Origin of the sequence: Chryseobacterium sp. MMO-72 (assembly GCF_037146035.1) — a bacterium.
Lineage (GTDB): Bacteria > Bacteroidota > Bacteroidia > Flavobacteriales > Weeksellaceae > Chryseobacterium > Chryseobacterium indicum.
Window position 1 is genome coordinate 1 of the sequence record NZ_JBBCWG010000012.1, and the last position, 57,671, is coordinate 57,671.

The 57,671-nt window shown below is 35.4% G+C and carries 59 protein-coding genes (1 of these 59 running past the window's edge); 29 read left to right on the forward strand and 30 right to left on the reverse strand.

Annotated features, from left to right (window positions below):
* Positions 1–603: 603 nt before the first annotated feature.
* The 13 genes from WFH39_RS15345 to WFH39_RS15405 form a co-directional block, all read right to left on the reverse strand.
* The gene (locus WFH39_RS15345) at positions 604–1,290 is read right to left on the reverse strand and encodes a hypothetical protein (RefSeq protein WP_336690494.1); all 687 of its coding nucleotides are present in this window, start codon (positions 1,288–1,290) and stop codon (positions 604–606) included.
* 13 nt (positions 1,291–1,303) lie between these two features.
* Entirely contained in the window at positions 1,304–2,164 is an 861-nt protein-coding gene (gene rfbD, locus WFH39_RS15350) for a dTDP-4-dehydrorhamnose reductase (RefSeq protein WP_336690630.1), read from the reverse strand.
* Positions 2,164–2,649, reverse strand: coding sequence for an acyl-CoA thioesterase (locus WFH39_RS15355; RefSeq protein WP_087708421.1), 486 nt, complete (start codon positions 2,647–2,649; stop codon positions 2,164–2,166). The genes rfbD and WFH39_RS15355 overlap by 1 nt, the downstream gene beginning before the upstream one ends.
* Positions 2,650–2,721: 72 nt before the next feature.
* Positions 2,722–3,225, reverse strand: a complete 504-nt coding sequence (locus WFH39_RS15360; RefSeq protein WP_087708419.1) for an OmpH family outer membrane protein — start codon at positions 3,223–3,225, stop codon at positions 2,722–2,724.
* A gap of 61 nt (positions 3,226–3,286) precedes the next feature.
* Positions 3,287–3,832, reverse strand: coding sequence for an OmpH family outer membrane protein (locus WFH39_RS15365; RefSeq protein ID WP_087708479.1), 546 nt, complete (start codon positions 3,830–3,832; stop codon positions 3,287–3,289).
* Positions 3,833–3,840: 8 nt separating this feature from the next.
* Positions 3,841–6,378 (reverse strand): outer membrane protein assembly factor BamA, encoded by a 2,538-nt coding sequence (gene bamA, locus WFH39_RS15370; RefSeq protein ID WP_336690495.1) that lies wholly within the window; start codon positions 6,376–6,378, stop codon positions 3,841–3,843.
* 28 nt (positions 6,379–6,406) lie between these two features.
* Positions 6,407–7,156 carry an isoprenyl transferase gene (locus WFH39_RS15375; protein WP_336690496.1) on the reverse strand — a complete coding sequence of 250 codons (750 nt, stop codon included), beginning with the start codon at positions 7,154–7,156 and terminating at the stop codon, positions 6,407–6,409.
* Between the two features lies 1 nt (position 7,157).
* On the reverse strand, positions 7,158–8,051 hold the full coding sequence (gene porG, locus WFH39_RS15380) for a type IX secretion system protein PorG (RefSeq protein ID WP_214587485.1): 894 nt from the start codon (positions 8,049–8,051) through the stop codon (positions 7,158–7,160).
* 213 nt (positions 8,052–8,264) lie between these two features.
* A complete protein-coding gene (locus WFH39_RS15385) occupies positions 8,265–10,766 on the reverse strand; it encodes an exopolysaccharide transport family protein (RefSeq protein ID WP_235131664.1) in 2,502 nt (833 codons plus the stop codon).
* 4 nt (positions 10,767–10,770) lie between these two features.
* Positions 10,771–11,625 (reverse strand): polysaccharide biosynthesis/export family protein, encoded by an 855-nt coding sequence (locus WFH39_RS15390; protein WP_214591151.1) that lies wholly within the window; start codon positions 11,623–11,625, stop codon positions 10,771–10,773.
* 33 nt (positions 11,626–11,658) lie between these two features.
* Positions 11,659–12,789 (reverse strand): glycosyltransferase family 4 protein, encoded by a 1,131-nt coding sequence (locus WFH39_RS15395; protein ID WP_336690497.1) that lies wholly within the window; start codon positions 12,787–12,789, stop codon positions 11,659–11,661.
* Positions 12,790–12,879: 90 nt separating this feature from the next.
* Positions 12,880–13,881: a glycosyltransferase family 2 protein gene (locus WFH39_RS15400; protein ID WP_336690498.1), complete on the reverse strand. Its 1,002-nt coding sequence runs from the start codon at positions 13,879–13,881 to the stop codon at positions 12,880–12,882.
* A gap of 3 nt (positions 13,882–13,884) precedes the next feature.
* Positions 13,885–14,955, reverse strand: a complete 1,071-nt coding sequence (locus WFH39_RS15405) for a formimidoylglutamase (RefSeq protein ID WP_336690499.1) — start codon at positions 14,953–14,955, stop codon at positions 13,885–13,887.
* Between the two features lie 167 nt (positions 14,956–15,122).
* Here WFH39_RS15405 and WFH39_RS15410 point away from each other — a divergent pair, with 167 nt between their 5' ends.
* On the forward strand, positions 15,123–15,506 hold the full coding sequence (locus WFH39_RS15410; RefSeq protein ID WP_214587490.1) for a hypothetical protein: 384 nt from the start codon (positions 15,123–15,125) through the stop codon (positions 15,504–15,506).
* Between the two features lie 22 nt (positions 15,507–15,528).
* Positions 15,529–16,260: a hypothetical protein gene (locus WFH39_RS15415; protein ID WP_336690500.1), complete on the forward strand. Its 732-nt coding sequence runs from the start codon at positions 15,529–15,531 to the stop codon at positions 16,258–16,260.
* Positions 16,261–16,507: 247 nt separating this feature from the next.
* Here the strand turns inward: WFH39_RS15415 and WFH39_RS15420 are convergent, their stop codons facing one another.
* The 11 genes from WFH39_RS15420 to WFH39_RS15470 all read right to left on the reverse strand — a co-directional run bounded on the left by WFH39_RS15420 (position 16,508) and on the right by WFH39_RS15470 (position 24,235).
* Complete coding sequence (locus WFH39_RS15420; protein ID WP_336690501.1) at positions 16,508–16,834, reverse strand: helix-turn-helix domain-containing protein; 327 nt, start codon at positions 16,832–16,834, stop codon at positions 16,508–16,510.
* A complete protein-coding gene (locus WFH39_RS15425; RefSeq protein WP_336690502.1) occupies positions 16,815–17,252 on the reverse strand; it encodes a helix-turn-helix domain-containing protein in 438 nt (145 codons plus the stop codon). Before WFH39_RS15425 ends, WFH39_RS15420 begins: the two co-directional genes overlap by 20 nt.
* 539 nt (positions 17,253–17,791) lie before the next feature.
* Entirely contained in the window at positions 17,792–18,892 is a 1,101-nt protein-coding gene (locus tag WFH39_RS15430; protein ID WP_336690503.1) for an alpha/beta hydrolase, read from the reverse strand.
* An 11-nt stretch (positions 18,893–18,903) separates the two neighbouring features.
* Positions 18,904–19,260, reverse strand: coding sequence for a cyclophilin-like fold protein (locus WFH39_RS15435; protein ID WP_336690504.1), 357 nt, complete (start codon positions 19,258–19,260; stop codon positions 18,904–18,906).
* A gap of 139 nt (positions 19,261–19,399) precedes the next feature.
* Positions 19,400–19,663 (reverse strand): muconolactone Delta-isomerase family protein, encoded by a 264-nt coding sequence (locus WFH39_RS15440; protein WP_336690505.1) that lies wholly within the window; start codon positions 19,661–19,663, stop codon positions 19,400–19,402.
* A gap of 122 nt (positions 19,664–19,785) precedes the next feature.
* Positions 19,786–20,730: an aldo/keto reductase gene (locus WFH39_RS15445; protein ID WP_336690506.1), complete on the reverse strand. Its 945-nt coding sequence runs from the start codon at positions 20,728–20,730 to the stop codon at positions 19,786–19,788.
* A gap of 9 nt (positions 20,731–20,739) precedes the next feature.
* On the reverse strand, positions 20,740–21,438 hold the full coding sequence (locus WFH39_RS15450) for a type 1 glutamine amidotransferase domain-containing protein (RefSeq protein ID WP_336690507.1): 699 nt from the start codon (positions 21,436–21,438) through the stop codon (positions 20,740–20,742).
* Between the two features lie 62 nt (positions 21,439–21,500).
* Positions 21,501–22,085, reverse strand: a complete 585-nt coding sequence (locus WFH39_RS15455) for an NAD(P)H-dependent oxidoreductase (protein ID WP_336690508.1) — start codon at positions 22,083–22,085, stop codon at positions 21,501–21,503.
* Positions 22,086–22,145: 60 nt separating this feature from the next.
* Entirely contained in the window at positions 22,146–22,757 is a 612-nt protein-coding gene (locus WFH39_RS15460) for a Crp/Fnr family transcriptional regulator (RefSeq protein WP_336690509.1), read from the reverse strand.
* A gap of 147 nt (positions 22,758–22,904) precedes the next feature.
* The gene (locus WFH39_RS15465; protein ID WP_336690510.1) at positions 22,905–23,645 is read right to left on the reverse strand and encodes a DUF6261 family protein; all 741 of its coding nucleotides are present in this window, start codon (positions 23,643–23,645) and stop codon (positions 22,905–22,907) included.
* A gap of 218 nt (positions 23,646–23,863) precedes the next feature.
* Entirely contained in the window at positions 23,864–24,235 is a 372-nt protein-coding gene (locus WFH39_RS15470) for a helix-turn-helix domain-containing protein (RefSeq protein WP_185207082.1), read from the reverse strand.
* Between the two features lie 183 nt (positions 24,236–24,418).
* On the opposite strand from WFH39_RS15470, the gene WFH39_RS15475 reads away from it, so the two are divergent.
* The 9 genes from WFH39_RS15475 (at position 24,419) to WFH39_RS15515 (ending at position 30,314) form a co-directional block, all read left to right on the forward strand.
* Positions 24,419–26,032, forward strand: coding sequence for a hypothetical protein (locus tag WFH39_RS15475; RefSeq protein WP_336690511.1), 1,614 nt, complete (start codon positions 24,419–24,421; stop codon positions 26,030–26,032).
* A 19-nt stretch (positions 26,033–26,051) separates the two neighbouring features.
* Positions 26,052–26,552, forward strand: coding sequence for a hypothetical protein (locus WFH39_RS15480; protein WP_336690512.1), 501 nt, complete (start codon positions 26,052–26,054; stop codon positions 26,550–26,552).
* 54 nt (positions 26,553–26,606) lie between these two features.
* Positions 26,607–27,068 carry a hypothetical protein gene (locus WFH39_RS15485; RefSeq protein WP_336690513.1) on the forward strand — a complete coding sequence of 154 codons (462 nt, stop codon included), beginning with the start codon at positions 26,607–26,609 and terminating at the stop codon, positions 27,066–27,068.
* A 1-nt stretch (position 27,069) separates the two neighbouring features.
* Positions 27,070–27,591, forward strand: a complete 522-nt coding sequence (locus tag WFH39_RS15490; RefSeq protein ID WP_336690514.1) for a hypothetical protein — start codon at positions 27,070–27,072, stop codon at positions 27,589–27,591.
* Between the two features lies 1 nt (position 27,592).
* Positions 27,593–27,994 (forward strand): hypothetical protein, encoded by a 402-nt coding sequence (locus WFH39_RS15495; RefSeq protein ID WP_336690515.1) that lies wholly within the window; start codon positions 27,593–27,595, stop codon positions 27,992–27,994.
* Positions 27,995–28,765 (forward strand): hypothetical protein, encoded by a 771-nt coding sequence (locus WFH39_RS15500; RefSeq protein WP_336690516.1) that lies wholly within the window; start codon positions 27,995–27,997, stop codon positions 28,763–28,765. It abuts the gene before it with no gap.
* 28 nt (positions 28,766–28,793) lie between these two features.
* A complete protein-coding gene (locus tag WFH39_RS15505) occupies positions 28,794–29,276 on the forward strand; it encodes a hypothetical protein (protein ID WP_336690517.1) in 483 nt (160 codons plus the stop codon).
* A 131-nt stretch (positions 29,277–29,407) separates the two neighbouring features.
* A complete protein-coding gene (locus tag WFH39_RS15510) occupies positions 29,408–29,788 on the forward strand; it encodes a hypothetical protein (RefSeq protein WP_336690518.1) in 381 nt (126 codons plus the stop codon).
* Between the two features lies 1 nt (position 29,789).
* Positions 29,790–30,314: a hypothetical protein gene (locus WFH39_RS15515; protein ID WP_336690519.1), complete on the forward strand. Its 525-nt coding sequence runs from the start codon at positions 29,790–29,792 to the stop codon at positions 30,312–30,314.
* A 255-nt stretch (positions 30,315–30,569) separates the two neighbouring features.
* Here WFH39_RS15515 and topA read toward each other — a convergent pair whose 3' ends face one another.
* From topA to WFH39_RS15540, 5 genes are all read right to left on the reverse strand, one after another.
* Positions 30,570–33,146 carry a type I DNA topoisomerase gene (topA, locus tag WFH39_RS15520; RefSeq protein WP_336690520.1) on the reverse strand — a complete coding sequence of 859 codons (2,577 nt, stop codon included), beginning with the start codon at positions 33,144–33,146 and terminating at the stop codon, positions 30,570–30,572.
* A 51-nt stretch (positions 33,147–33,197) separates the two neighbouring features.
* A complete protein-coding gene (locus WFH39_RS15525) occupies positions 33,198–34,346 on the reverse strand; it encodes a hypothetical protein (protein ID WP_336690521.1) in 1,149 nt (382 codons plus the stop codon).
* A 137-nt stretch (positions 34,347–34,483) separates the two neighbouring features.
* Positions 34,484–37,951 (reverse strand): T9SS type A sorting domain-containing protein, encoded by a 3,468-nt coding sequence (locus tag WFH39_RS15530; RefSeq protein ID WP_336690522.1) that lies wholly within the window; start codon positions 37,949–37,951, stop codon positions 34,484–34,486.
* A 312-nt stretch (positions 37,952–38,263) separates the two neighbouring features.
* Complete coding sequence (locus WFH39_RS15535; protein WP_214587503.1) at positions 38,264–39,403, reverse strand: EpsG family protein; 1,140 nt, start codon at positions 39,401–39,403, stop codon at positions 38,264–38,266.
* A complete protein-coding gene (locus WFH39_RS15540; protein ID WP_336690523.1) occupies positions 39,400–40,407 on the reverse strand; it encodes a hypothetical protein in 1,008 nt (335 codons plus the stop codon). Before WFH39_RS15540 ends, WFH39_RS15535 begins: the two co-directional genes overlap by 4 nt.
* Before the next feature lie 191 nt (positions 40,408–40,598).
* Here WFH39_RS15540 and WFH39_RS15545 point away from each other — a divergent pair, with 191 nt between their 5' ends.
* From WFH39_RS15545 to WFH39_RS15565, 5 genes are all read left to right on the forward strand, one after another.
* Positions 40,599–44,252 (forward strand): MMPL family transporter, encoded by a 3,654-nt coding sequence (locus tag WFH39_RS15545; RefSeq protein WP_336690524.1) that lies wholly within the window; start codon positions 40,599–40,601, stop codon positions 44,250–44,252.
* A gap of 42 nt (positions 44,253–44,294) precedes the next feature.
* A complete protein-coding gene (locus WFH39_RS15550; protein ID WP_336690525.1) occupies positions 44,295–45,209 on the forward strand; it encodes a dialkylrecorsinol condensing enzyme DarA in 915 nt (304 codons plus the stop codon).
* 1 nt (position 45,210) lies between these two features.
* Entirely contained in the window at positions 45,211–46,350 is a 1,140-nt protein-coding gene (locus tag WFH39_RS15555) for a beta-ketoacyl-ACP synthase III (protein ID WP_336690526.1), read from the forward strand.
* Complete coding sequence (locus tag WFH39_RS15560; protein WP_336690527.1) at positions 46,350–46,781, forward strand: hypothetical protein; 432 nt, start codon at positions 46,350–46,352, stop codon at positions 46,779–46,781. Before WFH39_RS15555 ends, WFH39_RS15560 begins: the two co-directional genes overlap by 1 nt.
* A gap of 69 nt (positions 46,782–46,850) precedes the next feature.
* A complete protein-coding gene (locus WFH39_RS15565; protein WP_087708371.1) occupies positions 46,851–47,294 on the forward strand; it encodes an ABC transporter permease in 444 nt (147 codons plus the stop codon).
* Between the two features lie 57 nt (positions 47,295–47,351).
* Here WFH39_RS15565 and WFH39_RS15570 read toward each other — a convergent pair whose 3' ends face one another.
* Positions 47,352–48,164, reverse strand: a complete 813-nt coding sequence (locus WFH39_RS15570) for a peptidoglycan-binding domain-containing protein (RefSeq protein ID WP_336690528.1) — start codon at positions 48,162–48,164, stop codon at positions 47,352–47,354.
* Between the two features lie 214 nt (positions 48,165–48,378).
* On the opposite strand from WFH39_RS15570, the gene WFH39_RS15575 reads away from it, so the two are divergent.
* From WFH39_RS15575 to WFH39_RS15635, 13 genes are all read left to right on the forward strand, one after another.
* Positions 48,379–48,780: a hypothetical protein gene (locus tag WFH39_RS15575; protein WP_235131630.1), complete on the forward strand. Its 402-nt coding sequence runs from the start codon at positions 48,379–48,381 to the stop codon at positions 48,778–48,780.
* Positions 48,781–48,887: 107 nt separating this feature from the next.
* A complete protein-coding gene (locus WFH39_RS15580) occupies positions 48,888–49,883 on the forward strand; it encodes a BtrH N-terminal domain-containing protein (protein ID WP_336690529.1) in 996 nt (331 codons plus the stop codon).
* Between the two features lie 95 nt (positions 49,884–49,978).
* The gene (locus WFH39_RS15585; protein ID WP_336690530.1) at positions 49,979–50,293 is read left to right on the forward strand and encodes a helix-turn-helix domain-containing protein; all 315 of its coding nucleotides are present in this window, start codon (positions 49,979–49,981) and stop codon (positions 50,291–50,293) included.
* Complete coding sequence (locus WFH39_RS15590; RefSeq protein WP_336690531.1) at positions 50,290–51,330, forward strand: DNA cytosine methyltransferase; 1,041 nt, start codon at positions 50,290–50,292, stop codon at positions 51,328–51,330. The genes WFH39_RS15585 and WFH39_RS15590 overlap by 4 nt, the downstream gene beginning before the upstream one ends.
* Entirely contained in the window at positions 51,327–52,175 is an 849-nt protein-coding gene (locus tag WFH39_RS15595) for an NgoPII family restriction endonuclease (RefSeq protein ID WP_336690533.1), read from the forward strand. Before WFH39_RS15590 ends, WFH39_RS15595 begins: the two co-directional genes overlap by 4 nt.
* 80 nt (positions 52,176–52,255) lie before the next feature.
* On the forward strand, positions 52,256–53,014 hold the full coding sequence (locus WFH39_RS15600; protein WP_336690534.1) for an ABC transporter ATP-binding protein: 759 nt from the start codon (positions 52,256–52,258) through the stop codon (positions 53,012–53,014).
* On the forward strand, positions 53,001–54,269 hold the full coding sequence (locus WFH39_RS15605) for an ABC transporter permease (protein WP_336690535.1): 1,269 nt from the start codon (positions 53,001–53,003) through the stop codon (positions 54,267–54,269). Before WFH39_RS15600 ends, WFH39_RS15605 begins: the two co-directional genes overlap by 14 nt.
* A gap of 314 nt (positions 54,270–54,583) precedes the next feature.
* On the forward strand, positions 54,584–54,964 hold the full coding sequence (locus WFH39_RS15610) for a GxxExxY protein (RefSeq protein WP_336690537.1): 381 nt from the start codon (positions 54,584–54,586) through the stop codon (positions 54,962–54,964).
* A gap of 154 nt (positions 54,965–55,118) precedes the next feature.
* A complete protein-coding gene (locus WFH39_RS15615) occupies positions 55,119–55,541 on the forward strand; it encodes an acyl-CoA thioesterase (protein ID WP_336690538.1) in 423 nt (140 codons plus the stop codon).
* Entirely contained in the window at positions 55,541–56,713 is a 1,173-nt protein-coding gene (locus WFH39_RS15620; RefSeq protein WP_336690540.1) for a beta-ketoacyl synthase N-terminal-like domain-containing protein, read from the forward strand. The genes WFH39_RS15615 and WFH39_RS15620 overlap by 1 nt, the downstream gene beginning before the upstream one ends.
* A 39-nt stretch (positions 56,714–56,752) precedes the next feature.
* Positions 56,753–57,004: an addiction module family protein gene (locus WFH39_RS15625; protein WP_336690541.1), complete on the forward strand. Its 252-nt coding sequence runs from the start codon at positions 56,753–56,755 to the stop codon at positions 57,002–57,004.
* The gene (locus WFH39_RS15630; RefSeq protein ID WP_336690542.1) at positions 57,001–57,288 is read left to right on the forward strand and encodes a type II toxin-antitoxin system RelE/ParE family toxin; all 288 of its coding nucleotides are present in this window, start codon (positions 57,001–57,003) and stop codon (positions 57,286–57,288) included. Before WFH39_RS15625 ends, WFH39_RS15630 begins: the two co-directional genes overlap by 4 nt.
* A gap of 18 nt (positions 57,289–57,306) precedes the next feature.
* Positions 57,307–57,671 carry the 5' portion of a 3-oxoacyl-ACP synthase gene (locus WFH39_RS15635; protein ID WP_336690543.1) on the forward strand. The gene runs 175 nt beyond the window's last position, so only the first 365 of its 540 coding nucleotides appear in the window; its start codon is at positions 57,307–57,309; its stop codon lies beyond the right edge, outside the window.

Below are 57,671 nucleotides of genomic sequence, written 5' to 3' on the forward strand. Positions count from 1 at the left end.
CCTTAACCCCTCTCTAAACTCTCAATCTATCATCTCCTGCGCTTCCCCGTTTAGGGACTGCAAAGATACAAATCTTTTTTATTCCCGCAAATCTTATTTTATATTTTTTTTTAAAAAAAAAGTTTAAAAACAAAACCCGCTTCAATCTGTAGCTTTAAAAAGACTTTTACCGTCTTCTCTCAGGATTCATTAAGTAATATTGCTTAGCTAAAAGCTCTTCTGCGCTTACTGATTCTCTATCGTTTTTCAGTGGGGCAAAGATAGAGACTTTAACCCTCCGCCTCCAAATATATTTAACATAATATTTAAGCCATACACACGATTGTGGGTAACTTCAGGCTATAAAACACTGGTTTATTTATCTTTATAAGGATATCCATAGTTTTCCACATTAAATGATTTGATGTTTTTGATTTTGAAAAACCGTTGAACGGGCAGTGAAATCATGAAAAAAAGACGGAAATATTGCGTTCTAAAGGAAAATTTTGTTGGATTGAGGGGAAAATGGATGGGTTTTAGGATGCAAGTATGGAAAGGAGGAAATTTGCGGGTGAAAAAAGGAGTTAAAAAGGAAAGGTTCATTGAAAATCAAAAAAGCAGAGTTTAATTGCTCTGCTTTTCTTTATTATATATAGTGCTTAAAAATTCTCCGTAGGATTTTTCGAGACCAATGATGTCTCCGCTTTTCAGATTAAGCCCTCCTACTCCATTTTCGTCCGATTTTATTTTTGCCGACGAAATCTGGAAATATTGATTGGAGCTATTTTCTTTAGGCTGGATTTTAATGGTGGAGCCTAATAATTTTTTTGTTGAGATTGTGTAGACTTCACCCGGGGTCGTTTTCAATTTTAAAAATGATCTGGGAGGGATAATATAATCTTTCTTATTGATGGCTATTTTCTGATCTTTTTCAGAAGAAGCAAAGATATACATATATCCCGTCTGATCTTTAAATTGTTCTTTCGGAAGAAAATAAAGGTTTAATCTGTAATTGGAAGGATTAAAATTCTGAGAAGTGCCATCGATATTTTCAAAAGGTTTCCATGAAAATGCATTGGCTCCGATTTCTTTTGCCTTTTTATAGACTAATGAAAAGACTTCATCATCGTACTTCCAGAACCCCTGAACTTCAATTTCGCCCAAATATTCAGCGTCTTTTGTTTCTTCATTAATTGTATATAGAAATCTGTCGGTATTATCTTTGGTTTTTACAACTTTTGTAAGATATACATTTTGTGCGCTGCAAAGTTGGATAAAAAAGGCTAAAATGATTATGATGAAATTTTTCATTCTTTATTATAGGTTATTTTGTAAGAACAGTAATGCATTCTTCAAGACTGTTTTCCCAATATTTAGGTTCTATTTTATACATTTCTTCAATTTTATCCAGACACATTGTACTTCTTTTGGGTCTTTTTGCCGGTGTAGGATATTGCTCGGTGGTTAGTTCATTTAATTTAACTGAAGATTTAGAAAATTCAGCTATTTTTTTTGCAAACTCAAACCATGTGGTTTCCGGATAGTTTGAAAAGTGGAAAACACCGTATATTTTTTCTTTTGCTTCGATAATGTTCATGATGGCTTCTGCCAGATCATTTGAATTGGTAGGCTGCCCGAACTGATCTGCTACAATTCCCAACTCGTCTTTTTGAGAAAAAAGATTGAGCATTGTTTTCACAAAGTTTTTATTGAACTCGGAATACAGCCATGAAGTTCTTAGGATGATTGTTTTCGGATTATTTTCCAATGCAAGTTCTTCTCCTTTCAACTTGGATTCTCCGTAAACTCCGATCGGACTTGTGAAATCGTCTTCGGAATAACTTAAATTGGTTTCTCCATCAAAGACATAATCTGTAGAAACGTGGATAAACGTTGTTTTAGCATCTTTACACGCCTGCGCAAGGGAAGCTACACCTTCTGCATTTACAGCAAAAGCCTTTTCTTTTTCAGTTTCTGCAAGATCTACCGCTGTATAAGCTGAAGCATTGATACAGTAATCTGGTTTATTTTCTGTAAAAACAGTATTGATCTGATCTTCGTTGGTGATGTCTAAAGTCTGCGAATCTGTAAAAATGAATTCATAATCCAGTTCAAAATCCGGAGCTATTTTTCTGATGCAGTTTCCTAGCTGCCCGTTTCCTCCTACTACTAAAATTTTTTTCATCATGAGTTTCTCGCGTTTTGTGATCTTAAATATTTAACTCTCGACTGGAAGTCTTTCTGTTCCAAATCTACATAAAACTTATTGAATGTTTCTTTAATTTCTTCGGGATGCACTTCCGATTTTCTGGTTTTAACATTGAAGTAGATTACCGTAACCCATAATACTGCATGAATTGTTTTCTCGTCTAAACTTTTCATCAGGATTTCTACTTTTGCTGTTCTGTCCGCCACTTCAATAGTCTTGCTGCTGATAACAACGGAGGTATTATATCGTACTTCCTTTAAATAGGCTATTTCATTCTGAATTGCAATCCACGTGCATCCCGTCATTTTGGTGTATTCTTCATAGGTGAAACCATAAAATGTTTCCACATGATCTTCTCTGGCATTGAACATATAGTCCAGATATTTCACGTTGTTTAAATGACCAATGGGATCGCAGTCGCTGAATCTGACCTTTACCGTGGTTGATACTTCTTTTTCCATTCCGCAAAAATAAAAAAACCACCTCGAAGTGAGATGGTTCATTTTTATAAATATTTATTAATTTCTAAAAAATTACTGAATATTCAATTCTTTTTTCACTGCAGCTGTAGCATCCGGTCCTCCTTTGAATACGAATGCAGAAGAATTTGCATCCATAATATAATCATAACCGTTAGCTTTTGCTACTTTAGAAACTGCTTCATTCAGTTTTTTCTCGATTGGTTCGTAAGCAAGATCCTGTTTAGCAACGAAATCTTTCTGAGCTTTATCGTTCATCTGCTGGATTTCTTCCTGCATTTTTGCCAATTCCGCTTCTCTGGCTTTGTTTTCTTCAGCTGTTTTCTTTGGAGCTTCTTCAGAGTACTGCTTTAGTTTAGCCTGTCCTGCGTCTGCTTTTTTCTTGATTTCTGCCTGTTTAGTATCTAAGAAAGTTTTAAGATCCGCATCTGCTTTTTTCTTTTCAGGCATTGCGTTAAGAATTCCTATAACATCTAAAGTTGCAATTTTTTGAGCTTTTGCCATACCTACCGATACAACCATCATTACCGCTGCAAATAATACACTTAATTTTTTCATAATTGGTAAATAAATAATTTAATTTGTTTTTAGATTTGTAAATGTAATAAAAGTTAAACTTTTATTTTTTTGTTTTGCCTTTTTCTTTTGGTTCAGCATCTTTCAATAAGATTGCTAAAACTTTATCCGAATAATCGGATCTTTTCTGAAGAAAAATAACATTATTGCTTGTTTTATCTAAAACTATCGCCAAACCGTTCTTTTCAGACATGGTTTTGATAGCTTCCCAGATCTGATCCTGAAAAGGCTGAACCAGATTTGTTCTCAGTTTCTTTATTTCTCCGGTGGCACCAAAACGTAAACTCGTTGTTGTTTTGATGTTTTTTTCCAGATCCATTACTTCTTTTTCTCTCAGTTTAAGCTGATCTCCGATCAAAAGAACTTTTTCACTTTCAAAAGCAGATCTTTTTCTTTCGTATTCGGACTGTAGATTCTGAAGTTCGGACTGCCAAGTATCAATTTGTGCATTCAGTCTTGCTTCAGCTTCTTTATATTGAGGCATTTTATTCAGGATGTATTCCGTATCTACAACACCCACTTTCTGTGCGTTGCTTAGACCGAAAAGCAAGAATAAAACAAATGATAAAACAATTCTAAAATTTTTCATAAGGTGGATTATAATGATTGGTTCATCAAGAAGTGCGTCTTCCATCCGGAAGGCTCAGTTCCTGAAACTGTTTTGTCGAATCCGTAAGCGAAATCAAATCCAATTAAACCAAATGCTCCCATATAAACTCTCACACCAACACCTACTGATCTTTTCAACTGGAAAGGATTATAATTTCCCCAAGAATTCCACACGTTACCTCCTTCCGCGAACGTTAATGCATAAATTTTTGCTGTCTGGTTCAATGAAATCGGGTATCTTAATTCTAACGTAAATCTGTTATAAATAGTACCTCCCCCTGTCGGAGTAATATCCTGAGAAGTTCCTCCGTAAGTAGAAGCATTTTCATAACCTCTTAACGGAATTAATTCTCTACCGTCATATCTACCTCCGAATAAACCGGTACCCCCTACATAGAATCTTTCAAACGGCGGAGCTCCTAATTTAGAGTTATATCCATCCATGAAGCCCATTTCAGCAGAAGATCTCAAAACCAGTTTTCCAATAATTTCATTGTAAACATCTGCTTTGAACTTCACTTTATAGAATTCCATCCACTTGTATTTCTCTGTAGGACTTAAAGTAGAATAATCTTTATTGTTGAATGCAGAGTACGGCAATGTGAATTTCACCGAAAGGTCTATGTTGGAACCTACAGTCGGGAAAATAGGATCGATACCTGCCGAGTTTCTGCTTAATCCTAAGTTGATGCTTAAGTTGTTGGCAGAACCATAATATTCTGTGGCATCTCCAAACTGGAACGGATAGTTCTTAAAGTCATACTTCTGGTACTGAAGACCTGTGTACAATGAGAAATAATCATCCGGCCATTTCAGCAACCTGTTTAAACCAACGGAAGCGGAGAAGATGTTAAGTTTCTGTGCGTTTCCGTAAACATCAGAATATTTTACTCGTGAGTTATTTAAACTTACAGAAAGAGCAGTCGGTCTTGTTCCGAATAACCAAGGTTCTGTAAATGAAACTCCGTAATTCTGGAAATATTGTCCAGCCTGTGCCTGAAGAGATAACGTCTGTCCATCACCTTGAGGAACCGGCTTAAAGTCTTTGAATTTAAGGAAATTCTTTAACGAGAAGTTATTGAACGTTAAACCTAAAGTTCCGATAAAGCTGTTACCTCCGTAACCTGCCTGTAACTGAACCTGTGAAGAACCTTTCTCTACTAACTTCCATTTGATATCTACGGTATTATCCTGCTGATTTGGCTGAATATCCTGCCCAACCTGCTGAGGATCAAAAAACTGCATTCCAGCTAAATCGAAATATGTTCTTTTGATATCACTTTTGGCGAATAAATTCCCTGGTTTTGTTCTTAAAGCTCTGAGAATTACATGGTCATGCGTCGTTGTATTTCCTTCCCAGGTTACTTTATTCCATGTTGCTTTTTCACCTTCGTTGATGCGGATTTCAAGATTAATCTTATCCCCGTCTACAGATTTTTCAACCGGTGTAACGTTTGAGAAAAGATAACCATTATTCATGTAAACGGATTTGATATCAGAATCGTCTTCTTTACCTCCGTCTTCCCCTACTTTTTTATTGAAACCTACCGCATCGTAAATTTCTCCTTTTTTATATCCTAAAAGTCTTTGTAAATAGTCTGTAGAATAAACGGTATTTCCGGTAAATGTAATATCTCCGATGTAATACTGTTTACCTTCTTTAAGTTTTACGTTGATTTCGTAATTGTTTCTCTTGTTTCTCCAAACTGAGTCTGAAACAATGGCAGCATCTCTGTATCCTAAAGAGTTATAATAATTGATCAGGTTTTGTTTGTCTTCCTGATATTTGTCTTCAATGAATTTTGAAGATTTCAGGATTCCTCCAATTCCGAATCTTTTTTGTTTTGTTTCTTTAAAGGCTTTTTTTCTAAGTTTTCTGTCGGATACATATTGATTTCCCTCGAATTCGATATGATCGATTTTGATTCTTTTGCCTTTATCTACATTAATCGTCCAGTCTACTAAATTAGGATCTCCTGCATTTACTTTTTCCTGGATCGAAATTTTAGCATCGGCGTATCCTTTTTTAATGAAATCTTTCGGAACGTTTGTTTTAAGGCTTGACACCAAGTTCTGTGTAATTTTTGTTCCCGGCTTCAGATTATTATCTTTAGCCATTTTTTCATTTTTGGATTTTCCGATTCCTTTACCTGTAAATTTTACTTCTCCAAGATCTTTAAGATCCTGCAGATAAAACTTTAGAATAACGGTTTCGCCTTCAATACTTTGTACATAAACCTCTACTTCAGAAAAAGATTGGGTGTCCCAAAGTTTTTTTACCGCATTGCTGATTTTTTGCCCCGGAATATCTACCGATTCTCCTTTCACCAAACCTGTAAATCTCAGGATCTGAGCCGGCGTATATTTTTTAACCCCATCTACAACGATGTCTTTTAAGGTGTACGTCCCTGCTTGGTTTTCTGCGTGTACAGAATTGCTCACCTGTGTGCTGTCCTGTGGAGTTACCTGTCCATAAAAATGTGCAGAAGCAACAAACATAATGATGGGTAATAGTCTAAACTTCATTTTATCGTAGTCTTTCTTTTCTTAAATTTTACTGAATTTTTATCTGTTCTCCGGTCATTCCGAATCTTCTTTCTTTGTTTTGATAATCCACAATACACTGAAAGAAAATATCTTTTGTAAAGTCCGGCCACAGAACGTTTAAAAACTGCAGCTCTGCATAAGCAATCTGCCAAAGGAGAAAATTACTGATTCTGATTTCTCCGCTGGTTCTTATTAAAAGATCCACCGGCGGAAAATCTTTTGTGTAAAGGTGACTTTCGAATAATTTTTCATCAATATCTTCAATGTCTATCTTTCCTTCCTTTACGTCTTCGCTAATGCTTTTAACGGCGTTTAGTATTTCATGCTGCGAACCATAACTGATTGCTAATACCAAATTGCCTTTTGTGTTTTCTTTTGTAAGTTCCACCACGCGTAAAAGCTGATCTTTTACCAGTGAGGGAAGTTTTTCGAGATTTCCAATAACGTGCATTCTTAATCCTTTGCTGAAAATTTCTTCCGCTTCAAGCAATAAGGTTTCTACAAGTAAATTCATTAAAGTATTTACTTCCTCTGCCGGACGGTTCCAGTTTTCCGAAGAAAAGGTATAAAGAGTTAAATACGGAATGTGTATTTCATTACACGCATTTATGGCATTCCTAACAGCATTAATAGCATTTCTGTGGCCGAAAGTTCTTTCTTCGCCACGAGATTTTGCCCATCTTCCGTTACCATCCATGATGATAGCCACATGCTGTGGTAAATTCTCAGGATCTATTTTATCTTTTATCAACGACATATTAATCACAATAACATGGAGGTCTTCCGAACGAATAGGTAAGTCCTAAACTAATGGTATTCATCCAGTCTTTAGACTTAAAATCTCCTACGTTTCTTTCTCCTATAATCGCAGCTTCTCTTTCTTTAGATACTACATAATAAGCATCTGTCTGTAGAAGAGATCCGCCTGTAACGGGGCTGAGAATATCTCCGTTATATGTAGCAACCACATCTTTGCTTTGGATTTTGCTGTAATCCAGCTGATCTGTAAGCGTATATCTGAATGTAGCTTCTGCAAAAAGCGCCCAGTTATAATTAAATTTATATTTTAAACCTACCCCAAAAGGAATATGCATTGTAGTTTTGGTTCCTGTAGAATACACCGGAGTTGTTGTAAAATCCAGTTCATTAATAGGAGCCTGAGCCACCCCATCTGCATCTCTTCTGAAATCATTAATCATCGTAGCTTTGGGAGCGTCGAACATTAATGCTCCTACCCCTCCGAAAATATATGGGCTCACCATACTTTTCTGCTCGTTGTTTACCGGAAAGAAATTGTATTCGAAGACCAAACTTGCCTCATATACATTGTTTTTCCCGAATGAGTTTCTGTTTTTTCTATATTCTTCTTTCGCCACCTTGTCATTAAACTGGATCTGATTATATCCAAGATCCAATCTTACAGTCTGGTGAGGATTAAAATTAAATCTATATAAAATTCCACCATAAAAAGGAACACCCCAATCTGAAACTTTACTTAAATCCAATGGCTTTTGTAAAATATAATTCGTTCTCCCTATATCCCCAACTAGGTTACTCATACCTAGACGAACTCCAAGTTCGTTTCTTTGTGCTTTAACACTTACCACAGTTCCTAGAGCGGCAAGGAAGCTAAACAATAATTTTCTATTCATAAAAGAATATGGATTTATGGTTATTTTAAAATTTAATTTTTGCAAATATAAAACTTTTTTATATTAATGATAATCTTAATGTTTAGTTAAAAATAAACAAAAAAACATAATTTGTTATAAAGTAAACGATAAAGTAGCAAAATTATTCTTTTTTTAATAGAATCAAAATTATCACGATATAATAAACCCCCATTAGATGAGGGCTTAAATGTATTATTTTTTATTGAATATTGACTGAACTTTATTTCTAATTCTTATCAGCATTGGTTCTCTGTAATTTTTATCTTCATCAAAATAGCCATAACCGTAACCATAGCCGTAGCCATAACCGTAGCCGTAACCATAGCCATAGCCCTGTTTTGTATTATAATCATTATAAACAAGACCTAAATGTCCTATTTCTCCGGTATGGTATTTTTCTGTAATCATTTTCAGCATATACTTCTCCGTGTATTCATGGCGGACTACATAAATATTAGCATCCGAGTGTTTCATCAGCTCATAAGAATCCGCGACCAGACCTACCGGAGGAGAATCGATGATGATGAAATCATATATTTTTTTAAGGTCTTCGATAAATTTGATGTTTTTTTCACTCATCAGCAACTCAGACGGATTCGGAGGAATAGGACCGGAGGTTGCCACATCCAAATTTGGAATTCTTGTTTTATTGATAATCTGATCTATTCCCACTTCACCTGTAAGGTAATTTGAGATACCATATTTATTATCAATTTTAAAATCACCAAATATCTTAGGCTTTCTTAAATCCATCCCCAAAAGAATGGTCTTTTTATCGCTTAATCCCAAAACGGAAGCCAAATTAATAGAAACATAGGTTTTACCTTCACCCCCAATTGAAGAAGTAACCAGAATTACTTTGCTGCCATCATTTTCTCCGGATAAGAATCTTACATTTGCTCTAACCCCTCTGAACGCTTCCGAAACAGAAGACTTTGGCTGATCCAGAACGGTAAGCATATTTTCATGATTGTTATTTCCGATAACTCCAAGAAGCGGAATTTTAGTAGCATTAAGCAATTCTTTAATATTCCGAATTTTACTATCTAATATTTCTCCAATAAAAATAAACAGTAGTGGCAAAGCAAGAAGCCCCCCAATAATTGCGGCTTTTGTAGCTTTTACATTCGGGCCAATTGGTGGCTGGCTTACATTTTTAGCAGGGTCTATTACACTGATATCCGACTGGTTTCCCGCCATTCTCAGCTCTGTATCGTTCTGTCTCGTAAGCAAGCTGTTGTAGGTAGCCTCAATCATATTATATCCTCTTTCTGCATCTAGGTATTTTCTCTGCTTTTCAGGATATGTTGCCAATTCGGAATTTGCATTTCCGACCTTTTGGTTAATTTTATTAATTTCTGTGTAATAAGCGGTATAATAATTTCGTAAAGCACCATTTGAACTGATTCTGGCCTCATCAATCAATCTGTTGATCTCTTTCATCGGCTCAGAATTTGGCTTGTAAATTAAAGCCATTTCTCTTCTCTTAAGATATAAAGCCTTCAGTTCTGCTACAGAAGCACTGAAGAGTCCGTCTTGAAAACCTGCAGCATTAGTGCTGATCATTTTTTCGAAATTCTGGGTTTCCAGACTGTTTTTTATCTGATTCAGGGAGCTTATTTTGCTTTCAATATCAGCTTTTTTGGCTTCAAGATCTTTAATTTCTGTTAATGATTTTTCATCTCTGTCTTTAATATCATAAAGTTTTTCAGTTGTCTTCATGTAATTAAGAACATTGGCACTGGAATCTAACTTTTTTCTGATATTATCCAGATTTTGCTTTAAATATACATTGGTATTCTGATCCACCAAAACTTTATCGGCCTGTCTTTTCTTCTGAAGCTGTTTTACGGACATATTAAGGAAATTCACCGTACTGTTAAGGTTGTAACCTTTCTTGGTGATAATCATGATGGTATTGATCTCCTTATCAAACTCCACTCCGATTGTGGAAACAATATCATTAACCGTCTGATTAACCGTATTTAAATTTACAATTATATTGGTTAATTTAATTTTTGGATTTACAGGATTTTTTAACAGCCTGAATCTCAAATTAGGAGAAGTATACCACTCTCCTACCCGAATAATTTTATTCGCAGGTCTTCCATAAGGATTAATGGTTGTATAGCTTTCAGATTCAAAACTATATAAATTCTGAGACTGTCCTTCTTCAGGTAATACGACTTCGTAAGAATCTCCTCCTTTGGGAATTAATGTAATAGGATAATTTACCTGTTGCCCATGCTTTCTGTCTACCTGTAAAAAAACGGGAGAATCATCTTTATCCAGATAAGTTGATTTAATAAGTCCTTTTGTGGAATAATTTACAAAAAGATCCAGCTCCTTTATCAGAAACTCATTGTGGGTTCTGGATAAAAGCATTTTTTTCAGATATACCCCATCCTGATTTCCTCCCTGTCCCCAGATAAAATTAATAGACTGGCTGGGCGTGAAATAACTTGAAGTATTATTGGAAATACTTAAAGACAAGGTCGATGCATAAATATTCTGAGCGTAGTATTTACTGTACATCCACGAAATTCCATACCCGATAAAAAGCATTAAAACAAACCAATACCAATTTCTCAGTATTCTGCGTAAAAAGTGCTCAACATCAAATAAGGCAAAACTGCCGTGCTTTTCTTTGTGAGAATCTGCTTTCTCTACCTTTGTTTCTTTTCCCGGAATCATAGTATTAAAGGTTTTTTAAAAGTAGGTAGATAGACAAGGCTGTTGTAATCACAGAAACTCCTGTTGTTAAAGTCTGGATAGGATCTTTTCCTAATCCGTTCAGACTTTTCGCTCTTGTATTCAGGTAAATTTCGTCTCCGTTCTGAACGTAAAAATATGGAGAATTCATTACATCTTCACGGGTGAGATCAATAATTGCTTTTTTAATTCCTTCAGGTAATTTCCGGTGAATAACAATATTTTTTCGGTCAACAGTTCTGTTTAATCCACCACTCATTGCAATTGCTTCTGTAATAGTAAGTGTATTTTTGTGAACAACTTTCTCACCGGTAACGCCTGTGGTTTCAACATCTCCCAAGACGTAAAATGTAATTCCGTTGGTATTTAAGCGTACTTCAGACTTGCCTTCCTGAAAGTTTTCGTTAACCTTATCCTGAATTTCACTGCTCACTTCCGCAATGGTCCTTCCTTCCGCTTTGATAAACCCTATTCCGAAAACATTAATATCTCCGTTGTTATCAACCTTCAATCCGTTAAAGTAAAAAGTACTATTTCCACCTGTCCCTCCCGAAGAAGCACCTCCTCCATTAGCAATGGAATTGGTTGCGGCTCCAGATCCTGAAGTATTCAGGGAAGAATAGAACTGTGCGGCGTCCCCTTTAGGCGTAGTCACAATGTTCAGGTTCAAAATATCGTTCTTTGTAATTCTGTAGACAGGAATATTATAGGGGATCAAACCTTCCTCATTAATTACAAGGCTTTCGCTGGGCTGCATATATCTTACATCTTTTGTAGTAATACAAGATGTGGTGATTAAAAGTGGCAGGGCTAAAAGTAATAAATGCTTACAATTCTTCATCATATTTTTCAAGTTGTTTGCAAAAGTAAAGATTTAATTGATAGTCTTTTTATTATTCTTCTTCAAAAGATAAATAAAATCCGGAATATAAGCTCCCAAAAAAACCAGAAAAAGTACAATCAATAATAAAAGATTTACATTTATATGTCGGAGATAATAGGCTACCGTTACAATAAAGAGATAATATACAACAATATAAAAGCTTGATCTTCTGTGTGTAAGATTAAGTTTTAACAGTTTATGATGGATATGATTCTTGTCTGCATCAAAGGGAGATTTTTTGTTAATTAATCTTACCATAATAACATTAAGAGTGTCTACAATGGGCAAAATTAATATTGCCACCGCTACCACAGGTGCAGACTGGAGGTGATATCTTGGAATTCCGGGAAGTTTTTTATCTATAAAAATGTCTATAAAACAAATGGAAGTAAAAGCAAGAAGGAATCCCAGAAGCATGGAGCCCGTATCTCCCATAAATATTTTATTGGTTCTGTAGTTGGATAAATTATAATACAAAAACGCCAGAACTGCCCCTATTATAATTGTAGATAAAACAACCAGAGGATAATTATATTCTCCCAATCTGTAATAACTGATCCCGAAAAGCGCACTGCAGATAACAGAATACCCTCCGGCAAGCCCATCAATTCCGTCTATGAGATTGAATGCATTGATAAGGATTATAAAAGTCAAAATACTGAAAATAACACTTATAACATACTCCATTTCATAGATTCCGAAAATTCCGAAAAGGCTTCTGATTCTTATATCTGAGCCAATAACTATAAATGCAGATACCACAATCTGTGCTACCAGTTTTTTGTAGGCTCTCATTACAACGATATCATCCATTACTCCAATGTAAAGCAAAATAACGAGGGAAGCGAATAGAAATTTATAGAGATCAAACAGTTCGTAAGCGAAAATAGAAGCACAGATTCCGATAGAATAGAAAATCGCGATCCCGCCAAGATTAGGGATTTTTCGGAGATGGGAACTTCTTACCCCAGGTTCGTCCATTAAATTTTTCCTGCGGGAAATTTTAATGATCGTGGGAACGGAAAAATAGGTGATTAAAAAAGAAAATAAAAAACCAAAGCCTACTTTTACATAAAAAATAGGAATCCCTGACTGGTTTAAGAACAATTCAAAATTCTTCATTTTTTTTCTATTCAAGTACTTTGAAGGCTTAACGACTAAAAACCTTGTGTCTGGCTTATGAGCTAAGTAACACAGTACTTACATTTGTGTTTACACTAATTTTCTTATCAGTTTTTTCTGCCCTGCAAAAAACAACAGATAGTATATCTTTTTTTTCAGTGACAAAGATAGCAGATAATTCTTATCAAAACGACTATAATTCAATATATCTTTCAATTTCAGTTCTCTATCTTTGATAAATATCTCTAATTTTGCCGACATATCATAAAAAGTTCTTTCGTCTTTTACAAAAGCAAGATAAGCCAGAAAAGAATACACTCCTTCAAAAATCTGAAAATTTTTAAGCTCTTTCTTTCTGCCGGAATATCCGGACTTTTCAAAAACCTGTTCTACATCCATTACCGCTTTCAGAATATCCAGTCCTTTTTCCGTATGGGTTTTGGTAATAGAATCGGTACGTTCAAAGTACTGATAATGGAAATTCTGCGTTTGCGAAATAGTGTCACATTCCAGCAAAAGCTGGGGGATTAACTGAATATCCTCAAAATGCGCCCCTTTTTTAAATTTTTTGTCCCTAAAAAGTTCTTTTTTAAACAATTTGTTGCATGCAAAGTAGCTGAGATCGGAAAAAACGGAAAAATTATTTCCGAGATCAATTTTTTCCGGCATATTGGGAATCTGTGTAAGTTTTTGCGTTACTTTTCCGTTTTCATCTACTTTCTGAATATTGCAGATTACCATCTTCGACTGATGTTTTTCAGCAAGATGTACCATTTCTTCAAACATATAAGGCGCAACATAATCATCACTATCTACAAATCCGAGATAATCTCCTGTTGCATGATCGATGCCGAAATTCCGCGCATCACTCAAACCGCCGTTTTCTTTAATAAAAGATTTAATTTTTTCGGGATATTTCTGAGCGTACTCCTGAATAATCTTTTCCGAATCGTCTTTGCTGCCGTCGTTGATGACCAGAATTTCGATATTCTGATGGGTTTGATTAACTAAAGAATCCAGACATTTTGCGAGATAATTTTCAACATTATAGACGGGAACAATAACAGAAACTTTTGAGGGAACATTTTTCATACATTATATTTTCGTCAGTCGTGCATTCAGCCAGCCTTTTTTGGCATCATCAAAATCTTTTCGGGAACAGGGAACGCAGTTTTCTATATTTTCATCGTCCCCGAAATACCAGAGATTACTGAAAGTATCCCGTTTAAAGGCATATTGTCTGTCGTCTACCAAAACATAAAACACTTCATAATGTCTTTCTTTCGGGTGTGATCTCTGAATATTGATTCCTTCGATCAGATACCAGATCATTTGTGCTAGAAGCTGTTGATTAAGCTGGTTTTCGGAGTAAATATTATAGTTGAAAATTCCGACAGACTTTAAATTTTCACTTAAACCGATTTCCTTCATATACGCGCAGACTTCTCTGCGGTTCAGTCCGTTTACCTGCGGATTCATGGAAAAAGGTTCGCTGAAACTTTCGATGGCATCACAATTTACTGTCACCAGATCCGCTTTTCTGAAGAAAGGTTCTGTTTTTTCGGTAGAATTCATCATTTCAGCAAGGCGGATAATATCAAATTCAACTTCTTTGATTAATCTTACTGAATCTGCTTCATTCAGATGTTTCTGATAGCCTAAATGATGGTAATTTTTTATGGAAAAAGTTTTCGCTCCGAAAATCTTGCTTAAAAACGTATGCTCATTAATCATTTCGCCCTGTTTCAGGGAAATAATATTGCTGATTTGGGTATAATTGATGCTTTTGGTATGGAAGTTAAGCGCCGAAAAAAGCGAAAAAGCGAAATCATTCGAACCGCCCACAATGACCGGAATGGCTCTTTTGTAATGACACGCCGACAATACTTCCTGCAGAATATAATGAGAATCCTGAACAGATTTTCCGGAAACAAGGTCTCCAAGATCCACTATCGGAATTTCAAAATCGAGCTGTGAGAGTTTATAGAATTCATTCCTGATCCCTGTAAAATCCTGAACTTCTGCATCCCCATTTGCGCCTCTGTAATCTGAAACAAAAAGAAGTACGATACTGTCTTCTTTTATTTCCTTCGTGATTCCTGCCCCGATCTGCCAGTTTTCTGTCCTGAAATTTCTTGGGGAAATGATAAAATCTTCAAAATTCATTTGTAGTCTCCATTGTTTTCGCAAACTTACAAAAATATTAGAACTCTTATTTATCTCATTTTAAATACTAAAGCACTTTAAAAATCAAAATCGTTTATTCTTTTAAAACTGATAAAAATTTTAATCTTAAATTACAGATTCTAAATTAACCGTTAAAACAAAAATACATGAGCAGCACGAAAAGAGACGAATTAAAAAAACTTTTAGCCCCCATTAATAAAGAATTAAGAACACACGGCGGAAATGAGAATAAAATTAAACTCACAAAATTAAAAGAGGAACATATTGATTTTCTGTTGGAATTGCTCAATGTTCATTTAGAAAAATACAAGGATTTTGCAAGAGCTGATCTTGAAGATTTTCATGCAGAAGATATTAAAGGTCTGGTAAATTATAAAATGCCTGTAAACATTCATGAAATTGATCTTCCGGAGAGTTTCAGTGATCCTGTATCCTGGAAAATAGCGATTGGAAGGCTTAGATTTGGTTCTACACAGGTAATCTTAGAGATAAACAACTGGGAAATTACCGACAGCACACTGGTTGGCTGATTGATCCTAAAATCCTTTCCGTATGAATGAAATGTATAAAGACATGCTTGAAATATTACAGCAGCGAATTCCGGTCGGAAAAAGACAGGGTTTGATCTTGTTAGAAAAAACTGAAGGAAATACAGATAAAGCTGAAAAATATTTTACAGAAGAACGTATTTCGATCATTGTGAATAAGACCGGAATACCATCTGAAATTGCTCTTCATCATCTTCGGGAAAATAATTTTGATATTAAACAGACCATTACAACCATTGAAGAAAAATATTTTACCACAACGGAGCTTATTTTAAAGAAAGATCATGATAAGGAGGAAGCTTTGGATAAAATCTTTTCAGCAATTGTAAAAAAATATGACTGGAAAAGAAATTTTCTGAATGATCCCAACAAAATAAAAGATTTCCCAATCGAATTATACAGTTTTGTAAGTGTAATGGAATGGCTCTATTTTGAAAACTGGGAAGATTTTGAGAGTGCTTTATTTCATCATCTCGACATGGTAACGGAACAAATGAGAACAAGGCTGAATCTGCCTCAACTTGCAGATTATCTGGAAAAAGCTCAGAATATTTCAAATTCTTTTTACGAAAAATACGAAACTTCAAAAGACCATAATAATTACGTAAAAGCCACCAATGAGCTGCGCAACAATAAAGAATTTATTGCAGCAGAAGAGAAGTTTATCCACCTGAAGCCGCTCCTTGAAGAACGTCTTTATGAATTTGTAAAAACCAATATAGAGAAGTTTCCCTAAAGAATTCGAATACCAAACACGGCATAATTTCCTGTGAATGACAAAATCAGACCGGAATTGCATACGTATACTTGTGAACTCAGAATTGATATTACTCCCAGATTTATCAATACAAATTATCGTTTTGTTCATAAAAAATCCGTTTCACAAATGTTTGTGAGACGGATGATTGTACCTAATAAAAAATTTAACTTAGAAATGAATGATTTAAATATTCTAAACAGTACTTATATTTTTTCTGATATAATTAAATTTTATATATTTTTTTCCATTTCGTTAAAGTGTTTCTGCTGATTCTAAAATACTTTGAAGTATGAGAATTATTCATCTTATGCTCTTTCTGATATTTTATGATATACAGAATCGTCTCATCATCATATGATCGGTGTCTCTGATTAAATACTACAGAGTCCTGATCTTTCTTATTAAAAATTAAATTATCCAGTTTCACTATATCCCAGGATAACAAAGTCTCTTTATCTAAAAAATACTTAAACTCCGGTTCCCTTTCAGGACATATTTTTAAAATGATGTCATGATAAATTTTCTTATAATCAGGAATTGTTCTCATCATGCTTAGCTTTCCATTTGTATAATGTTGTCTTGGGTATTCCGTATTCCCGCATAATAGAATCTGCACTTTTCTCTCCGGATCTCATAAGTTCCAAAATGTATTCTATAAGATTCTTAGTGTATATGTTTTTCCTGAATTTCGGAAGAGACGATATCTTTGTGGAATCGGATGCTTTAACAGGTGGAGCATACAATATAATGTGTTGGGAATACAATCTGAAAAAATCGTAATTCAGTAATTTGCTCCATTTTAAAAGTATATTGCATTCTATGCTTTGTTTTCTATACATATCTGCAACCTCAGCTTCTGAGCATTTCAGAAAACTGCATATCCGTACTAAATCTATATCCAATTCATCCACTCTCATTTTAACATATGAGCCTATATGGATTTCTTTAAAATTTGATACTATTTTCATTTCGATGAACCACGATTTTTTTTTAGAGAGGATATTCCTTACACAGTAGAGATGTATTGATAGACAATACAGCCTTGCCGAATCCGGTTATCGTAAAAAAATTATCAGAAATATCATCGGAATTTGTTCCCGTAAGTCCGTTTATGAGAAATCGGAAGTAAAACATTAATTTTTTCATTGCATTTTTTTGCAAATAAAAAGAAAATGCACAAAGGAAACCTTAAAGAAATATACTCATCTATACTCAATGATGCTACTTAGATATACTTTGAAATATAAATTAGCACCAACCCATCATCAGAAGGATTCATTATAATTGAATTCATATCTGCCGATGCGGAAATCCCGGAACATCTTTTATTTAAAATCTATTTCAATGGGAATAATAAAAATACCATCATAAATTTTCTTCTGAAAAAAATTTTAACAAGATAGCGTTCCTACGGAACGCCGGACTTCCGAATATGATTTCTAAACAGATGAATCCGCCTCAGAACTGAGGCGGATTCCCTTGGTATTTTTTAGACAGACTTTTAGTTCTATTTCAAATTCATTTTGAAAAAAGCCTCAATTTTATCAAATGGAATTTTATCCATTTTATCGTACAAATCAACATGATTAGCGTTGGGAACAATATACAATTCCTTTGGTTCGGAAGCTGATGTATAGACATCTTCAGAATAGTAACGGGAATGCGCTTTTTCTCCTGCAATCAACAAGATCGGACGCGGTGAAATCATTTTTATATTGGCTGCCATGGGAAAATTGAAGAACGCAACCGGCGTTGTAGCCGTCCAAGCTGTTGTAGAATTAACAGATCTCGGATGAAATCCTCTCGGCGTTTTATAATAATCGTAAAATGCCGCTAAAACAGGATTGGAATCGGGAGGAAGCTGATCCGGCAATCCGCTTTTTATAATGATTAATTTTCCTTTATCATCAAACGGAATTTCATGCAAAGCCACATCATATGTACCGTTTTTCGCGTCTGTCCAGCGTTGTTCACTCAGATAATCGATAATTTTGTGACGCTGTTCATCAGTATAAGAATCGGCATATCCTTTTGAAATGCTTCGGGACATATCGTACATAGAAGCCGTTGCTACAGCTTTTATCCGGCTGTCGCTTGTCGCGGCAGTTAACGCCATTCCGCTTAATCCGCAGATTGCCATAACCCCAATTTTTTCACGGTCTACATTCGGCAATAATCCTAAATAATCTACTCCCGCCGAAAAATCTTCCGTAAAAATATCGGGCGAAGCGACATTACGGACTTCACCTCCGCTTTCTCCTGTGAAAGAATTATCAAAAGCTAAGGTGATAAAACCGCGGGAAGCCAGTTCGTTCGCATATAATCCTGACGACTGTTCTTTCACGGCTCCGAAAGGTCCGCTCACCACCAATGCAGGAAGTTTTTTGTTGCCCGCATTTTCTGGAGTATAGAGATCTCCCACAAGGGTAATTCCGTAACGGTTTTTGAAGCTTACTTTTTTGCGAAGTACATTTTCGTGCAAAAGGAAAGTATATTGGTCTGAATGTTCCATTGTGTTTATTTTTTTAGTTTTTGACTGCTGAGCCTGGCTGAAGGAGATTCCTAAAGCGAATAAGGTCATGATAAATATTTTGACTCTATTTTTCATTATAAACGGTTTCATATGGGTGAGTCTGATTCAAATTTTACGAGTACATTGTCTGAGCCTAAAGTATTCGCCAAATCATCTGCATGATCTACATTTCCAATTTTGGTATAAGCGTAAGAAGTGGAAAACGTTTTATAAAACAACACGACAACATTGTTTCCATAAAGCCTGAGATCTCCATTCTGAATCTTACCGGGACTGTATGCTTTAACAGGCAAAGATTCAGGCAATTCCGCATACTTTTCATTGCTGTTAAGTTCCTTCATATCAAGCGTAAGAGGCAATAATTCCTTAAAGGCTTTAGCAGTGGCGTTATCCTGTAAATTAACCTTAAATACTTTGCTGTTTATTGTGATCTTGAGATTCATTTTTTCCGTATTTTATTTTTGATCTTTGTGCCTATCCTATTTAAATGAATGGTTTGCCTGCAGAAACGTTCAGAACAAAAAACTCTTTTTAGTAAAAATAGAAAGTCAGCAATACTACTGGCTTTCTATTATTTAAGGTTTAAAACGACTGTTCTGTTTCTGTATAGATCACTTCCTGAAAATGAGGAAACATCGGGAAAGACTCCATTACTTTTTTGGCTTCTTCTGCATTTACATTTGCTAAAACCAATACGGCTCCCATATGATCATCTTTTATAAACAGATGTTTTAATGTTCCCTGTTCTACCAGTTCTGTTGCTCTTGCCATTTCTTTAGGCATTAATTCGTCCAGATTTGGAATTTTAGCTAAATCGTTAATTACGTTTGCGATTACTGTTTTCATTTTTTTATCATTTTAAATTGTTATCAACTGTTTTAATACTGCAAATTTAGGCTGCGTATCTGTTTCTTACCCTTAATCTATCTTAAGAAATACATTTATATTTTTAAAGGGGAAGCAAAATACTACACCATAGATTCTTCCCAGGAACCTTTGGTATCCACGCCTGCATTTCGGGCAAGTGTTTCAATAGTATTCATTTCATCCTGAGAAAGCTCTATAGCAGATGCTTTCAGCATCTCCTCTACCTGAGCAGCTTTTGTCACACCAATAATGGGCAACGTTTTTTTCGCGATCGCCCACGCGACAGCAATTTGTGCAACTGAAGCATTTTTATGCTCTCCAATAATGCGCATTGCATCCGTTAATTCTTCCAACTGAGGAAGTATCTTATTGTAGGTATTGCCTCTTCCGCTTCCTTCAGGCAAAGGATTCTGCGTATTGTATTTTCCCGATAAAGCTCCCTGCTCCAAAACCATGTACGCGAAAAACGTGATATCGTTGCGGTTGCAGTAGTCTAAAATTCCCGCATCTTCCGAAGAACGGTACAATAAACTGTAATGATTCTGAACGGCAGAGATTCTAAAACCTTCTTTTGCCAGAATATCATTCGCCTGTTGTATTTGCTCCAGATTATGATTGGAAACTCCCACATTCTTCACCTTTCCGCTTTTCAGCAAAGGGATAAGACCAGAAACCCATTTGGGCGCTCCTACGGGATTGTGAATCCAGTAAAAATCGACATACTCTGCTCCTAAGTTTTCAAAACTTTGATGAAGCATTTCTTCCACAGGATTCGCCGATTCTTTTGCAAACTGAGGGGTAAATTTAGTTGATATGAACAGATCTTCACGCGGATAATCTTTTATAAATTCTCCCAGTACTTTTTCGGAAGATCCCATGCCGTAAACCAGTGCCGTATCCCACAGGTTAAGTCCGGATTTCACTGCCTCATCAAAAACGGGTTTTAACTCACCGGTGGTTAAGTGGTTTCCGAAAACCTGATCGCTTCCTGCAAAACCTGCTCCCCAGGACCATGTTCCCAATGCTATTTTTGGTAAATTTTTCATTGTTGAATTTTATTTGCTGTTATTGGTAAGCTGTCTTGCAAGTTCTTCTCCCACACCTGCTGCGGAAGCCGGATTCTGTCCTGTAATAAGACGTCCGTCTGCAATTACGTTTTTCGTCCAGTTCGATGCTGCATGATGCAATGTTCCGTGATTAATCAAAGCGGTTTCCAGAAGAAAAGGAACGATATCCGTAGCCTGAACTTCCGCTTCTTCGTCATTGGTAAAAGCAGCTAATTTTTTACCGTCTACCAGATACGTATCGTCGCTTAATGTAACGTTCACTAATGCTGCAGGACCGTGACAAACCGCAGAAACAACGCCTCCGTTTTCATAAATTTCTTTCGTCACTTTCTTTATGCCTTCGCTGTCTGCAAAATCCCACATAGTACCGTGACCGCCTGCAAAAAATACTGCGGAATATCCGGAAGCATCTGCATCGTCGATCTTAATGGTATTTTTTAACTGATGCTGAAATTCCGCATCATTCAGATAATGTTCATTTACGGGATCAGACACATCTAGGCTGTCTTTATCAACGGGAGGTTCCCCACCTTTAACAGAAGCTAATTCATAGGGTACACCTGATTTTTCCAGTTGTTCTAAAACGTGCGTTAATTCGCTCAGCCAGAATCCTGTCGGAATACCTGTAGATCCTTTTACATTATTGCTTGTAACAACGCAAAGAACGGGTTTTAATACTGTATTCATCTTTTTGTTTTGTTTGAATTTATTTTTAGTTTGTTATATAATTCTATGAATGAAATTTGTGTTTAATCTTTCTTAGTCATTAGCATTTCACTTATCAGGGTAGCTAATCTGTGGGCATGATCTTTAGCCTTGGCTTTTATAATTTCTAAAGTTTCAAAGGGATAAACGCCGGGTATATATTGCATTCCCATGGAATAAACAGGCTCCTGAATTTCCATCCGGCAAAGTTTTGCAGTCTGGATAAGCGGAGGCAGAAAATCCCCAATCGGATAATTCATTGCTTTTCCATAATCATACAGATCTTCTGATGCGCCTGTAGTGAATGACAGAATCAGCTTTTTACCTTTCAGCTTATCTCCGCCTGCGCCGTGCGCAAAACCGAAAGCATACACATCATCAATATACTTTTTCATCAAAGCCGGAAAAGAATACCAGTGCAGGGGAAACTGCCAAATAATGACATCCGCATTTACAAGTTTTTCCTGCTCAGATTTTACGTCAATCTGAAAATCGGGGTAAAGCTGGTCTAAACGGCTTATTCCGGCATCGGGAAACAGTTTTAAAATATTTTCTAAAACGGCTGTATTGGCATAAGAATTTTCTGAATCGGGGTGTCCGGAGACAATCAGTACATTTTGCATTTTCATTTATTTTAATTTGATAATGCAAATGTAGAACGGCACAGTGCCTCTTACCCTTAATGTATCTTAAGAAATAAAATGTCTGGGTTTGGTAATATCTTTGCGTATTTTACTTAAATGCTCCGGAGTAATGCCCAAATAAGCTGCAATCTGGGTTTGCGGAAGCCTGTTGGCAAATTGGGCATATGTTTTCAGGAAAGCCAGATATCTTTCCTCACCCGTAGAACTCATGTATTGCAAAAGCCTTCTTTGGATGGTTGTTAAATGTTTCTCCAGCAGATCACGAATAATATAATTGAATATCGGCGCTTTTTCATATAACAACTTTAAGTTTTCGGGTGTAATGTACAGAACTTCGGAAGCTTCCAGGGTATCAATACTGAGGTTTGAAGCAGTACGCTGTCTAAAGCTTAAAGCATCAACAATAATCCAGTTCTCAGCAGCGAACTGAAGAATGTGAGTGGTCCCTTTTTCATCGATCATATACATCCGCATACAGCCTTTTACAATAAAACAGAACTTATTGCAGATTTCTCCCTCGCACAATAAAAATTCCTTTCTTTTAAAGCTATGATAGGTAAACAACTCTTTAACAAGATCTTTTTCGGTTTCATCTAAAGCGGCAACACGTTCAAAATAATCTATAATCGGCTGATATATATTTTGGGCTTCCTTCATTTTTTTGTTTTCTCAAATTTATAAAATCATTTGATAAATAAACCTGTATTCGATTAAAAGAGAAAGAATTATTGTTTTAATTTAAAGATGAATTCATAGAAAAACAAAAAGCACAGACCCAAATCTGTGCTTTTCTATTTTAAATATTTATTTTTCAGGGGATGGAGACGGCTTCCCTTTTCTTTTGGCAAGTACATCAGAGAAATACTTTCTCGAATTATTAACAACCGCCAGAACATCCTTGTAGAAAGGATCAGCTTTTAAGTTTGCCATTACAGAGATATAGTCTGTCATTTGTCTGTAATCATCTGTTAAGGTTTTTCGCAGTGCTTTTACATCATACACCTGCTTTTGCGATGTCTGATAAGAACGGTGAGAAAACAGATCATTAAAAGCGGTGTTGGAATCTGCCAGATGATTTACAAATTTTACAATCCCCAATGTGGCTACATGAGAATTGTATTCGGGGGAAACGAGCTTACCAAGCAGTGTGTTCAGCTTATTGGTTTCTTCTTCATAAGCGGCATCTTCTACTCCTTTGTACTGGTCCAGTAAAAGCTTCAGGGAAGTATAAGCATCTTTTTCCGCTTCTGTTTTTGCATTCCTGTAAGGTTTTAAAGAATCTTTAAGAGCCTGTACATCTTTGTCTCTTACTTTATCTGCACCGGCAATTTTTTCGGTTTCTTCACTCGCGCGTATCTGGTCCAGTGCGCTGTTGTAGGCAGGGAGCTGATTCTGAATTTTATCAAACAGCGTTTTAAAGTCTCCGTCTGTATTGGCGTCTAAGGACGTCTGGGCAAAATCTTCAAAGAAACGAACGATGAACTGCCCAAATTCTGCATGATGTAACGACGGGATGTGTACCGAAGTAAGTTTTAGTTTTTCCATGGTTATGTTTTTTTTGGAATTAATTTTTTTTATCTGCTGTATAATTGTGTCTTTATTTTTCGGTTTATACTTTCTCTGCCCGAGACGAAGCCAAACCGTTTGGGTTTACACTTTCTCGGAGCGAGACGGAGTGCCTCTCTTTCAGGCTGAATTTTCTCATCCCGAGAAACCAAGAACCTGTTTGGGTTTTAGTAATCTCTGCCCGAGAATGCTTCTCCCTATTTTTCTTTTAACAGTTTTTCTATCAATTTATTTTGTGAATCGATAAGTTTTGCTATCTGCTCCTGATTTTTCAGGATCGCTTCCAGCATTTCAGGAGACTGAATATTAAAGACAGGATTGTATTGATTTATTGCTGATTGGTCATGAAGTTCATTATCAGTAATAATTGTAGATGCATCATTAAGGAGATCATTAATATTAACTTCCAGTTCCTGAGCAATTTTATTCAGCAGTAAAGAGTTGGGAATATTTTTGTCAGACTCAATATTCGAGATTGTGGTCTGCGTGGTATCAAGACGCATGGCAAGATCTTCCTGCGACCAGTTTTTCGCTTCCCTGTACTGTCTTACTTTCGTTCCTATACTCATATCTAAAAGAATTTTTATCAAAAATATAAAAATTCTTATGATGTCCGCTCAAAATAAATAATAGTTTTGTCTCTGTTCATATATAGATCGAAATTTTATTTTAATCTTTTCCAACCCAAAGACAAAATAATGCATCTATATAGAAAAAAGAATTATATTTAACTCACTAAAAACAAAATGACTATGAAGAGAAAAATGATTTCGTGGCTGGCTCTTGTGGCAGTGTTTCTCGTTTCTTACTCCTGCAGGAATGATATGCTTCCTGAAAAAGAAATTTTTGAGAACAGCAGCCAGTTTCAGCTAACCTCCAGAAGAATGTCTCTGGCTGAAAGTAAACATAAACTACAGCTTCTTCCTGAAATTTCAGAAGCCCAGACTTTGCTGAGATCTGTAAAATCTAATGTTGCCGGAAAAATAATCGACTACGGTAACGGAACCTCCATTGATACCAATGATGTAATCTATATCGAAAACGGACCGAATTACCATACCTACACCTTTAATATCATCAGAGAAAATGCACCCGCAAATGCGCCGGTGGAAAATCTGGTATTAAGCCCGCTTTCAGATGGTACATACAGGGAAATTCTGGTTTCTTATTATATTACGGATCAGGAAAAAGAGATCCTGAGATCTGGCGGAACAGTGGATACCAAAAATAAAGTGACGTATCAGTCTTTAGAAACCGGAAGCTTCCAAAGCGGAATAACTTCCAAAACGCAGGATTGCCATCTGGAGATTAACTTTTACTATACCGAATGCAGCGAAAACATGCATCATCATGGAGAGCAATATCCTGAATGTACGGCAAACCAGCCTTCGGAACTGGTGTATGTAATTACAGAAGTATGTACCGATACTTCCGGCGGATCTGATAATCCTTGGAATCCAAATTTTCCTGATCTTCCCGGCGGTGGAGGCGGCGGAGAAGAAGGTGGTTCATCTACTCCATGCAATGGAAACGGAGTTCTTACAGGACCACAGACTCCCGCTTCAGGAATTGGGTATGATTCCGGTGACGGATGTACAGGAGTTCCTACTTCTCCGAATATCCCGAATTTAAGTAATCCCTGCGCCAAAGCTCAAGTTCCTGTTGGAAATATTAATACACTTTTACACGATTCTAATATTTCCAGTGAAATGAATGCATTAAAAAATTATGCAGCTACTAATCATTATGAATATGGAGCAGCAATTATTAATACTGGAAATAGTAATGTAGCCCAAACTCCCTATACGAACAATGATCCAAATGACCCCGGTCACGTATCTATAATAATCCCTCCTGTAGGCAACTATCTTGCTAGTGTGCACACCCATCCAGACCATGGAGCTGCACCTCCTTCTGCCAGAGATTTATATTCAACTTTAGAAAATGCGAGAGATTACCCTTCTTATCAAGGATCTTCCGTTTTTAGTTACAATGGCTCGCAATATGCATTTGTAGTAAATGACAGAGCAAAGGCAATAGCTTTTGTAGCAGCCTTCCCTTTTGCAAGTAATACTACCGATGAAGGAAGAATATTTAATGAAGCATCTTCAGTTGGAAGAGATTTTTTGGAGATTTATAAACACTATATGACAGGAAGATTACCATCATATTCTGGCACCAGTCAGGATGATGGGATGGAATCGGCTTATGCACAAATTTTAGAGAAATACGATACAGGAATTAGTTTTGCGAAAGCAGACGCTAATGGGAACTTAAAACCACTTAAACCTGTGTCCTTTCAACATGAGATATCATCATCTGGAGGAAAAAAAATAACCGGATATAAGGCTCAACCTTGTCCGTAACCAATTAATATTATCAATTATGAAAACGAAACTTATTATATTTTTAGGATTTTTATCTTTTAATTCTATTATAGCGCAAATACCGGATGAACCAATGACAATTGGGGAATATCCAGCATTTTATACACAAACCATAAACAAACTTAATAATATAATTCCGAACAAAACTAATTATTATGGGCAACCGCTTTCGGTATTTTTACAGGCATTGAATCAAAATAATATTATCGTTAAAGAATATGAGCCCGCCCCTTTTGATGGCGCAAAATTATTACAGTTAAGCTTTATTTGGAATAGTGAAATAAGGACTGGGAGATATAATAATAATTATGCCGAACCTCACATAAATATTTACTTTCAACAGCCTTTTAATTTCCAAGAAGCAACTGTAATATTAAATAATAGTTATCATTCTCATTGGAACACCGTAGCAGAAAATTTTTATAAAAATTTGATTATAGAAAAAATAGAATTTTGGTATGTAAGAGGATTACATGACATGAGTAATAATCCCAAATAAATAATTTTATTGAACCACCAATTAATTTTGGTGGTTTTATTCTACGTAAAAGTTATGAAAAATATCATATTCTATGCAATTATACTTTGTTTGTTCATAAGATGCTCAACAAGACAACAACATTATTTGGGAACTTTGGAAAATACAAAATATGTTGTTTCGCATGAAGATTCTCTGAAAATAGACCGTTCTAAAACTGAGATCAAAAAAGGTGCTTACTGTTTTGAAATGGAAAATCTTGCAGAATTCAGAGGAGGTACAAGTGCTTTCAGACAATCTATTTATGAAAATTTTAAACTTCCTAAAAAAGCAAAATCCGGAGAAAATCTTGTTTTGGTAACCATAGGCAAACAAAATAATCTGGAGAAAGCACAAATTCTAAAATATACAGATGAAGAAACAAAACAGACAATTGAAGACCTTTTTAAACTTAAGGCATTAGATAATTGGCAATCAGCAAGCTTATTTCTTGTTCCTGTAAAGCAACAGTTTGAGATAAGCATTTTTATAAAGTAAAATGAAAATAGATAAATTATTTTTACATGGTTCCATAATTATTGTTATACTAATTTCCTGTACATCAATAAAGAAAAAATCTAGTTTCTACCTTTCATCAGGAATAGAAAACATCACACTTTTTCCCGCAAATAAAAAAGATTCTTTAAAGATAAATTCTTTCGATTTGGCAGGGAAAAGGTTTTCAGAAAAATGCAAAAGAGAAAAATTAAACTGTATAGATGATTCCGGGATAATGACACTGAATGCTGAGTTCCCAAAAGGAATTTATAATTTCAGAATAGTGCTGTTTGATAAATTCAAACTTCCTGTAGATTCTAAAGAAGGAGAAAACCGAGTTCGTATTACAATCGGAACACAGAATGATTTAGAGAAAGTAGAAATACTGCGTTATACCGATGAAAATACAAAAAAAGCCATTGAAAATGTTTTCAAACTGAAAGAACTTAACACATGGAAGTCTGCTAAAATATACGGCATTCCGGTAAAAGAACAATTTGAGATAAGTATTTTTATAAAGTAAAATGAAAATAGATAAAATATTTTTTCTAATTATAATAAGTAGTTTTATTTCTTGTAAAGTGAATGGGCAAGTAGCAGACACTATTATTTACTTAAAACATTTTGAAATGAACAGAATCAATTATATTGGACAACCTTTTTCAAAACTCCTCAATGAGATGACTTTATTACAGCCTAAAGCATTATGGACAAATCAACCTCGTTATTCACTTATAAAATTTAATAATATGGATAACGCATTTAATATCGGAACAGTGAATATGATTATTACCTGGGAAACTCCACTTCCTGCAACAGAAACAGAATATTATGAAAATAAAAATCATTTTTATTTTACTGATGATGAAAGAAGTTATTATGGAAGTAAGATTGTAAAGAATATTTCCATATATATAACTAATTAAATGAAAGCAATAATTTTATTTATATCTGTAGTAGTTTCTTTTTGTGAAGTGAATGCACAAGTAGCAGACACTCTTATTTACTTAAAACATTTTGAAATGAACAGAATCAATTATATTGGACAGCCGTTTTCAAAACTTTTAAATGACATGAATATCTTGAACCCCAAAAGATTATATACACAAAATAACGGCTGTAACCATAGTACACAATTTTGGTTTGTTGATACTGAAAAGCCATTTAACAGTCATTATAAAATGAATATTGTTTGGGAAAATAACTCAATCTTTAAAGGAGAAGAAATGAAGAATGGATTTTATAATATAAACAGTGTTGAGAATGAATACAAAAAATATGTGATTAAAAAATTAGAGATATCGGATGGCGGATTAAATATTAGTGTAAATCATTATTTTTCTAATAAATTAAATCCTTCTACTTTTATTAATTCGTATTTAATAGAAAATAAATCTACTATTGTAAATACCTCTTTTTTTTATTTTTTATGTTTTTTAAGGACAGCATCAATGAAAATTATTACGGTGAAAAATATCTGTATTAGCCCCAAAAAAGATGTTTTACAAACAATATTCACTGTCGTTAATCCAAATAATCGAAAAAAGACTAAAGTGATCATTACTTGGGATAGTCCAATATCTAATTATCAGATAAAAGATTATATAAATAGAAATGGCAAACACTTTAATAACGATAAGCGTAACTTGTATGTAGATAAAACTGTGAAAGATATATTTTTATATAAAAGACATTAGAAATAAGAATATTTATTTTATTGATTAAATGAAAAAACTAATATTTATTTTTTTGTGCTTTTCAATTTCTCTAGTCTATTCTCAAATTGGAAGTGAAATAAACCTGTACAAAGGTGAAAATCTTTATATAGAAATGCCTTCCCTCCCGAAGCATCAACTGTTAGCTAAGAATATAAGATTAGAAACCTATCTAATTGAAATAGGAGCGCCTTGTAACGGGGGGAAAAGAATTAGATTTGAAGTTTTACCTTCTGGAAAATTATCAAGACATATAATTATACCAGGATGCTCTACACCAACAATTGAAATATCATATTTAAGTAAGAATGATGATAATAACCCAACTAAAATTGACAAAACTACTATTCAAAATTTTATTACATACGAAGAATTAAAAAATAGCTCTATTGATAATCTATTATGGGTTTTTAGTCAATTTAAAAATGTTTATATTCTAAATAATAAAAATGAGGCAAAAAAAGTTCAAGTAACACAATTACCTTCTTTATAAATTTGTAGGAATAAACGGAAATAATTGCAATGGCTATTCCGCAATATAACAATAGGAAAAATATCATCTTCTACGCAATTACTTATTTTGTTTAAGATGCTCGGTAAGATACCAACATTATTTGGGAAAAATTGGAAAACACAAAATATGTTGTTTCGCATGAAGAGTCTCTGAAAATAAACCGTTCTAAAACTGAGATCAAAAAAGGTGCTTACTGTTTTGAAATGGAAAATCTTGCAGAATTCAGAGGAGGTACAAGTGCTTTCAGACAATCTATTTATGAAAATTTTAAAGTTTCTAAAAAAGCAAAATCCGGAGAAAATCTTGTTCTGGTAACCATAGGCAAACAAAATAATCTGGAGAAAGCACAAATTCTAAAATATACAGATGAAGAAACAAAACAGACAATTGAAGACCTTTTTAAACTTAAAGCATTAGATAATTGGCAATCAGCAAGCTTATTTCTTGTTCCTGTAAAGCAACAGTTTGAGATAAGCATTTTTATAAAGTAAAATGAAAATAGATAAATTATTTTTACATGGTTCCCTTATTATTGTTATACTAATTTCCTGTACAGCAATAAAGAAAAAGTCTAGCTCCTACCTTTCATCAGGAATAGAAAACATCACCCTTTTTCCTGCAAATAAAAAAGATTCTTTAAAAATAAATTCTTTCGATTTGGCAGGGAAAAGGTTTTCAGAAAAATGCAAAAGAGAAAAATTAAACTGTATAGATGATTCCGGGATAATGACACTGAATGCTGAGTTCCCAAAAGGAATTTATAATTTCAGAATAGTGCTGTTTGATAAATTCAAACTTCCTGTAGATTCTAAAGCAGGAGAAAACCGAGTTCGTATTACAATCGGAACACAGAATGATTTAGAGAAAGTAGAAATACTGCGTTATACCGATGAAAATACAAAAAAAGCCATTGAAAATGTTTTCAAACTGAAAGAACTTAACACATGGAAGTCTGCTAAAATATACGGCATTCCGGTAAAAGAACAATTTGAGATAAGTATTTTTACTAAGCAATAAAAAAGCCTATTACAAGATCTTTAACTTAATGAACTATGAAAATTTATTTTAATCTTACTCTTCTTATCAATTTATGGCAACACTCAAGTCATAAAAGATACTATTTCATGTAAACCAAAGTATTTAAAAGAATATTTGACTTTTCTAAATGATGCATTACCTTTTACTTTTATGAAAGGAGATAATAATATCAAAAATGCGACTTCAAACAAAAAGCACAGACCCAAATCTGTGCTTTTCTATTCTTAAAAATCCCTACTTTTTTGCGGCAGGCTTCTTTGTTGTAGTTGCCTTTTTGGTAGTGGTTGTTTTCTTAGCGGTTGTAGCTTTCTTCGCCGCAGGTTTCTTTTTCTCTGCAAAAGCTTTCGGATCCTGGTCGGTAATCCATTTTTTAACCTCATCGAGAGAAATTTCTTTTAGCTCTTCGCCTTCATACTTGGTGTCGTCGGCTTTCTTCGGAATCTTAAACATCGCTTTTCCGAATTTAACAAACGGTCCCCATCTTCCGTTTTCAATAGAGATTTTTTCTTTTTCCCATTGCTGAATGTATCGGTTCGCTTCTTTTTCCAGTTTGGCATCAATTAATTCATTGATGTCGCTTTGAGAAAGGTTTTCAAAATCGTATCGCTTCGGAACGTTTACAAAAATGTCTTTGTACTTGATGAAAGGTCCGAATCTTCCCGTTCCTTTCGTTACCGGTTCCCCTTTGTAAGTGGCAATCGGCGCATCGGCAATTTTCTTTTCGTTGATGATCTCTTCTGCACGTTTCTGATCTACAGATAGCGGATCTTCTCCTTTCGGAATGCTGATGAACGTTTCTCCCCATTTCACATACGGTCCGAATCTTCCGACTCCCACAGAAACCGGCTGTCCGTCCACTTCATTTAAATCGAATGGAAGCTTGAACAGTTCCAGTGCTTCTTCAAAAGTAATGGTTGCGATATTCTGCCCTGCCATTAACGAGGCGAAAATCGGTTTTTCTTCATCGTCTGTTTCCCCGATCTGGATCATTGCTCCGAATCTTCCGATTCTTGCGTGAACATTTTTCCCTGTTTTCGGATCTACTCCCAGAAGTCGGTCTCCGGTTGCACGGTCTGCATTTTCTTCCACATCTTCAATTCTCGGATGGAATTTTGAGTAGAAATCCGTCATCATCTCTTTCCATTTCTGGTCACCGTTTGCAATTTCGTCGAAACTTTCTTCTACTCTTGCCGTAAAGCCGTAATCTAAGATTTCTTTAAAGTTATCCGTCAAGAAATTACTTACCACTTCACCCGTGTCCGTTGGAACGAATTTATTTTTATCTCCTCCGAATCTTTCATCAAGGACTTCTTTTTTAATGGTATCATTTGCCAAAGAAATTTTCACCACTTCTCTTGTCTGCGGTTCAATTTCTCTTTTATCCACATATTCACGATTCTGGATGGTCTGAATGGTCGGTGCATACGTCGATGGACGACCTATTCCCAATTCTTCCAGTTTTCTTACCAGTCCGGCTTCTGTATATCTTGCGCTCGGTCTTGTGAATTTTTCGGTTGCCGTTATTTTTTTATAGTCTAAAGTTTCTCCTACGGTTACTTTAGGAAGCAATTTTTCGTTGTTTTCTTCGTCATCTTCTTCAGCTTTTACAATTCCGTAAGCCTTTAGGAAACCGTCGAAAATAATGACTTCACCCTGTGCTTCGAAATGCTGCGGAAGTTTTGCGTTCCCGATTTCAATCACTGTTTTCTCAATTTTAGCATTTGCCATCTGAGAAGCGAGTGTTCTTCTGTAGATTAACTGGTATAATCTGTTCAACTGGGCATCTCCTACTGTTTTCACAGCAAAATCTGTAGGACGGATCGCCTCGTGCGCTTCCTGTGCAGAAGCCGATTTTGTAGTATAATTTCTCGGTGCAGAATATTCCGCTCCGTATTCTGAGATAATTTGTTTTTTTGCGCCTTCAATCGCTTCCTGAGAAAGGTTTACCGAGTCGGTTCTCATATAGGTAATGTATCCTTCTTCGTATAGTCTCTGTGCAAGGCGCATGGTGTTGGTTACATTATATCCTAGTCTTGAAGAAGCTTCCTGCTGTAATGTAGAAGTGGTAAAAGGTGCAGAAGCTGAACGTGTTCCGGGTTTTGTTTCAACATTTAAAACTTTAAACTCGGTGGTTTTTGCCTGTTCAAGGAATTTTTCAGCCTCTTCTTCTTTATCGAAATCCTTTTTAAGTTTCGCAGAAATTTCCTGCTGTGTTTTATTTAAAAAGATTCCGTCAAGTTTAAAACTTGCTTTCGGTACAAACTCACGGATTTCTTTTTCTCTTTCCACAATTAATCTTACGGCAACGGACTGTACTCTTCCGGCAGATAATCCCGGTTTTACTTTTTTCCAGAGAACCGGAGACATTTCAAAACCTACGATCCTGTCGAGAACTCTTCTTGCCTGTTGAGCGTTGACGAGATTCTGATCAATATCTCTCGGATTTTCAATAGATTTCAGAATGGCATTTTTGGTAATCTCGTGGAAAACAATTCTTTTTCTGTTTTCGGGCTTCAGTTTCAGCTCTTCTGCCAAATGCCATGCAATAGCTTCCCCTTCACGGTCCTCATCGGAAGCTAGCCAGACCATATCGGCTTTTTTCACGGCAGCTTTCAGTTCGGTTACCAATTTCTTTTTGTCGGCAGAAACTTCGTAATCCGGACTGAAGGTCGACAGATCAATCCCCATTCCTTTTTTAGGCAAATCCCGGATGTGTCCGAAGCTTGATTTTACCTCGAAATCCTTACCTAAATACTTTTGAATAGTTTTTGCTTTTGCCGGTGACTCAACGATTACTAAATTTTTCGACATTCCAGAAATTTTTGCAAAAGTAAAGTTTTTTTATTAGATAGTTTTTTTGAATTACATTTTATTTAATAATTCAAGCGGCGCAACGAAGACTCTGTAGATAATTCCTTCGAAAGTAAAGCCTTTTCCTGACATTTCTACTCTATATAATAATGAGAAAATAATGATGAAAAGGGTGATGTAAAATTTACGGTTAATAACAATCGGTTCGAATGCGTAAATGATGCGTTCCTTCCTTAACAGCAAAGCAAAAAGAACAATCATCATCATCATATGAATGTACATCCATCTTCCCCAATCAATGGCAAGATAAAACAGGGGAAATGAAAACAAAAAGGCTCCGATTAATAATATAGATAAAATCTTTCGGTTGTTTAGAAATTTTAAATAATAACCGATATGAAAAATACTTATCGCTAAACTTAAAAAATAGAGAATATATTCACTGCTGTGTTCTTTAATGTAATCTCTTTCATTAATGTTCCAGTAAAAAATACCATAGGTGGGATGAACTCCTCTTTCAAAAAGAATCTGAAGAGATCTTCCTTCGTTTACATTTTTACCAAAAGCAAGAATCAGAATGGTAGGAATTCCGACAGAAAGAAAATATTTGATATATCTTTTAAATTCAAATTTTCCCGTTTTAAGATATAGAGCTATCGCAAAATACGGTACGTAAAATAAAACAACCTCATGCAGAAATGTCGTTATAAAAAGTGCGATACAGAAGAAATACTCCTTATTCTTCGAGAGTTTATCATTATCTAATAAATAAGTAAACCAAGTAAATAGGAGAAAAACAATAAATTCTTTTTTTCCGACATAGGTTACCGTATTTAAAAGTCCCACAAAACCAATGGAAGACAGTAAAAGTGAAAAATAAAGCAAATCGGTGGCTTTATACCGGATGAGTTTGGTATACAGCCAGAAAAACCCTGAAATAATTAAAAACTGAACAAAATAAACCAGATAATTCAGCCGTAATCCTGTAAGATCCTGCAACAGGAAAAAGAAACTTCCGGAAAGCCCCCTTCTTTTGAAACCGCCGTCCTGATAATTAATGAGCCAGTCTCCAAGAATATATCCGTCGTCCTTAAAATTATAATAGTAGGTGAATACAAGCGTATAAACAGCCGTAACGGCAATTAAAAAATAGATACCAATTTTAATATTGAAATTCGATACGACTTTTTCTAGCCTCATAATGTGTTTTGAAAAATTTGGAACAAAAAAAGAGAAACAAAACAGCTTTCAGTTTGTTTTCATTATTTAAGACTCAAAAATAATGATTTTAACTTAATTACGGTTTTATTTCTCTTCGGGTTGCTATTTTATATCAATTATTCCTTAATGATTTTTACTATCTCTTTTGAATCGTTAATTCTCAGTAAATAGGTTCCGGTTATTAATGACGAAAGACTGGTTTTTCCGTTTTCAAATTTTCCGGATTTTACCAGTTGTCCGGACATATTGTAGATCTGATAATAATATCCCTCTCTGTTATCCGGTGTTTTGATGTGAAGTTCTTCTTTCACAGGATTCGGAAAGAATGAAATCTTATCTTCTTTAATCGCCTGAACATCATTTTTACTTAAAAGAGCAGAAGGCTTTGAAGCCGGTAAAGAAGTGATCTGAAGCTTAGGAATTACGCCTTCTTCATTTCCTTCGGTATCATATTTAATTTTTACGCAACGGCAGCTCATCCCGAAATACGGATCGTTGTTATCATGAAAAGCGATCATTCGGTTGGCGGTAGAAGCGGCGTCAAATAAAATATTAACCGGTCTTCCGATATAATTTGAATTCAGGGCAGCAGTCCATACTCCGGGATACTGATAATTGATGAAATTATACGTTCCTGCTGCCGTTTGGTTTGCCGTTACACTTCTGAAACCACGCGATCCGGAATTCGGATAGTTTCCTGTTTTATAAGACGGATCGTTAAACATATATCCGATGGTATAACTCGCAGAAGCACTTCTTCTAACTCTCTGTCCCAGATAATCTGTAATGATGCTGTATGAAGTGGCTGCATTTTTATCTTTTTTATACCATGGAGTGAATCCGAAATCCTGCCCCGTTGATATCATAACTCCGGTAAGATCAGGAACCCTCCATCCTTCCGGACAAGGATCAAACGGCGATTTTTTGCCTCCTCTTCCCCATCGGTCGGGAGCAAGATTCGGCTCATTGGCGAGCCAGTCGGTTCCGTTTGTGTAAACAGGAGTTGTGCTGTTATACGGTGCAAACGCACTCGGAATCATATAAACCAATGGATTTTTAACAGAGTACGACAATACTTTGGAAACTTTGTCTGAAATTTTATCCGCCGCCGAAACATTAGCGTTTGCCGAATTGCTGTAGGTATTGTAGGGCACAATATAATTTCCGGCTAAATCATTATAGGAAGCCGCAGAAAGTGTTGTGTAGGTTAAAGTTCCATTTGCGGTATTTCCAAGATAGACAGGATAAGACGTTCTGTCGTCTGCATACTGGAAGATCGGCAACGGATCTTTTCTTCCCCACTGATAATGAAGTCCTGTAGAAGCTTTAATTTTTGCCAGTTCTGCTGCAGTTGGCGTTAACGGATTCGCCACAACAGGAAAGGCATCGGTCGCGCCAAGATTTCTATCCATAAATTCTGTCTGAAAAACATTATCTGCCTTCGGAACATAATTTACATAGTTCGTTACTGAAGTTATGGGTAATTCGGTTGTGTAATTATAAGAGCCTACCGCCGTATCAGTTACCCAGATATGCCATGACCAGTATACCGGATTGGTGATGCTGCCGTTATGCAGAGTTACCACTGCATTTCCGCTCTGGTTTGGATTAATGGTAACTGCAATTTTAGAGGAAGAAATGGCTCCCAGAGAAGCCGGTGAAGGATTAACAACGGTAACATTATTTACTAAACCTGTATTGGTTGTCCACAGAACATTGGCTTTAAGATTATTAAAGTTAACTGAGTTTAAAATATCTTTGTTATTCAGAAGCTGACTTTGTACAGAAAAGGCTTTGCTTACAGGAATTTCTACGGTAAAAGATGAGGTATTTTTTACCACCTGATACGTATTCGGGTTATTCAAACCTTCACGATATTCAGTTTCGGAAACGATATACTCTGTGGGGAAATCATATTCGTTTACCACATACAGAGGATCTTTTATACATCTACAGCCTGCGGCATCCGTTGTAGAATTTCCGGCAAGCGGAAAATACCAGTACCGACCTTTTACATCAGGATAATTAGAATCCGGAATATCCGACTGCATTTTATCAGGAATTAAAAACAGTGTTCTTGCTCCTACCGAAGGCGTGGCATCAAAATGTCTTGCCATCGTTGCCGTCCATAAGGTGGTCTGATGCTGATCCGTAAACTGCCCCTGATGCGCATTCCAAACAATTGCTCCCGTTCCGGGAAAAATTCCCATATCCAAGCCTCCTGCATTTGAAAGATCATAGCCGAAATTTGGATACAGCTTAAAATTGGTCATAAAACTTGGCGTTCCCGAATCCGTAGGCTTTATTTTATGGTAATTATTGCTTTCAAAAACATTTTTGGACATATTTGTTCTTACGCCGAACGGAGAAAAATCCACCCGGATATCATCAACATAAGCAGACGACGCTAAATTGGCTACCAATACCGAAGGAATCCGCCATCCGTTAGGACAGGGATCGTAAGGAGATTTACTCCGGTAAGGCTGCGCAGCAGTATCTTTATTATATCCTGAAGTAACTTTCCCCAGAGAATTATCTGACCAAAGATTGAGTTCCGGTAACTGGCTGTCATTTAAGCCCGGCATTCTGCCAAACCAGTTCACCATCAGATTTGCATTGTTGTTATAATAAGCAATTCCTGAGTTATCATCTTTATTGACGTAGATTAAACTCAAAGGATTTTTTACCGAAAGCTTCAGATTATTGGAAACCGTTGCATTGGAAAGCAGTACAAATTTTCTTAAATTATCAAAATTAGCAGCTCCTGTAAAGTTTTTGGCTCCCCTATGTCTAACCCTTCCTATTGATCCTGAAACTTCGTAGAAATCATTCCCCCGGTAAACCAAAGGTGGAATAGGATCTTTTCTCCCCCACTGATACAGCAGTCCTCCGTTCCTGTTCCAGTCGTTTGCTGTGACGGAACTGCTTATCGCTCCAAGATTCCTGTCCATCCATTTCCATTCCTCATCGGGAATCGTTTCGATGGTTCCGTCTGCTTTTTGTCTTTTCACCTCGGGATAACTTTTATAGGCAGAGCCGTTGGAAGGGTCATCTGTAACCCAAACGTGCCACGACCAATAGATTTCTCCATCTACTCTGAAAGCAATGACAGCATTTCCCTTTTTAGATTTATTTACCGGAACTTTAATTTTAGCATATTCTCCGGAATCTATTATCTCAAGCTGATAAACAGTATCCGATTTTATTAAGCCATGAACGTCTTCCCAGAGAACATCAGCCGTTATTTTACCGGAAGGAATTCCTGTTCCGCCCAGTAATTTATCCTGTCCCCACATTGCATAAGCTTTTTTTACCGGAATGTAAATACCACTGCTGCTTTGTGTTGGGTCAAAAATATAACTGTTGGGCGCTTTTGTCCAGTCCGCAGCTAATAATTTTCCATTAATGGTAACAAGATGATCTTCTTTCTGTGAAGATTTCACTAAAGAATCTGAATATGAGGAATATATTTTTTTTGATATTGTCCAACCAGAGTTCTTTGTTTCAGGACTTTCTTTTGCATAAACTTCATATGCAAACAGGCAACTTATAAGTGCCGCAAGATTTGTAAATGACTTTTTCATATCCTTGAATTTGTGATGTTATCAACCTAGTACAACATTTAAACCCTTATTAAAAAAATCAGATTATTTTATAAAAGTACATTATAATAAAATAAATTTACAAAACAATTATCTACAATTTATAATTACAGATGCTAATATCTCATTTCAAACTTAGGTTATACGAAATTAAGGCATTTTCGTCAAATTTTTACATATTAGTTATAAAGTTGAATTAATTTTAATACTCTGATAATTCGGCAGATAATTGAATAAAAAAAAGACAACGCAAAACAGCATTGTCTTTTTTATTTACAAAGGTCTGAAGCCATTTTATGGTAAAATATGATTCTTATAAAGATCCCATGTGAAGTTTCCGTTTACAATATTCTTAAAGCTTGAGAAAACGACAAAGTTGAACACTGTAAGAGCGATTATAAAAGCATAGATCAACTTTTTTGTATTTTCCGAAACCACATACATTGCATTGGGAATGATAATATATGCAAAACCGATGAATACTCCCGCAAGTCTTGAAGAGAAAATAGGATTATCTCTGAAAATGAAATAAAAACAAACCCCGATTACAACATAAGCACGATGGTATTCATAATAAGGAAATTTCTCTTTCATCTTTTCATCAAAAACAAAAAGGAAAAAGGTGAGAATTGCCATCATCACTTCAGGAATACCGATCGCCCCGTTAAGCCTTTCCACCGTTTCATCTACATAACCGTTAAAACCTATGGAAACGGTACTGTCTGAAGCAATACTCGTCATAAAATCCCCAAAGACACGATACACCTCAAACGGAGACAGGAAAACAGAGGTAATAATCATAAAAAGCATTACAAATCTGTTCAGCGGTATTCTTACCAACCAGTACATCGGTATTAGGATATAACAAACCGTATGCACCCCCGCTGCAAGATAGATACAGAGAAGATAAGCAATCAGTTTTCTTTCTTTAATGTATCTTATTCCAAAATAAGCAATAAATGAAGCAAGATTTTGCCGGATCTGACCGCTTTCCCCGATAAAGAAGCCGGGAATGAACATGAAAAGCATAAAGGTAAACGGATAAAACGTATTATCATCCGTATATTCTACTTTAAAGTAAACGGCGAGAATGGCAATAACCAAGGTTAGAATATAAAACGGCGCATCGAAGACATTCAGCAAAATTTTATTGATAAATACATACAGCCACTCTACTTCAATCGGCTGAGGCCCCTTCATCCCCAAACCCTTCATAATGAGCGAGATGTAATCTTTGGTATCCGAATACACGTAAATCCCACGATAACTGCCGTAATCCGGCCCTACCTGATCGCGAAGCCCTGCAATAATCATGAGATATATTCCCAAGAACCAAAGCCATTTTTTTTCAACCTTACCATGAAAAACTTCCTGATAGCTGAAAAACAGCATATAGAGAATGGCAATAATATAATATGGATGCAGTAAACTCATCTTTCCGGTAAACTATTTTTAAACTGATAAGAAGCCGTTACGATTCCCGTAATCAGCAAAGGCATAAACAATCTGGTTTCCCAGAAAAGCCCTACTAAAGTAATCATTAAAAGATACGGCAGCGCAAAAAACAAATATTTTTTCGTCATCATCTTTCCGGTCTCATCAGAAAAACTGTAACTGAAATAGACACCTAAAATTCCGAATAAAAGTCCTGTAAGATTATAAGGACTTGTGAAATTTTTAATTAAATAAATTCCCTCCACAAAAGAAGCTTTCTGCGGAATTACCAGCCTTAAAGCAATGTAAGGAAGCACAAACGCAATCACCAGCAAAAAAGTTTCTTTTATGAAAACGAAATTCCTGTTCTTCAGATTTTCAGGATCAATAAAAACCGCTGCAAAAAAAGCGATATTGAGACAGGCGGTTTCCCGCACAAAAGTTGAAATAAATATCACAATACTTAATCCCAATAAATCTGTAGGTTTTTTATGCTGTAAATATTTTAACGTTAAAAACATCCCAAAAACATAAAAAAAGATCGCGATACAGTCGCAATTGGTCGGAACATACTGAAGAATAACGATAAAAAATACCGCAATAAGATGAACCATTCTTCTGATTTTCCGGTTTGAAAGAATTTCTACGGGCTTAAGTTCTAAAATTTTATGCAGAACAAATGAAGTCAGCAGAAAAAAGAAAACGTTGATTAAAAAAGTACTGTGGTAAAACAATGAACCCTGCTTCAAAAGAAAACTTTTTGCAAAAGGAAGATCATTATTTACAATGGAAGTTATCGCTTCTGTAACGTGTACACTGAGGTAATTCGGGATTACACGATATGCATAGACCGACGAAAACATAAAATCCGGCGCTTTTTCCCAAGACTTGATTCCTACAACGTAAGAAGTCTCAAATCCGTAATAGGACATGAAAAAGAGAAGGAAAGGAAAGATTATAATAAATAAAAATCCGTTTATTTTTTCATCAAATAGTTTAAACATATCAAAACCTAAGTTCAGACTTAGTCAATTTTTGTTTTAAAACACGCTTCATCAATTGGGAACTTTTGCAAAAGTATATTTTTTTTTCATTTTTACTAAATATTTTATTGATTTTCAGATAAAACTTGTGATAAAAAATTTTGAACTCCCCCCGAAAAATTTAAATTTGCAAACCTGATTTTTATAATGTAATGCATCGTTTTTTCATATTTTTATATTATCTGATCTCTAAAAACAAACTTCTGTCCGTATTTTTTTCGGTCGGAATCGCCATTTTGTGTCTCTTTTTCGCTTCAAAAATCAATTTTGAGGAAGACATCAATCAGATTATTCCTAAAAACGAAAAATCTGATCTTACCGCAAAAGTTCTGAAACAGCTCAATTTTTCAGACAAGATCATCGTGATTATCGAAAACAGATCCAAAGAAGAAAATTTTCAGCTTTCGGAGACTGCCGATGCTTTTTTACATCAAATTGAACCTCTGGAAAAATACATCGGTTCGGTTCAGGGAAAAGTAAATGACAGTGAAATTTCGGAAACCTTTGATTTCGTCAATCAGAATCTGCCTTTATTTCTGAATGAAAACGATTACAAAGAAATTGAGAGAAAACTTCAGAAAGACAGCATTGCCAAACAGGTAGAAAACAACTACGTTTCTCTGGTTTCGCCCACCAGTCTTGTTACCAAAGAATTCATTAAAAAAGATCCGCTCGGAATAACTTTTCTGGGAATCAAAAAACTCAATGCTTTAAACATCAGCAAAGATTTTAAGCTGGAAGATAATTACATCGTAACCAAAGACGGAAAAAACCTGCTGCTTTTTATTGATCCCAAAAATAAAAGCAACGACACCAAAAACAACGAAGCGTTTGTTAATCAGTTAAACAACATCAAAGAAAACCTCAACGCAAAATTCAGAGGAAAAACAGAAATCAGCTATTTCGGCTCGCCTGTTATTGCGGTTGCGAATGCACAACAGATCAAAAAAGACATTCAGAATACGGTTATCATTTCGATGACGGTTCTTCTGCTGATCCTTATTTATTATTTCAGGAATGTTTTTACACCGATTATTGTATTTCTTCCGACGGTTTTCTCAGTTTTGCTTGCTCTTTTGATTTTATACTTCATTAAAGATAAAATTTCGGCAATTTCTCTGAGCGTGGGAGCCATTTTGATAGGAATTACGATTGATTACGCCCTTCATATTTTGACGCATTACAAGCACAACAACAATATTGAAGAGCTTTACAAAGAAATTACGCAGCCTATTGTTTTAAGCAGCGCAACAACGGCTGTTTCTTTTTTATGCCTTGTTTTTGTGCGTTCGGAAGCGTTGAAAGATCTGGGACTTTTCGCTGCCATAACGGTTATTTTATCTTCCGTCACCGCTTTAATTATTGTTCCGCAACTGTATCATCCGAAGAAAAAAGAAAAAGCAGTCAATGCAAATTTCATCGATAAAATCGGTTCGTATCCGTATGAGAAAAACAAACCTTTAATTATTATCTGTTCGGTTATTATTATTGCGTGTCTTTTCGGTTTCAGAAAAGTAGGTTTTAACGAAGACATCGGTGATCTGAATTATATTCCGAAAGATTTAAAAATAAGCGAAGCGAAACTGGAGAAACTTTCCGATATTACGTCAAAATCCATCTACACAATTTCTTACGGTGATTCCGAAGAACAGGCTTTATCCAGAAATTCTGAGCTAAGCCAGTTTTTAGAAAAAGAAAAAAAAGAAGGTAAAATTTTAAGCTACAATTCTCTTGGAAATGTTGTTCTTTCTGAAAAAGACCAGCAGCAAAGAATTGAAAACTGGAAAAAATTCTGGGATGAAAATAAAAAGAATGAAACGGTTTCTGAATTAATTAAAAACGGAAATCAATTCGGATTTAACAGTTCCGCTTTCGATCATTTCAATGAAAATTTAAATAAAAACTATTCTACGTTAACCTTAAAAGACTACGAAAAAGTAAAAGCCCTTCAGATTTCTGAATTTCTGACTCAGGAAAACAATTTTTACACAGTTTCCAATGTGGTAAAAGTAGACGAAAGGAAAAGGGACGCCTTCATTAAAGACGTTGAAAAAAAGCATGATGCTTTGGCAATCGACCGTCAGCAGATGAACGAAAACTTTCTGGGCTTGCTGAAAAATGATTTTAACACGTTAATTAATTATTCTCTTTTGGCGATTATTTTAACGATCATTGTGTTCTTCCGTAATTTTGAATTAACGGTTCTTACGATGTTTCCGATTGTTTTAACAGGAGTGGTTACAGCGGGAATTCTTTACTTTTTAGGTCTGGAACTGAATATTTTCAGCACCGTTGTCTGCACTCTGGTTTTCGGAGTCGGAGACGATTTCAGTATTTTCCTTACACAGGCAATGCAGAAAGAGCACACTACCGGAAAAAACGAGCTTCCTACCTACAGAACATCCATTATTCTGGCGGTTTTCACGACCATTTTATCCATCGGTTCATTAATTTTCGCCAAACACCCTGCTTTGCATTCATTAGCTTTGGTGGCTTTAATCGGGATGTTCTCCGTCATCATCATCACCTCAACCTTATATCCGTTCTGGTTCCGTTTGCTGATTACGAACAGGGCTAAAAAAGGACTTTCTCCGGTTACCTTCAGATTATTTTTCAATGCAGTATTGTCTTTTCTGTATTACGGATTGGGTGGATTGCTTTTTTCCGCCATCGGAAGCCTGTTTGTAAAACGATCGAAAGGCAAAACATTAAACTTTATTAAATTAATTTTAGCGAAATTTTTAACTTCTGTCCTTTATACGAATCCATTTGTAAAGAAAAAGCTCATTAAAAACCCGAATGAAGATTTCAGCAGACCTGCAGTCATTATCGCCAATCACACTTCGTTTCTGGATACATTGGCTCTAGCCATGACAACACATAAAATCATTTATCTTGTGAATGACTGGGTGTATAACTCTCCTATTTTCGGAAAGATGGTAAGAGCGTTAGGATTTTATCCCGTTTCTCAGGGTATTGAAAACGGAATGGAAAAACTGAAAGAAAAAGTAGATCAGGGATATTCTTTGGTTGTTTTTCCGGAAGCAGAGCGTTCTTATACCAACGACATCAAAAGATTCCATAAAGGAGCGTTTTATATCGCGGAAGAATTCGGGCTGGATGTGCTCCCTGTTTACATTCACGGAAATTCTGAAGTACAGCCAAAAGGAGACTTTATTATTTACGACGGTTCAATTACTGTAAAAGTGGGCGACAGAATTGATAAAAATGACGAACGCTTCGGGAAAAATTATTCCGAAAGAACAAAAAAGATCAACGCTTTTTTCAGGGAGCAGTTTGCGAAATTCAGAAATGAGCTAGAAGATGAAAATTATTTTAAGAAAAAACTATTCCTGAGCTATTTATATAAAGATAATGAAGTGGTACAGGAAGTAAAAGAAGATTTTAACAAAAATAAATCGGTTTATTTTGAACTGAATAAACATATTCCGAAAGATGCAAACATTTTGCATATTGCAGATGATTTCGGACAGAAAAACGTTTTACTTACACTTCAGCAGGCGAGCCGAAAAATCTTCAGTTTAATAAAAGATGAAGAAAAAAGAGAAATCGCCGAACAGATTTATTTGGTTAAAAAAAGAAAAATTAGATACCTAAAAAACAGTACGGAAATTGATAAAAAGATTGACGTTCTTCTGGTTTCGGACGAAAGTTTCAAAGCAGATACTTTAGCTGATCTTCCAGAAACTGTTATTTTTCTGAATGTAAAAAATACGTCACCGGAAAATAATAATTATACACTGAAATTCAGTTCTGAATCTTTAAAAGTATTTCGTTCTGAATAATAAATATGAAAAGCATATTTTTGTAAACGATAAGGATAACCCATGCAAAAAGAGATACTCGTTATATATTATTCACAAACCGGACAACTTACCGATATTGTAAAAAACATTGCCCTACCTTTTGAAGCCAAAAAGGAGGAGTACAATGTTACGTATTACAATATTAAGCTGAAAAAAGACTTTCCTTTTCCGTGGCCGAATGATGTATTCTTCAATACTTTCCCGGAATCTTACCTACAGATCCCGAGTGAAATTCTGCCGCCGCCGGAAGAAGTGATGAACAAAAAGTTTGATTTGATTATCTTTGGTTATCAGGTTTGGTATTTAACACCTTCCATCCCGATCATTTCATTCCTGAAAAGCGGCTTTGCAGAAAACATCCTGAAAGATACTCCGGTTGTTACCGTTTCAGCAACGAGAAATATGTGGATGTATTCTCAGGAAAAGCTGAAGGGATATTTAAAAAATATGAATGCGAAATTAGTAGGAAATATCGCTCTGGTAGACCGACACGATAATTATACCAGTGTTCTCACCATTCTCCGCTGGCTGACTACCGGAAAAAAAGAAAAATCGGGAATTCTTCCTGCCGCCGGAGTTTCGGATGAAGAAATAAAAGGTTCTGTAAAATACGGAGAAATTATTGAAAAACATTTCAGCAGAAATGATCTGGATACTTTACAGCCTGATCTCGTGAAAAACGGAGCCGTGGAAATCCGCGCTTTTCTGGTAAGAGTGGAAAAAGTGGGAAACAAAATTTTCACCATCTGGTCCGACCTTATCATGAAGAAAAAAGAAAAACGACCATTGCTTATTAAATTCTTTAAGGTATATTTGATGGCGGCGATATGGATTATTTCTCCTATCGTATTGGTTTTACACTTATTAACAACACCTTTTTTCTGGTTTAAAAGAAAGAAACAAAGAGAATATTTACAAGGAATTAATATAAAATAGAATGTACGACGTATTTATAACAAAAGCATCAAAATACCTACCCAATGAGCCGGTTTCTAATGATGAAATGGAAACGTATCTTGGTTATATAAACGGTGCAAAATCTAAAGCAAAAGCTCTGATCTTAAGAAATAATAAAATTACGACAAGATATTATGCTTTAGATAAAGAAGGAAATCCTACACATACCAATGCTCAGATCACAGCCAAGGCAATTGAAGGACTTTTTGACGAAAATTTCAAAAAGGAAGACATGAAATTATTATCCGTGGGAACAACTTCTCCGGATCAGATTCAGCCTTCTCACGCATCCATGGTACATGGCGAACTGAACATCGGAAAATCTATCGAAATAAATACCGCAACCGGATTGTGCAACTCCGGAATGAATGCTTTGAACTACGGGTTTCTTTCTGTAAAAGCTGGAGTTCAGGATAAAGCAGTCTGCGCAGGTTCCGAAAGAATGTCGGCTTGGATGACGGCGGATAAATTCAACCATGAAGCAGAAAATCTGGTTTTGCTGGAAGAAAGACCCATCATTGCTTTCAAAAGAGAATTTTTAAGATGGATGCTTTCCGACGGAGCCGGAGCTTTTTTACTTGAAAATAAACCGAGAGAAAACGCAATAAATCTTAAAGTAGAATGGATTGATTTCTATTCTTACGCACACGAGATCGAAGCCTGTATGTATGCAGGTTGTGAAAAGCAGGAAGACGGAAGCCTGAAATCGTGGGCAGATTATCCGTCCGACGAATGGCTGAAACAGTCTATTTTTGCATTGAAACAGGACACGAAAATTTTAGATAAATATATTCTGGTAAAAGGTGCTGAAAGTTTAAGATCATCTTTTGATAAGCATGAACTTGATCCGGAATCAGTCGACCATGTTTTGGCGCATATTTCTTCAGGCTATTTTAAAGAAGGGCTTAAAGAAGAATTTGCCAATGTAGGACTGGATTTCCCTTGGGAAAAATGGTATTACAATCTTTCTGAAGTTGGAAATATCGGTGCAGGTTCTATTTTTGTAGCTTTGGAAGAAATAATGAATTCCGGAAAGCTGAAAAAAGGAGAAAAAGTACTTCTTTGTGTTCCTGAAAGTGGAAGATTTGCTTATTCCTGTGCTTTGCTAACGGTTTGCTAATGGAAAACAGACTACCAACCTCCGATCAGGACTTTGTGGAAAGCTTAATTCCGCAGCGATTTCCTTTTGTGATGGTCAACAGCATTTCAGAATATTCAGAAAGCGACCTGATTTCAGGTTTTGAAATTAAAGAAGACAATATTTTTGTTCAGAACGGCATTTTTCAGGCTTCAGGTTTGATAGAACATCAGGCGCAGAGTGTGGCTTTACACACCGGCTACAAGTATTATTTATTAGGAAAAGAAGCTCCGACAGGTTACATTGGTGCTATCAAAACTTTTGAAGCCATACAGTTACCGAAATTGGGAGACAAACTAACCTCAGAAGTATCTATCATTAACGAAATGATGGGGGTAACTTTAGTCGATATTGTAACAAAGATCAACGATGAGGTTATTGCAAAATCTCAAATGAAAACGGTTGTAATGTAATTTATACTTAGATAGACCTCATAGGTTTTTGAAACCTATGAGGTCTGATAAAATAAAATTGAAATTCCAATGAAAATTAAGGAAGAAAACATCATCAATATCCACAACTTTCTCCCGCATCGCGAACCGATGCTGATGACAGATTATATTCTGGAATTGACGAAAGAAAAAGTGATTACTTCCTTTGAAATAAAAGAAGACAATATTTTTGTTCACGATAATGTATTCGTTGAAGCTGGACTCATAGAAAATGCAGCTCAAACCTGCTCCTCAATTTTAGGGCAGAGCTTTTTTGAAAATCCGGAAACAGAAACAAAAGTAATTGGCTTCATTACCAACATAAAAAAAATTGAAATATTTACTTTGCCCAAAGTCGGCAACAAAATCATTTCAAAAGCCTCATTGGTTTCGCAGTTTGAAAATATCTGTCAGATTTTTTGTGAGACATTCAATGATGATGAACTGCTGATAAGAGCGGAAATTACTCTATTTATTCAGGAAGTGAAATCATAAATAAACAAAGAAGCTGTTCCAAAAGATCAGCTTCTTTGTTTTTAATCCCTCTCCTGATTAATCAATTTTGATGATATCCAGTTTAGATTTCATAAAATTTCTGGTTCTGCGTAAAACACCGTATCCATTTTCGCTTCCGTCTGCATTGGTATTCCCTTCTATGGTTTCAAAAACATCTCCGTTACTTTCAACAACAATTCCAGTATGAACCCAGTCGTGGCTGTTTGTACTGCTCTGCAAAAGAAAAATATCACCCGGCTGAACAAGATATTCACGATTTCTAACCAAAGTACAGCCAATAAAATTACCTCTGTTCTGCGCTTCTCCAGCTACCGTATCGCAACTGAAGCTTCTTTTCACGATACTGGTAAAATTGCCTCCTATCTGACTTGTTGCCTGATCTAAAATCGTCTGCACAAATCCCATACACCAAAGCTGTTTCTTTCCCTCGCTCCCATCCATATAAGCTCTCACCCAAGGACCTCTGTTTCCTTCCCCTTTTATGGTAAGTTCCCGTGCTCCGGCAACAAGGTGATGTTTTGCGGCATTCACCATCAATTCCCTTAATCCCGTTCCCACAACACGCTGGGTAAAAGCTTTAATCATAGGATCTGCCATTCTCCGGAAAAGCTCTTGGGTTACAATACCATCTTCAGGAAGTCCGTTTGCTTTTTGGTAATTCTTCACCGCTTTTTCTGTAGCCGGTCCGAAGTCACCATCAATCCCAGTTGAAGTTCCCTTTGAAGAATTTAAAAAAGCATAAAGGTTTAGCCAGCTTTGTATTTTTGATACTTCTTTGGAGGAATTCGCAGCTCCTCTTGACTGTGTTCCTGAAATCTCGATTTCTCTTTGGAAATAATTTTTAATCATGATCAAAAGAATTTATAGTTATTAATTTTATTTAAAGATCATAACAAATGTAAATTCAAAAACAACACTCGGAAATAACCATTTTGGGTACTATTTTTCAAAAGAAAAAACCTGACATCCTTCTTAAAAACATCCGAAAACACAATAATACGATGTTGCACATTTTTATTATCTTAGCGAACTCATTCAAACCATCTTTCAATATTAATTTCAGATGAAAAAACAAGACCTTCCACAAGACGAAAGCAACTTAAAGTCAGCGAATATGACTGAGGTTTTGTACGTTACAGATGAAAATAACAACTACACCACCGCAAACAGCACCGGCTGGGAAGCTAAAAAAGCTGCTTTGGACGAATCTTTGGCTTTAATTAATGAAAGAATTGAAGAAGCAAGACAAAATGTTGCTAACAATACAGCAAGCCCGATTGTCTATTTCATGGAGCTGAATAAAATGGATATGCAGGTTCTTGCAGCCTATGTTGGAATGTGGCAGTGGCGCGTGAAAAGACATGGAAAACCAAAAATATTTAAAACACTAAGCGATTCCGTACTGAAAAAATATGCCGATGCTTTCGGTATTTCGGTGGATGAATTAAAAAACTTCAAGGGTTAAATAATTCGTTTAAAGTAGAGAGCTACTCAGCTTGTCATTCTGATAAAGGAAGAATCTCTACAGTATGAAACATACATTATTTCCCGCGATAAAAAGAGAAGAGACGAATGGAACTTAATTTTGAACATCACCAGACTGCCCATTGCGAAAACGGTGTTGCCTCCAATTTATTATTGAATAAAGGACTGAAGCTCAGTGAGCCTATGATCTTCGGAATCGGTTCCGGATTATTTTTCGTGTATTTACCTTTCCTGAAAGTTAATTTTGCACCGGGTTTCAGCTATCGTCCGATGCCGGGAGCCATTTTCAGCAAAGCCGCAAAAAGACTGGGAATTAAAATCAAAAGAGAAAAATTTTCCAATCCTGCCGAAGCACAAAAAGCTTTGGAAAGAAACCTCAATAATAATATTCCGACAGGTTTGCAGGTCGGCGTTTTTAACCTTACTTATTTTCCCGAAGAATATAAATTCCATTTTAACGCTCACAATCTCGTTGTTTACGGAAAAGAAGATGGAAAATTCCTGATCAGCGATCCTGTGATGGATTACACCACAACCCTTACTGAAGCCGAGCTGGAAAAAGTGAGATACGCCAAAGGAGCGCTTCCGCCGAAAGGTCATATGTACTACCCTACTCACATTCCGGATCATGTAAATCTGGAAGAGGCGATAAAAAAAGGAATAAAAGATACCTGTAAAAATATGTTGGCTCCGGTTCCAATCATTGGTGTAAAAGCCATGAGATGGGTAGCAAAAAGCATCCCGAAATGGGCGACCAAAAAAGGAACGAAAACCACCAATCACTATCTGGGACAACTGATCAGAATGCAGGAAGAAATCGGAACTGGTGGTGGCGGATTCAGATTTATTTACGGTGCATTTTTGCAGGAAGCAGCCGTTATTCTTAAAAATGATGAATTAAGAGAACTTTCTAAAGAAATTACGGCAATTGGTGATCTGTGGAGAGACTTCGCGGTAGATATTGCAAGAGTGTACAAAAACAGGAACTCCAAGAGCGATATTTATAACCAATTATCAAAATCAATGCTTCACATTGCCGATCTGGAAGAAGCTTTTTATAAAAAACTGAGAAAAGCAATATAAATTTTCCATTTCAAAGCTAGCTGATTAACTTATTTAATATAATTTTTTTCCATTTCAAAAATAAAAATTAAATTTGTCAATAAATGACAAGTCTAATGAGAGAAACATTTGGAGAATACATAAAGGGGTTAAGAACCGAAAATTGTCTTACGCTTACTCAATTGGCTGCTAAATTAGATTTAGATTCCGCCAATCTCAGCAAAATTGAAAATAATAAACGTGAATTTGACCAAAAAAGACTAATCTTATTGGCGGAAGTATTTAATTTAGATATTTTGAAATTGAGAACAGAATATTTTAGTGATTTGATTGCTAAAAAAATATATGAAAATAATTGCGATGAGCAGACTTTAGCTTTAGCCGAAGAAAAAATAGCTTATTTAAAATCTAAAAAATCAACATTATCATGAATATAGTATCATTTTTTGCAGGCGCAGGTGGGCTTGATCTTGGATTTCAAAAAGCTGGATTTAATGTTATCTGGGCAAATGAATATGACAAAGAAATTTGGGAAACTTACCAGAAAAATCATCCTCACACGGTTTTAGATAAGAGAAGCATCGTAAACGTTCCTTCTGATGAAGTTCCTGAATGTGACGGAATTATCGGAGGACCACCTTGTCAAAGCTGGAGTGAAGCTGGTGCAATGAAAGGGATTAACGATAAAAGAGGACAATTATTTTTTGATTTTATAAGAATTTTAGAAGCAAAACAGCCTAAATTTTTTCTTGCCGAAAACGTAAGTGGAATGTTGCTTGGTCGACATTCATCTGCTTTAGAAAATATTAAAGAAATGTTTAGAAATGCAGGAATTGGATATGAACTTTCTTTTGAAATGTTAAATGCCTGTGATTATAATGTCCCACAAGATAGAAAACGTGTGATTTTTGTAGGAATTCGAAAAGATTTAGGCTTTAAATATGAATTTCAAAAACCAAATTTCCCAAAATTAACTTTGCAAAATGCAATTTCTGATTTGAAAGAAAATGTTTTGCCTGCAAAAACAAATAATAAAACCAACGGAAATCATTGTGCAATTCCAAATCATGAATATATGACGGGTGGATTTTCTACCATTTTCATGTCAAGAAATCGTGTGAGAAGTTGGGATGAACAATCTTTTACAATTCAGGCCGGAGGAAGACATGCTCCTATTCATCCTCAAGCTCCAAAAATGAAATTTATTGAGCAAAACATTAGAGTTTTTGTTCCCGGACAAGAACATTTGTACAGAAGATTAAGTGTTAGAGAATGTGCTAGAGTTCAAACTTTTCCAGATGATTTTATCTTTTATTATGATAATGTTTCTGCAGGTTATAAAATGATTGGAAATGCGGTACCTGTTAATTTGGCTCATTTTTTAGCTAACACAATTAAACAACAAATTTTGAGAAATCAAATCCAAAATCAAAAGGAAATTAACACAAATGAATTAGTTACGGTATGACAAATATTTTAGAAGCCATTGTAAATATTGCTCAAAATCCTATTTATACCATTAGAAGCCTTTATTCTGCAAGAAATAGAGTAAATAATATCGGGGAAGCATTGGAAACTTTTGTAAAAGATGCTTTTGTAAACACTATTCAAAACGAAGATGAGTTAGAAAAAATGCGGAGATACAGCGAAGAATTTTCTTGGTTAGGCAATCAAAATCATCCACCAGATATAATGATAAAAGGCGGAGATGCTATTGAAGTTAAGAAAACACAAACTGCAAATTCTGATTTGGCTTTGAATAGCTCATATCCTAAATCCACCGTTCAATCAATTAGTAAATTAATTACCCAATCTTGCAGAACTTGTGAAGATTGGACAGAAAAGGATTTGATATACTGTATTGGACATACAACTGACGACAGCATAAAATCATTATGGATGGTTTACGGAAATATTTATGCCGCAAATCATGAGACATATCAAATAATCAAACAAAAAATCACAGAAGGAATTAACGAAATTCCGAATGTTGAACTTGCTGAAACAAATGAATTAGGACGAGTAAATCGTGTTGACCCCTTAGGAATTACTAACCTGAGAATCCGAGGAATGTGGCAAATTCAAAATCCAAGACGAGTTTTCAATTATTTGTATACACCATCTTCAAATATTTTTGAATTAGTGGCTATTATTCCAAATGCAAAATATGAGAGTTTTCCTTCTGAAAGTAAGACTAAAGTAGAAACTTTAGGAAATCCAAATTTGACTATAAAAAATGTGCAGGTTAAAGACCCAAATAATCCAGCAAATTTAATTGATGCAAAATTAATTGTGTTTAAATTAACGGAGTAATTTTATTGCTAAAGTTTATTATAAGCAACTTGAAAAAATTTAGATTATAATTCTAATTATTAATTATTCCAAAACAAAAAATGTCAAATTTCATCATAGAAATAAAAAATCTCTACAAAAAATATAAAAATGCAGAAGACTTTTCTGTAAACAATATTTCGCTGAGTATTGCCAAAAACGAAATCTACGGAATTCTCGGACCCAACGGCGCAGGAAAGACAACATTAATTTCCATGCTTTCCGGATTGATAAAACCGACTTCCGGACATTTTACAATTGACGGACTTTCGCCACAGAAGAACGGTTTCAAATTAAGACAAATCATCGGGATCGTTCCGCAGGAATATGCTTTGTACCCGACTTTAACGGCAAGAGAAAATTTAATGTTTTTCGGAAGCCTTTACGGATTGAGTCACAAAAATTTAAAGAATTCGATCACTGAATCTCTGGAAATCATGGGTTTGTCGAAATTTGCAGACAAAAAAGTGGAACAGTTTTCCGGAGGAATGAAACGCCGCTGTAATCTGATTGCAGGAACTCTTCATAACCCGAAAGTTTTATTTCTGGATGAACCGACCGTTGGTGTGGATGTTCAGTCTAAAAAAGCGATTATCGATTATCTTTTGGATTTAAATAAAAAAGGAACGTGCATCATCTACACTTCCCATCACCTTTCTGAAGCGGAAGAATTCTGTACCAAAATCGCCATCATCGATCATGGTAAAATCCATGCTGTCGGAACACCTGAAGAATTAATCAGTAAGGTTTCCAATGCGGAAAATTTAGAAGACGTTTTTATATCATTAACCGGAAAAGAATTACGAGATGTTGTTGTATAAATTGTGGCGGAGTTTCATTAAGGAGATTCTTTTGCTGAAAAGAGATATCGGAGGAATTGTCATCATTTTTGTGATGCCTTTGCTGTTGATTATTACCATTACTTTAATTCAGGATTCTACCTTTAAAAATCTGGAAGGCACAAAAATTCCGATTATTTTTATTGATAACGACAAATCTGAGATTTCACAAAACATCAAAAAAGAATTCGAAAATGGTAAAACGTTCGAACTTCTTACCAATTTTACGGAAAAATCTGCTGAAAAAGCGGTTTTCGGAGGAGATTATCAGATGGCGATTGTTATTCCGAAAAATTTAACAAAGAACATCAATTCCAATGTAGAATCTAAAGTTCAGGCCATTGTCAGTTCATTTGGGCTTGAAAATGACTCGCCATCTGTGAAGGAAAGTCCCGTTAAATCTGATGATATTCATCTGTATTTTGATCCGGCAACCAATATCGGGTTCAAAAACAATGTGATGACTGCCGTCAACAAAATGGTTTTTGAGATTGAGAACAAAAAAATCTACAAAGCCTTTCAGGATCAGTTGGGAACTACGGAAGATCTCGGAAAAACTAAAAATTTAATCAGTTTTAAAGAAATCACTCCGAAAAAAGGAAAAACAGACATCATGCCGAATTCCGTTCAGCATAACGTTCCGGCTTGGGCGCTGTTTGCGATATTCTTCATTGTCGTTCCTTTATCTATTAACCTTGTAAAAGAAAAAAGTCAGGGAACAAGCGTAAGAGCGAGAATCAGCCCGACTCCCTATTTCGTTCATATTTTAGGAAAAACATTTACCTATCTCATCATCTGTGTGATCCAGTTTTTGCTGATGGTTGCGGTGGGAATTTATCTTTTTCCTTACATGGATCTTCCGCAGTTTGATGTTACCGGAAAAATGTTTCCGCTTATTGTCGTCACCATTTTTGCAGGTTTGGCAGCCATCGGATTTGGTGTACTTTTAGGAACGGTAGCCAATACGCAGGAACAGTCTGCTCCGTTTGGTGCGACTTCGGTGGTGGTTTTGGCGGCAGTCGGCGGAATCTGGGTTCCTGTATTTTTAATGCCCGAATTTATGCAAGCCATCGCCAAATTCTCTCCTATGAACTGGGGGTTGAATGCTTATTATGATATTATTTTAAGAAACAGCGGAATCGGAGGAATAGCAAAAGAAATCATTTTCCTGTTTTTATTTTATATAGCAATGGTCGCAATTTCATTATTCTACGAAAGAAAACAAAATGCTGTTTAGGGTTAACCACTAAGAGCTCAAAGTTTTTCACAAAGAGCTCAAGCATTTATTGTATGTCCCTTGTGGAACCTATTGCGACCTTTGTGGTAAAAATAATTATAAAGCACAAAATGATATGAATGAAAATTAGATTTTTTTATTTTATGTAGCAATGGTCGCGATTTCATTATTTTATGAAAGAAAACAAAATGCTGTTTAAGATTAACCACTAAGAGCACAAAGTTCTTCACAAAGAGCTCAGGCATTTATTTTGTGTCCCTTGTGGAAACTATTGTGACCTTTGTGGTAAAAATAATTATAAAACACAAAATGATATGAATGAAAATGAAGTTTCAAAAGTTATCTTTGATGCAGGATTAAAAGTTCATCGCCGACTTGGAGCCGGACTTTTAGAAAGCGCATACGAAGAATGTCTGTACTATGAGTTACAGAAATCCGGATTACTGATAGAAAAACAGAAACCAATGCCACTAATTTATGATGACATAAAACTTGACATTGGTTATAGGATTGATTTATTGGTTGAGAGAAAAGTTGTTGTTGAAATAAAATCCGTAGAATCATTAAATGAAATTCATATTGCTCAAGTTTTAACGTATTTAAAATTAAGCAATTGTAAATTGGGGTTATTAATTAATTTTAACTCGGTTTTATTTAAAAATGGGGTTAAAAGATTAATCAACGGAACGATATAAAATTTAGAATATTCATTGTGAACATTGTATATAACTTTGTGTTCTTAGAAGTTTACTAACCACGAAAAACATAAGTTTTTCAGAGAGAAAAAGAAATTATTTTGTGAACCTTGTGAAAACCTTTGTGACCTTTGTGGTAAAAAAAGAAAACAAAATGCAGTCTAAAGAAAATTTAACTTGTACAGAACAAGTCCGAGTAAGATTCAACGAAACAGATCCTTTGGGAATTGTGTGGCACGGACATTATATTGTTTATTTCGAGGACGGAAGAGAAGCTTTTGGAAGACAGCACGGTTTGACTTATCTTGATATCCAAAAAGCAGGATTTGTAACTCCGATTGTAAAAAGCACCTGCGAACATTTTCTGCCTTTAAAATATGGCGAAACGTTCAGGATTGTCACAACTTTCGTCAATTCAAATTCTGCGAAATTGATTTATAAATACGAGCTTTTTAACGAAGAAGATAAATTGGTCTGTTCAGGGGAAACCATTCAGGTTTTTCTGGATTCTGACAACAATTTATGCCTGTATAATCCTGAGTTTTTTCAGGAATGGAAAGATAAAATGGGACTCTGATGAAGAAAGAAGTTTACATTACAGACTACAACTGCATCACACCTTTGGGTTTTGATGTTTCTTCAAACTGGAATGCTCTTGTTGAAGGAAAATCCGGTGTAGGTTTACATAAAATCATCGAAAATCAGGAGCCTTTTTATGCTTCGATGATTGATTCTGAAAAATTAGATGAAGAATTTAACAGATTCTTCGACTCCACATACAAATCCGTGATTCGGCATTTAGCCAGTGACAACGTGAACTTTACAAGGCTTGAAAAAATGTTTTTGCTGAGTTTAAAACCTTTGGTTGAAAGACACCCGATTTCAGAAGAAACCGCTTTTATTTTATCTACCACAAAAGGAAATATCAGCTTATTAAAAAATCAGGAAACATTACCGGAAAGCGTTTTTCTTTCCAATTTAGCACAAAAACTGGCTGATTTTTTCGGATTTCAAACAAAGCCCATTGTGGTTTCCAACGCCTGTGTTTCGGGAGTAATGGCAATAAGTGTTGCCAAAAATATGATTTTGGCAGGAAAATATAAAGATGCTTTTGTTGTTGCCGGAGACGAAATTTCAGAATTTGTGATTTCAGGGTTCAATTCTTTTCAGGCAATCGGAACCGAGATTTGTAAGCCTTACGATAAAAACCGTGACGGAATCAATATCGGCGAAGCGGCAGCGGCAGTATACATTACTTCAACACCGGATGAAAACGAAAATTTTAGTTTTAAAATTCTGGGAGATTCTGCCATCAATGATGCAAACCATATTTCCGGACCTTCGAGAACAGGAGACGGATTATTTGCAAGCATCAACAACGCAATGACAGAAGCTCAGCTTTCAGCAGAAAAAATAGACTTCATCTCTGCACACGGAACGGCGACGATCTATAACGATGAAATGGAAGCCATTGCTTTCAACAGAATGAATTTACAAAATATCCCTCTAAACAGTTTAAAAGCGTATTATGGGCACTGTTTGGGCGCATCGGGATTGCTGGAAAGTATCATTTCCATGGAAAGTGCTTTGAATAAAACTTTAATTCCCTCTAAAAACTTTAAAGAAACAGGAACTTCCCAACCTTTGAATATTATCAGAGAAAACCAATCCGCAGAAATTAAATATATTCTGAAAACAGCTTCCGGTTTTGGAGGATGCAATGCCGCGATTGTTTTGGAAAAATGCTAGAAATAATTTTGTAATTTTATAAAATTAAAGTTTTAGGAAATGGAATCTACAGTAGACATCAGAAAAAGAATTCACGAATTCATTGATATTGCAGATGAAAGAATTTTGCGCATTTTCAAAGGAATTATTGATGCTGAAGAGGGAGATCAAGAATTAGAATCTTTAGATTATCCGCAAGTTCCTGATTATATTTATGATCGGATTGAAGAAGAACGTGAAAAATATATGAAAGGAGAAGTAAAAACATCGAGCTGGGAAGAGTTGAAAGAAAGATTGATGAAAAAATTATGATTTACCACTTTTCTTTATCTCCGAATGCTGAAAATGATTTGTTAGAAGCAACTCTTTGGTACGAAAATCAACAGACCGGACTTGGTGAAAAATTTATACAAAAAGTTGAATCTTATTTTTTAAGAATTCAAAATCATCCATTTCACTTTCCCTTAAAAAAAGGAAACTTGCGTGAGGCTTACATTCAGAAGTTTCCTTATGTGATCATTTATCAAATTATCGGGGATAATATTATTGTTTTTGCTGTTTTCAATACCCATCAAAATCCAACAAAAAAGCCCTAATCTTTTTGAAACTTACTCATGAAGAAAACAGACATCTGCACTATAGAAAATTCAAAAATAGTTCTCAACAACGAGGTTATTTTTGAAACCCAAACTGAAAATTTTTCAGACTTTGCGAAAGAAGCTTATAAAAGTTTAGCGCTGAATTATCCGAAATTTCATAAAATGGATAACTTAAGCAAACTCGCATTTCTTGTTTCTGAAATGATTTTAAAAGATGAAGATCACAGCAGAACGGCTTTGGTTTTTGCGAACAGATCATCAAGTTTAGACACAGATTTCAAATATCAGGAAAGCATCAATTCTCAGGAAAACTACTTTCCGAGTCCTGCGGTTTTTGTGTATACTTTACCGAATATCTGCGTGGGCGAAATCAGCATCAG

Bases quoted from the DNA above. Each gene is read 5' to 3' on its own strand.
- WFH39_RS15420 (WP_336690501.1), bottom strand. From the start codon at position 16,834: ATGATGAGAACAATTCCTGATTATAAGAAAATTTATCATGACATCATT.
- WFH39_RS15570 (WP_336690528.1), bottom strand. From the start codon at position 48,164: ATGATTAAAAATTATTTCCAAAGAGAAATCGAGATTTCAGGAACACAG.
- WFH39_RS15400 (WP_336690498.1), bottom strand. From the start codon at position 13,881: ATGAAAAATGTTCCCTCAAAAGTTTCTGTTATTGTTCCCGTCTATAAT.
- WFH39_RS15585 (WP_336690530.1), top strand. From the start codon at position 49,979: ATGAGAGAAACATTTGGAGAATACATAAAGGGGTTAAGAACCGAAAAT.
- WFH39_RS15410 (WP_214587490.1), top strand. From the start codon at position 15,123: ATGAGCAGCACGAAAAGAGACGAATTAAAAAAACTTTTAGCCCCCATT.
- porG (WP_214587485.1), bottom strand. From the start codon at position 8,051: ATGAATAGAAAATTATTGTTTAGCTTCCTTGCCGCTCTAGGAACTGTG.
- WFH39_RS15345 (WP_336690494.1), bottom strand. From the start codon at position 1,290: ATGAAAAATTTCATCATAATCATTTTAGCCTTTTTTATCCAACTTTGC.
- WFH39_RS15605 (WP_336690535.1), top strand. From the start codon at position 53,001: ATGTTGTTGTATAAATTGTGGCGGAGTTTCATTAAGGAGATTCTTTTG.
- WFH39_RS15390 (WP_214591151.1), bottom strand. From the start codon at position 11,625: ATGAAGAATTGTAAGCATTTATTACTTTTAGCCCTGCCACTTTTAATC.
- WFH39_RS15500 (WP_336690516.1), top strand. From the start codon at position 27,995: ATGAAAGCAATAATTTTATTTATATCTGTAGTAGTTTCTTTTTGTGAA.
- WFH39_RS15625 (WP_336690541.1), top strand. From the start codon at position 56,753: ATGGAATCTACAGTAGACATCAGAAAAAGAATTCACGAATTCATTGAT.
- WFH39_RS15630 (WP_336690542.1), top strand. From the start codon at position 57,001: ATGATTTACCACTTTTCTTTATCTCCGAATGCTGAAAATGATTTGTTA.
- WFH39_RS15550 (WP_336690525.1), top strand. From the start codon at position 44,295: ATGCAAAAAGAGATACTCGTTATATATTATTCACAAACCGGACAACTT.
- WFH39_RS15485 (WP_336690513.1), top strand. From the start codon at position 26,607: ATGAAAAATATCATATTCTATGCAATTATACTTTGTTTGTTCATAAGA.
- WFH39_RS15535 (WP_214587503.1), bottom strand. From the start codon at position 39,403: ATGAGTTTACTGCATCCATATTATATTATTGCCATTCTCTATATGCTG.
- WFH39_RS15610 (WP_336690537.1), top strand. From the start codon at position 54,584: ATGAATGAAAATGAAGTTTCAAAAGTTATCTTTGATGCAGGATTAAAA.
- WFH39_RS15395 (WP_336690497.1), bottom strand. From the start codon at position 12,789: ATGAAGAATTTTGAATTGTTCTTAAACCAGTCAGGGATTCCTATTTTT.
- WFH39_RS15450 (WP_336690507.1), bottom strand. From the start codon at position 21,438: ATGAATACAGTATTAAAACCCGTTCTTTGCGTTGTTACAAGCAATAAT.
- WFH39_RS15405 (WP_336690499.1), bottom strand. From the start codon at position 14,955: ATGAATTTTGAAGATTTTATCATTTCCCCAAGAAATTTCAGGACAGAA.
- WFH39_RS15530 (WP_336690522.1), bottom strand. From the start codon at position 37,951: ATGAAAAAGTCATTTACAAATCTTGCGGCACTTATAAGTTGCCTGTTT.
- rfbD (WP_336690630.1), bottom strand. From the start codon at position 2,164: ATGAAAAAAATTTTAGTAGTAGGAGGAAACGGGCAGCTAGGAAACTGC.
- WFH39_RS15575 (WP_235131630.1), top strand. From the start codon at position 48,379: ATGAAAAAACAAGACCTTCCACAAGACGAAAGCAACTTAAAGTCAGCG.
- WFH39_RS15505 (WP_336690517.1), top strand. From the start codon at position 28,794: ATGAAAAAACTAATATTTATTTTTTTGTGCTTTTCAATTTCTCTAGTC.
- WFH39_RS15540 (WP_336690523.1), bottom strand. From the start codon at position 40,407: ATGTTTAAACTATTTGATGAAAAAATAAACGGATTTTTATTTATTATA.
- WFH39_RS15465 (WP_336690510.1), bottom strand. From the start codon at position 23,645: ATGGAAAAACTAAAACTTACTTCGGTACACATCCCGTCGTTACATCAT.
- WFH39_RS15480 (WP_336690512.1), top strand. From the start codon at position 26,052: ATGAAAACGAAACTTATTATATTTTTAGGATTTTTATCTTTTAATTCT.
- WFH39_RS15515 (WP_336690519.1), top strand. From the start codon at position 29,790: ATGAAAATAGATAAATTATTTTTACATGGTTCCCTTATTATTGTTATA.
- WFH39_RS15430 (WP_336690503.1), bottom strand. From the start codon at position 18,892: ATGAAAAATAGAGTCAAAATATTTATCATGACCTTATTCGCTTTAGGA.
- topA (WP_336690520.1), bottom strand. From the start codon at position 33,146: ATGTCGAAAAATTTAGTAATCGTTGAGTCACCGGCAAAAGCAAAAACT.
- WFH39_RS15470 (WP_185207082.1), bottom strand. From the start codon at position 24,235: ATGAGTATAGGAACGAAAGTAAGACAGTACAGGGAAGCGAAAAACTGG.
- WFH39_RS15545 (WP_336690524.1), top strand. From the start codon at position 40,599: ATGCATCGTTTTTTCATATTTTTATATTATCTGATCTCTAAAAACAAA.
- WFH39_RS15415 (WP_336690500.1), top strand. From the start codon at position 15,529: ATGAATGAAATGTATAAAGACATGCTTGAAATATTACAGCAGCGAATT.
- WFH39_RS15445 (WP_336690506.1), bottom strand. From the start codon at position 20,730: ATGAAAAATTTACCAAAAATAGCATTGGGAACATGGTCCTGGGGAGCA.
- WFH39_RS15600 (WP_336690534.1), top strand. From the start codon at position 52,256: ATGTCAAATTTCATCATAGAAATAAAAAATCTCTACAAAAAATATAAA.
- WFH39_RS15620 (WP_336690540.1), top strand. From the start codon at position 55,541: ATGAAGAAAGAAGTTTACATTACAGACTACAACTGCATCACACCTTTG.
- WFH39_RS15565 (WP_087708371.1), top strand. From the start codon at position 46,851: ATGAAAATTAAGGAAGAAAACATCATCAATATCCACAACTTTCTCCCG.
- WFH39_RS15490 (WP_336690514.1), top strand. From the start codon at position 27,070: ATGAAAATAGATAAATTATTTTTACATGGTTCCATAATTATTGTTATA.
- WFH39_RS15560 (WP_336690527.1), top strand. From the start codon at position 46,350: ATGGAAAACAGACTACCAACCTCCGATCAGGACTTTGTGGAAAGCTTA.
- WFH39_RS15440 (WP_336690505.1), bottom strand. From the start codon at position 19,663: ATGAAAACAGTAATCGCAAACGTAATTAACGATTTAGCTAAAATTCCA.
- WFH39_RS15590 (WP_336690531.1), top strand. From the start codon at position 50,290: ATGAATATAGTATCATTTTTTGCAGGCGCAGGTGGGCTTGATCTTGGA.
- bamA (WP_336690495.1), bottom strand. From the start codon at position 6,378: ATGAAGTTTAGACTATTACCCATCATTATGTTTGTTGCTTCTGCACAT.
- WFH39_RS15355 (WP_087708421.1), bottom strand. From the start codon at position 2,649: ATGGAAAAAGAAGTATCAACCACGGTAAAGGTCAGATTCAGCGACTGC.
- WFH39_RS15525 (WP_336690521.1), bottom strand. From the start codon at position 34,346: ATGAGGCTAGAAAAAGTCGTATCGAATTTCAATATTAAAATTGGTATC.
- WFH39_RS15425 (WP_336690502.1), bottom strand. From the start codon at position 17,252: ATGAAAATAGTATCAAATTTTAAAGAAATCCATATAGGCTCATATGTT.
- WFH39_RS15580 (WP_336690529.1), top strand. From the start codon at position 48,888: ATGGAACTTAATTTTGAACATCACCAGACTGCCCATTGCGAAAACGGT.
- WFH39_RS15375 (WP_336690496.1), bottom strand. From the start codon at position 7,156: ATGTCGTTGATAAAAGATAAAATAGATCCTGAGAATTTACCACAGCAT.
- WFH39_RS15495 (WP_336690515.1), top strand. From the start codon at position 27,593: ATGAAAATAGATAAAATATTTTTTCTAATTATAATAAGTAGTTTTATT.
- WFH39_RS15595 (WP_336690533.1), top strand. From the start codon at position 51,327: ATGACAAATATTTTAGAAGCCATTGTAAATATTGCTCAAAATCCTATT.
- WFH39_RS15615 (WP_336690538.1), top strand. From the start codon at position 55,119: ATGCAGTCTAAAGAAAATTTAACTTGTACAGAACAAGTCCGAGTAAGA.
- WFH39_RS15435 (WP_336690504.1), bottom strand. From the start codon at position 19,260: ATGAATCTCAAGATCACAATAAACAGCAAAGTATTTAAGGTTAATTTA.
- WFH39_RS15360 (WP_087708419.1), bottom strand. From the start codon at position 3,225: ATGAAAAAATTAAGTGTATTATTTGCAGCGGTAATGATGGTTGTATCG.
- WFH39_RS15365 (WP_087708479.1), bottom strand. From the start codon at position 3,832: ATGAAAAATTTTAGAATTGTTTTATCATTTGTTTTATTCTTGCTTTTC.
- WFH39_RS15460 (WP_336690509.1), bottom strand. From the start codon at position 22,757: ATGAAGGAAGCCCAAAATATATATCAGCCGATTATAGATTATTTTGAA.
- WFH39_RS15555 (WP_336690526.1), top strand. From the start codon at position 45,211: ATGTACGACGTATTTATAACAAAAGCATCAAAATACCTACCCAATGAG.
- WFH39_RS15385 (WP_235131664.1), bottom strand. From the start codon at position 10,766: ATGATTCCGGGAAAAGAAACAAAGGTAGAGAAAGCAGATTCTCACAAA.
- WFH39_RS15475 (WP_336690511.1), top strand. From the start codon at position 24,419: ATGAAGAGAAAAATGATTTCGTGGCTGGCTCTTGTGGCAGTGTTTCTC.
- WFH39_RS15455 (WP_336690508.1), bottom strand. From the start codon at position 22,085: ATGAAAATGCAAAATGTACTGATTGTCTCCGGACACCCCGATTCAGAA.